Source organism: Paenibacillus marchantiophytorum (assembly GCF_014640555.1).
Taxonomy (GTDB): domain Bacteria; phylum Bacillota; class Bacilli; order Paenibacillales; family NBRC-103111; genus Paenibacillus_E; species Paenibacillus_E marchantiophytorum.
Window position 1 is genome coordinate 1 of sequence record NZ_BMHE01000028.1, and the last position, 57,671, is coordinate 57,671.

45 protein-coding genes, 9 tRNA genes, 1 rRNA gene and 1 other RNA gene (1 of these 56 running past the window's edge) are annotated in these 57,671 nt (G+C 48.3%); 49 read left to right on the forward strand and 7 right to left on the reverse strand.

Annotation, left to right across the window (positions count from 1 at the left end; translation table 11 throughout):
- The 9 genes from IEY34_RS22595 to IEY34_RS22635 form a co-directional block, all read left to right on the forward strand.
- Positions 1–124, forward strand: a 23S ribosomal RNA gene (locus tag IEY34_RS22595); the annotation flags it as partial.
- Positions 125–267: 143 nt separating this feature from the next.
- A tRNA-Ser gene (locus tag IEY34_RS22600) sits at positions 268–359 on the forward strand.
- Between the two features lie 27 nt (positions 360–386).
- Positions 387–463 (forward strand) — tRNA-Met (locus IEY34_RS22605).
- A gap of 16 nt (positions 464–479) precedes the next feature.
- Positions 480–555, forward strand: a tRNA-Val gene (locus IEY34_RS22610).
- Positions 556–566: 11 nt separating this feature from the next.
- Positions 567–642 (forward strand) — tRNA-Thr (locus IEY34_RS22615).
- A 12-nt stretch (positions 643–654) separates the two neighbouring features.
- Positions 655–731 (forward strand) — tRNA-Asp (locus IEY34_RS22620).
- Positions 732–768: 37 nt separating this feature from the next.
- Positions 769–841: transfer RNA gene (locus IEY34_RS22625), tRNA-Phe, on the forward strand.
- A 46-nt stretch (positions 842–887) separates the two neighbouring features.
- A tRNA-Tyr gene (locus IEY34_RS22630) sits at positions 888–969 on the forward strand.
- 9 nt (positions 970–978) lie between these two features.
- Positions 979–1,051, forward strand: a tRNA-Lys gene (locus IEY34_RS22635).
- A gap of 436 nt (positions 1,052–1,487) precedes the next feature.
- Here the strand turns inward: IEY34_RS22635 and IEY34_RS22640 are convergent.
- The 3 genes from IEY34_RS22640 to IEY34_RS22650 form a co-directional block, all read right to left on the reverse strand.
- Positions 1,488–1,790 carry an MTH1187 family thiamine-binding protein gene (locus IEY34_RS22640; protein ID WP_189015367.1) on the reverse strand — a complete coding sequence of 101 codons (303 nt, stop codon included), beginning with the start codon at positions 1,788–1,790 and terminating at the stop codon, positions 1,488–1,490.
- A gap of 76 nt (positions 1,791–1,866) precedes the next feature.
- Complete coding sequence (locus IEY34_RS22645) at positions 1,867–3,429, reverse strand: GMC family oxidoreductase (RefSeq protein ID WP_189015369.1); 1,563 nt, start codon at positions 3,427–3,429, stop codon at positions 1,867–1,869.
- Positions 3,426–4,022, reverse strand: coding sequence for a gluconate 2-dehydrogenase subunit 3 family protein (locus IEY34_RS22650; protein WP_189015371.1), 597 nt, complete (start codon positions 4,020–4,022; stop codon positions 3,426–3,428). The genes IEY34_RS22645 and IEY34_RS22650 overlap by 4 nt, the downstream gene beginning before the upstream one ends.
- A gap of 273 nt (positions 4,023–4,295) precedes the next feature.
- Here IEY34_RS22650 and IEY34_RS36925 point away from each other — a divergent pair, with 273 nt between their 5' ends.
- The 24 genes from IEY34_RS36925 to IEY34_RS22770 all read left to right on the forward strand — a co-directional run bounded on the left by IEY34_RS36925 (position 4,296) and on the right by IEY34_RS22770 (position 28,470).
- Positions 4,296–5,147, forward strand: a complete 852-nt coding sequence (locus IEY34_RS36925; protein WP_229757788.1) for an NlpC/P60 family protein — start codon at positions 4,296–4,298, stop codon at positions 5,145–5,147.
- 123 nt (positions 5,148–5,270) lie between these two features.
- On the forward strand, positions 5,271–6,386 hold the full coding sequence (locus IEY34_RS22660) for a PucR family transcriptional regulator (protein WP_189015373.1): 1,116 nt from the start codon (positions 5,271–5,273) through the stop codon (positions 6,384–6,386).
- A 111-nt stretch (positions 6,387–6,497) separates the two neighbouring features.
- The gene (locus IEY34_RS22665; RefSeq protein ID WP_189015375.1) at positions 6,498–7,628 is read left to right on the forward strand and encodes an ABC transporter ATP-binding protein; all 1,131 of its coding nucleotides are present in this window, start codon (positions 6,498–6,500) and stop codon (positions 7,626–7,628) included.
- A 166-nt stretch (positions 7,629–7,794) separates the two neighbouring features.
- Entirely contained in the window at positions 7,795–8,736 is a 942-nt protein-coding gene (gene hprK, locus IEY34_RS22670; RefSeq protein WP_189015376.1) for an HPr(Ser) kinase/phosphatase, read from the forward strand.
- A gap of 35 nt (positions 8,737–8,771) precedes the next feature.
- Entirely contained in the window at positions 8,772–9,749 is a 978-nt protein-coding gene (lgt, locus tag IEY34_RS22675; RefSeq protein ID WP_189015378.1) for a prolipoprotein diacylglyceryl transferase, read from the forward strand.
- Positions 9,727–10,395 (forward strand): pyrophosphatase PpaX, encoded by a 669-nt coding sequence (gene ppaX, locus IEY34_RS22680; protein ID WP_189015380.1) that lies wholly within the window; start codon positions 9,727–9,729, stop codon positions 10,393–10,395. Before lgt ends, ppaX begins: the two co-directional genes overlap by 23 nt.
- Entirely contained in the window at positions 10,392–10,886 is a 495-nt protein-coding gene (locus tag IEY34_RS22685; protein ID WP_189015382.1) for an acyltransferase, read from the forward strand. Before ppaX ends, IEY34_RS22685 begins: the two co-directional genes overlap by 4 nt.
- A 216-nt stretch (positions 10,887–11,102) precedes the next feature.
- Complete coding sequence (locus IEY34_RS22690) at positions 11,103–12,311, forward strand: ATP phosphoribosyltransferase regulatory subunit (protein ID WP_189015384.1); 1,209 nt, start codon at positions 11,103–11,105, stop codon at positions 12,309–12,311.
- A 37-nt stretch (positions 12,312–12,348) separates the two neighbouring features.
- A complete protein-coding gene (hisG, locus tag IEY34_RS22695) occupies positions 12,349–12,984 on the forward strand; it encodes an ATP phosphoribosyltransferase (RefSeq protein ID WP_189015386.1) in 636 nt (211 codons plus the stop codon).
- A 58-nt stretch (positions 12,985–13,042) separates the two neighbouring features.
- Positions 13,043–14,329 (forward strand): histidinol dehydrogenase, encoded by a 1,287-nt coding sequence (hisD, locus tag IEY34_RS22700; protein WP_189015500.1) that lies wholly within the window; start codon positions 13,043–13,045, stop codon positions 14,327–14,329.
- On the forward strand, positions 14,330–14,938 hold the full coding sequence (hisB, locus tag IEY34_RS22705) for an imidazoleglycerol-phosphate dehydratase HisB (protein WP_189015388.1): 609 nt from the start codon (positions 14,330–14,332) through the stop codon (positions 14,936–14,938).
- A gap of 2 nt (positions 14,939–14,940) precedes the next feature.
- On the forward strand, positions 14,941–15,546 hold the full coding sequence (gene hisH, locus IEY34_RS22710; protein ID WP_189015390.1) for an imidazole glycerol phosphate synthase subunit HisH: 606 nt from the start codon (positions 14,941–14,943) through the stop codon (positions 15,544–15,546).
- 50 nt (positions 15,547–15,596) lie between these two features.
- Positions 15,597–16,355, forward strand: a complete 759-nt coding sequence (gene hisF, locus IEY34_RS22715; protein WP_189015392.1) for an imidazole glycerol phosphate synthase subunit HisF — start codon at positions 15,597–15,599, stop codon at positions 16,353–16,355.
- Complete coding sequence (gene hisIE, locus IEY34_RS22720) at positions 16,352–17,005, forward strand: bifunctional phosphoribosyl-AMP cyclohydrolase/phosphoribosyl-ATP diphosphatase HisIE (protein ID WP_189015394.1); 654 nt, start codon at positions 16,352–16,354, stop codon at positions 17,003–17,005. Before hisF ends, hisIE begins: the two co-directional genes overlap by 4 nt.
- A gap of 26 nt (positions 17,006–17,031) precedes the next feature.
- Positions 17,032–17,838, forward strand: coding sequence for a histidinol-phosphatase HisJ (gene hisJ / locus IEY34_RS22725; protein ID WP_189015396.1), 807 nt, complete (start codon positions 17,032–17,034; stop codon positions 17,836–17,838).
- 74 nt (positions 17,839–17,912) lie between these two features.
- Positions 17,913–18,863, forward strand: a complete 951-nt coding sequence (locus IEY34_RS22730) for a ribose-phosphate diphosphokinase (protein WP_189015398.1) — start codon at positions 17,913–17,915, stop codon at positions 18,861–18,863.
- Positions 18,864–19,186: 323 nt separating this feature from the next.
- Positions 19,187–20,923, forward strand: coding sequence for a tetratricopeptide repeat protein (locus IEY34_RS22735; RefSeq protein ID WP_189015400.1), 1,737 nt, complete (start codon positions 19,187–19,189; stop codon positions 20,921–20,923).
- Positions 20,924–21,067: 144 nt separating this feature from the next.
- Positions 21,068–22,015: a thioredoxin-disulfide reductase gene (trxB, locus tag IEY34_RS22740; RefSeq protein ID WP_173224095.1), complete on the forward strand. Its 948-nt coding sequence runs from the start codon at positions 21,068–21,070 to the stop codon at positions 22,013–22,015.
- Between the two features lie 231 nt (positions 22,016–22,246).
- Positions 22,247–23,194 carry an ROK family glucokinase gene (locus IEY34_RS22745; protein ID WP_189015409.1) on the forward strand — a complete coding sequence of 316 codons (948 nt, stop codon included), beginning with the start codon at positions 22,247–22,249 and terminating at the stop codon, positions 23,192–23,194.
- A gap of 40 nt (positions 23,195–23,234) precedes the next feature.
- Positions 23,235–24,122, forward strand: a complete 888-nt coding sequence (gene rapZ / locus IEY34_RS22750) for an RNase adapter RapZ (RefSeq protein ID WP_189015411.1) — start codon at positions 23,235–23,237, stop codon at positions 24,120–24,122.
- 31 nt (positions 24,123–24,153) lie between these two features.
- Positions 24,154–25,137 carry a gluconeogenesis morphogenetic factor MgfK gene (gene mgfK, locus IEY34_RS22755; RefSeq protein ID WP_189015413.1) on the forward strand — a complete coding sequence of 328 codons (984 nt, stop codon included), beginning with the start codon at positions 24,154–24,156 and terminating at the stop codon, positions 25,135–25,137.
- Between the two features lie 5 nt (positions 25,138–25,142).
- Positions 25,143–26,075, forward strand: a complete 933-nt coding sequence (whiA, locus tag IEY34_RS22760) for a DNA-binding protein WhiA (RefSeq protein ID WP_189015415.1) — start codon at positions 25,143–25,145, stop codon at positions 26,073–26,075.
- A 148-nt stretch (positions 26,076–26,223) separates the two neighbouring features.
- Positions 26,224–26,493, forward strand: coding sequence for an HPr family phosphocarrier protein (locus tag IEY34_RS22765; RefSeq protein WP_028555561.1), 270 nt, complete (start codon positions 26,224–26,226; stop codon positions 26,491–26,493).
- A 207-nt stretch (positions 26,494–26,700) separates the two neighbouring features.
- Positions 26,701–28,470: a stalk domain-containing protein gene (locus IEY34_RS22770; protein ID WP_189015417.1), complete on the forward strand. Its 1,770-nt coding sequence runs from the start codon at positions 26,701–26,703 to the stop codon at positions 28,468–28,470.
- A gap of 1,248 nt (positions 28,471–29,718) precedes the next feature.
- Here the strand turns inward: IEY34_RS22770 and clpP are convergent.
- Positions 29,719–30,300 (reverse strand): ATP-dependent Clp endopeptidase proteolytic subunit ClpP, encoded by a 582-nt coding sequence (gene clpP, locus IEY34_RS22775; RefSeq protein ID WP_163953484.1) that lies wholly within the window; start codon positions 30,298–30,300, stop codon positions 29,719–29,721.
- Positions 30,301–30,501: 201 nt separating this feature from the next.
- Positions 30,502–30,573, reverse strand: a tRNA-Arg gene (locus IEY34_RS22780).
- 279 nt (positions 30,574–30,852) lie between these two features.
- Here IEY34_RS22780 and IEY34_RS22785 point away from each other — a divergent pair.
- The 13 genes from IEY34_RS22785 (at position 30,853) to IEY34_RS22845 (ending at position 44,851) form a co-directional block, all read left to right on the forward strand.
- On the forward strand, positions 30,853–31,875 hold the full coding sequence (locus IEY34_RS22785; protein ID WP_189015419.1) for a sugar-binding transcriptional regulator: 1,023 nt from the start codon (positions 30,853–30,855) through the stop codon (positions 31,873–31,875).
- A 78-nt stretch (positions 31,876–31,953) separates the two neighbouring features.
- Positions 31,954–32,961, forward strand: coding sequence for a type I glyceraldehyde-3-phosphate dehydrogenase (gap, locus tag IEY34_RS22790; RefSeq protein ID WP_189015429.1), 1,008 nt, complete (start codon positions 31,954–31,956; stop codon positions 32,959–32,961).
- 123 nt (positions 32,962–33,084) lie between these two features.
- Positions 33,085–34,266 (forward strand): phosphoglycerate kinase, encoded by a 1,182-nt coding sequence (locus IEY34_RS22795; RefSeq protein WP_189015431.1) that lies wholly within the window; start codon positions 33,085–33,087, stop codon positions 34,264–34,266.
- Positions 34,267–34,291: 25 nt separating this feature from the next.
- Complete coding sequence (gene tpiA / locus IEY34_RS22800; RefSeq protein ID WP_189015433.1) at positions 34,292–35,044, forward strand: triose-phosphate isomerase; 753 nt, start codon at positions 34,292–34,294, stop codon at positions 35,042–35,044.
- Position 35,045: 1 nt separating this feature from the next.
- Positions 35,046–36,584, forward strand: a complete 1,539-nt coding sequence (gpmI, locus tag IEY34_RS22805) for a 2,3-bisphosphoglycerate-independent phosphoglycerate mutase (RefSeq protein WP_189015435.1) — start codon at positions 35,046–35,048, stop codon at positions 36,582–36,584.
- A 37-nt stretch (positions 36,585–36,621) separates the two neighbouring features.
- Positions 36,622–37,914 carry a phosphopyruvate hydratase gene (gene eno, locus IEY34_RS22810; RefSeq protein WP_189015437.1) on the forward strand — a complete coding sequence of 431 codons (1,293 nt, stop codon included), beginning with the start codon at positions 36,622–36,624 and terminating at the stop codon, positions 37,912–37,914.
- 46 nt (positions 37,915–37,960) lie between these two features.
- Positions 37,961–38,671, forward strand: a complete 711-nt coding sequence (locus IEY34_RS22815; protein ID WP_189015439.1) for a M50 family metallopeptidase — start codon at positions 37,961–37,963, stop codon at positions 38,669–38,671.
- Between the two features lie 111 nt (positions 38,672–38,782).
- The gene (gene secG / locus IEY34_RS22820) at positions 38,783–39,019 is read left to right on the forward strand and encodes a preprotein translocase subunit SecG (RefSeq protein WP_029196004.1); all 237 of its coding nucleotides are present in this window, start codon (positions 38,783–38,785) and stop codon (positions 39,017–39,019) included.
- A gap of 150 nt (positions 39,020–39,169) precedes the next feature.
- Positions 39,170–39,904 (forward strand): alpha/beta hydrolase, encoded by a 735-nt coding sequence (locus IEY34_RS22825; RefSeq protein ID WP_189015441.1) that lies wholly within the window; start codon positions 39,170–39,172, stop codon positions 39,902–39,904.
- 29 nt (positions 39,905–39,933) lie between these two features.
- Entirely contained in the window at positions 39,934–42,942 is a 3,009-nt protein-coding gene (gene rnr / locus IEY34_RS22830) for a ribonuclease R (protein WP_189015443.1), read from the forward strand.
- Between the two features lie 98 nt (positions 42,943–43,040).
- Entirely contained in the window at positions 43,041–43,523 is a 483-nt protein-coding gene (gene smpB, locus IEY34_RS22835) for an SsrA-binding protein SmpB (protein WP_057310204.1), read from the forward strand.
- 169 nt (positions 43,524–43,692) lie between these two features.
- Positions 43,693–44,057, forward strand: a transfer-messenger RNA (tmRNA) gene (gene ssrA / locus IEY34_RS22840).
- Between the two features lie 200 nt (positions 44,058–44,257).
- Positions 44,258–44,851, forward strand: coding sequence for a site-specific integrase (locus IEY34_RS22845; RefSeq protein WP_229757798.1), 594 nt, complete (start codon positions 44,258–44,260; stop codon positions 44,849–44,851).
- A gap of 170 nt (positions 44,852–45,021) precedes the next feature.
- On the opposite strand, the gene IEY34_RS22850 is transcribed toward IEY34_RS22845, so the two are convergent.
- Positions 45,022–47,937, reverse strand: coding sequence for an S-layer homology domain-containing protein (locus IEY34_RS22850; protein WP_229757789.1), 2,916 nt, complete (start codon positions 47,935–47,937; stop codon positions 45,022–45,024).
- Positions 47,938–48,006: 69 nt separating this feature from the next.
- Complete coding sequence (locus IEY34_RS22855; protein ID WP_189015447.1) at positions 48,007–48,672, reverse strand: hypothetical protein; 666 nt, start codon at positions 48,670–48,672, stop codon at positions 48,007–48,009.
- A 389-nt stretch (positions 48,673–49,061) separates the two neighbouring features.
- Here IEY34_RS22855 and IEY34_RS22860 point away from each other — a divergent pair, with 389 nt between their 5' ends.
- The 3 genes from IEY34_RS22860 to IEY34_RS22870 all read left to right on the forward strand — a co-directional run.
- The gene (locus IEY34_RS22860) at positions 49,062–53,147 is read left to right on the forward strand and encodes an S-layer homology domain-containing protein (protein WP_189015450.1); all 4,086 of its coding nucleotides are present in this window, start codon (positions 49,062–49,064) and stop codon (positions 53,145–53,147) included.
- Positions 53,148–53,265: 118 nt separating this feature from the next.
- A complete protein-coding gene (locus tag IEY34_RS22865) occupies positions 53,266–53,466 on the forward strand; it encodes a response regulator (RefSeq protein WP_189015452.1) in 201 nt (66 codons plus the stop codon).
- A 1,957-nt stretch (positions 53,467–55,423) separates the two neighbouring features.
- On the forward strand, positions 55,424–57,671 hold the 5' portion of the coding sequence (locus IEY34_RS22870; RefSeq protein WP_189015454.1) for a winged helix-turn-helix domain-containing protein. The gene runs 269 nt beyond the window's last position; the window shows 2,248 of its 2,517 coding nt (coding positions 1–2,248); its start codon is at positions 55,424–55,426; its stop codon lies off the right edge, out of view.

The window sequence follows — 57,671 nt, forward strand, 5'->3', positions numbered from 1 at the left end:
CCCCCTCAAGATGAGATTTCCCAGTATGTAAGACCCCTTGTAGACGACGAGGTTGATAGGTTCGAGGTGGAAGTGCGGCAACGTATGCAGCTGACGAATACTAATCGGTCGAGGGCTTAACCTAATCCCAAGCAAGTGAAGATAAGCTTTGTAGCGAATTCCGAATACTTGGTTGGGGCCCAGAAATCCTAAGAACATCTAACTTTACGCACGTTTCGTATCTAGTTTTCAGGGAATACTATTTCCTGTGGTTGTGTATTATAGCTTGGAGAGATACCCAAGTGGCTATAAGGGGACCCTCTGCTAAGGGGTTAGACTGCGTAAGTGGTGCGAGGGTTCGAATCCCTCTCTCTCCGCCAGTTTCCAACTATATACACTTTTTATGTGGCGGCGTAGCTCAGCTGGCTAGAGCGTACGGTTCATACCCGTAAGGTCGGGGGTTCGAGCCCCTCTGCCGCTACCATAAAACCAATCAATTCGGAGGCTTAGCTCAGCTGGGAGAGCATCTGCCTTACAAGCAGAGGGTCGGCGGTTCGATCCCGTCAGCCTCCACCATTTCCTTTTACGCCGTTGTAGCTCAACTGGTAGAGCAACTGACTTGTAATCAGTAGGTTGGGGGTTCAAGTCCTCTCGACGGCACCATCTATAATGCACGGAGCTGTGGTGTAGTGGCCTAACATGCCTGCCTGTCACGCAGGAGACCGCGGGTTCGAATCCCGTCAGCTCCGCCATTATTTTAAGTAAGACAAGCTAGTAGTACGTAAATAAGGCTCGGTAGCTCAGTCGGTAGAGCAGAGGACTGAAAATCCTCGTGTCGGCGGTTCGATTCCGTCCCGAGCCATTGAGATGGTTGTGCTGCTTTGATGCAGCACAGGTATCTCGTATCTGGAGGCTTAGTGAAGTGGCTAAACACGGCAGACTGTAAATCTGCTCTCTCCGAGTTCGGTGGTTCGAATCCATCAGCCTCCATATTTCCATGAGTCATTAGCTCAGTTGGTAGAGCACCTGACTTTTAATCAGGGTGTCGTAGGTTCGAATCCTACATGACTCACTTTTATAAGTAAACAACATGGACCAGTTAGGGTCTTTTTTTATATGAAGAGGCTTCCCAAAAGGTTAAAAACCTGAGGGAAGCTTTTTTTTGTCCACATAGATTCATTTCAAAAAAGTATTTACATGTTTTGGAGCCATCGAGGAGGAGTAAACGCAGCTGCCTCGCGCAGAGATAAGGGAACGTCAAGCCTCTATTCTGGGAAAAATCACTATTTTTGCGAGCTTGAGGGAACTACAGGGCGCTATTTTACTGTTTGAGGGGGAAATTCAGCGTTTTTAGCAGAAATAAGGCCCTGTAGTTCCGCTATTGCCTCAGCATCCCTGCTATTTACCGAAATAGCGTACCTGAGTTCCCTTAATAAGATTCCCCCGTTCTTATAAGCTCATCTCCTGCAGGCGAAGCCGTGTTCTCATAGGGCTATCTACTCTAAATGCTATTTCAACTTATCAGTAACAGACTGCATCTTCTGCTGCATGGATGCTGGCTTGTCGCGGCGATCGTCGATTTTGATGGAGGTGGAGACGCGTTCAGCACCGTTCGTGAAGGGAACTTCATGGACGGCACGAATGACAGCTAATACGCGATCTAAGGAGCCTTCAAGAATGGTGCCCATAGGTGTCATTTGGAAGGTGATGTCCGTATGTTTTTCTAATTCCTTGTGTAGGTCAGCAACATAGCTGCTAAGGCTGGTAGTTGCTGTCCCTATGGGGATAATGGTGAATTCAGCGATGGCCATTGGATGTTATGGTCTCCTTTCATTTAGATAAGGCTGTACCTCCTATTGTAGAGGAGTGGCGCCATAGAAAGCAATGTTAGGAGCTAGCCAGGTCGATGATGTAGTCAGCCGTTCTGGCGGCAAGCGCCATGATGGTATTCGTCGGGTTGACTCCGCTGGAGGTAACAAATACACTGGCATCGCAGATAAACAGATTAGGAATGTCGTGGCTTTGGCCATAAGCGTTAACAACGGATGTGGCTGGGTTATTGCCCATGCGGCATCCGCCCATCAGATGCTGCGTATCTGGCACCACGTAGGCAATTTGGCCACCGGCTGCCTTCAGAATCAGCTTCATATTGTCAACGGCATGATCAATGAGCTTTCGATCATTTGCGCTATATGCGAATGAGACAGAAGCGCGCGGCATGCCGTTTTCGTCTTTTTCCTCGGATAAGATGACCTGATTATCGGGTTGCGGAAGCACTTCGCCTACCATGGTTAGCCGTCCATAGTAATTGTAATCACGCATCGCTTCTTTCAGATGTTCTCCCCATAAGAAGTCTTCGGCTGATTTACTGATCCCTTGAGCCATGTCAATGGGTCTTGTACCATGGGCGTGAAGGGTATAGCCGCGTACGAATCCTCTATGCAGATCAGTCTCGTAGAAATCCTGAGTGGACGCAAGGACAGGTGTTCCTTTGTAGAGGCGCACTTCCTGATCAAATTTGGCGTAAACATCGTTGCTGCTGTGTGTCATGATCGCGCGGCCTACCCAACCGCTGGAATTAGCAAGACCATCGGGAAATAGCGGTGTAGCTGAATGCAGCAGCAGACGAGGAGTTTCTACAGCATGCGCGCATACAATCACTGTTTTGGCTCGCTGGCGATAGGTTGTTCCTTGATGGACAAAGAGAGCGCCACAGGCATGTCCATATTCATCGATTTCGATTTGAGTGACCATGCAATTCGTTAGTACCTCCGCCCCTGCTTGAACAGCTTGAGGGAGGTGGACGATCAATGTACTGAATTTGGCATTGGTCATGCAGCCCTGCATGCAGAAACCTCGATGTGTACAAGGGGATCGACCGTCCTGTGGAGCAGACAAAATGGCGAGGGGTGTCACGACAGACTGAATACGTAAAGTGTCACAGCCTTTTTGAAATAGATAAGCATTCGTGCTCAAGGCATCATGCGGTGGATGAGGATAGGGACCATTGAAATTCCCCCACGGGAAATATTTGGGTCCGGAAACCGCGACTTCTTTTTCAATCCTGCTGTAATACGGTTCTAAATCTTTGTAATGAATCGGCCAATCCTCGCCCACGCCGTCGATCGATTTGGTTTTGAAATCTGATTCATGGAATCGCAAAAAAACACCGGTAAAGTTCTGTGTTCCCCCGCCAACCCCCCTGCCGGAATGATCATATCCCATGTCAAAAGGATCGCTTCCGTCGAATATCCGCGTATCCTCCCAGGCGAGCTGCCGCATGCTTAACTCGTCGCTGGCAAAGTCTTTCTCTGGGTCCCGCCAAGGACCCGCCTCAAGGACGACAACGCTAAGCCCAGCTTCGCTGAGCTCTTTGGCCAGCACGCCGCCGGCAGCTCCTGCCCCTACGATTAGAATATCGACAGCATCATGTTCATGTCTCCAATTCATGGCTTCCTCACGGCCTCCCAAGGATCGACTTGGCCCGGCGCTGTTCTGACATACCCTCGTGGATAAGCGGGGCCTCCAAAACCGATCTCTGACCAAACCAAAGGATGAGAATAGTAGGCATCAACGCTCAGTTGAAGCAGTTTCTGAAACAGCGCTTTCTGAGGGATGCCATCCCATGAACGGGTGGGAGGATAGGTTGCCGTGCTGATTTGGCGCATGATTTGGCGCTGCGCAGGTTCGTCGAGTTTGAAGAAAGGCAGACTTGCGGCTAGCCAACCGGCCTCATCAATCCCTTTCAATCCCTGACGCAGCAAGTGTCGAATGGGGGGAGTGTCGCGTTTACGTTGGCCTTCCCCTTTGTTGTCAGTCAAAGCTTGATCCATATGACTAAGTATATATTGAATGATATCCCCACGGTGATCATCCATGAGCAGGCCGCACCAAGTTCTTAAGGTTTCAGCCTCAACGTTGGTTAAGAAACCATAGGACTGCTCACGTATTAAGCGAGCGGCAACGATAGAGCGCGTATGTGGATCCCATTCCTTTTGTTCATCCATGACGTTATATGTCGGATAATAGGTGTTTTTTATCATAAGTTATCTCCTCAGAATCACAGCAGTCTCTGTACAATTATTTCCAAATTCACGAAGAATATGAGTAGAACAGACGATTAGCCGAACTCATTATGTAGAGAATTCAAGAAAGTATTGGATTTTAACCCAATGAATGATTTGGCAAGAGTGGTAATGTTGTGGCATATAGGAAACATTTTAGGAATGAAAGACTTTTCATTACCATGGTAACCTTATTCTAGACCGAGAGAACATTCCCATTTTTACAAATAATCTCGCACAGGAGGAAATATGATGATGAAAAGTTTGGCACACCGTACGCTGGGGATCACAGCCGCGATAACGATTGCTTTATCTGCGACAACGGCAGTTTCCGCTTATGCGGCTAATGATGATATGGATGCTGTATCTTTGGCGAAAAAAATGGTTGGTGTCGATTACTCCAAAAGCAATGAGAAGCCATCTGCAGGCTTCGATTCGTCTGGATTAATCTATTACGTCTATCAAACTTTGAATTATTCGGTTCCCAGATCGCTTAACGAGCAGTTTAATATGAATAAAACGAAAATTTCGAGTTTGGCCAAAGCGGAGCCAGGTGACGTCTTGTTCTTTGGTAGTGGCAATAAGCCAACGTATGCTGGGATCTATGTAGGAGCAGGTAAAATGGTCATGGCTTCCCAGAGCAAAGACGAAGTCGTCACTCGCAATGTGAATGATTATAAGAGCAGTTTCATCAGTGGCAAAAGCATCCTTTCCGCCAAGGATCGGCTGAAAGCAGAATTGATTTTGACAGCCCAAAAATATCTAGGCACACCTTATGTCTTCGGGGCGAAATATGGACAAACCAAGACAATGGATTGTTCGTCGTTTACGAAAACGGTATTCGCGGAATACGGCATAACGCTGCCGCGTGTGTCCCGCGACCAAGCGAAAGAAGGTACTTACGTAAGCAAAAGCAATCTGCAAGTGGGAGATCTGGTCTTCTTCACTACGATAGATTCCGGTAAGAATATCGGTCATGTCGGCATCTATGTCGGTGATGGCAATATGATCCATACGTATGGCGAGGGCGGAGTGAAATTTACTTCCATTAATAAAGAGTGGTGGGCGGATCATTACGTGACGGCTCGCCGCGTTTTGAACTAGAGGTTGGATAAGAATCCCTTTTGCACCTACGTGCAGAAGGGATCTTTCACATCCAGGGGGTCACATATGCTACAATAGAGAGATAGATATAGAAGAAAGCTATTGGAGTAAGGAGAGAGGCAGATGGATTGGGAGCGAGTCAAAGAGCGATTGGAAGCGGTTTTACAGACACCTATACAGATTAGTTCCCTCCCCGAGGCGGCTTGGCTGCAGCTGGTTGAAGAACAAGAAGGCAATGCGGAAGGCTCAGGCCGAAGTGTTGTACGTGGTCAGGAAGTGCTGTTTTATTTATCAAAGGAACAGAATGATATTCGCGTTCTGGAAGTGTTCGGAGCCCAACTAACGGTATCTGAGCGCAAGCTGGTAGAAATGACTGTTGAGTCCAAGCAATCGCAAGAAAAGAAGCAATGGGGCACATTTCTTTCGGAAGATGAAAGAAAAGCGCATCAATTAAGAGATTGGCTGCTTGAGCAGATGGAACGCGGTTCGACTTATGCGGAACTGCCCGATGCGCTGGCTTCCCAATCCTCACTCTATTCGACCAAAATTCCATTGCTTTTATATGGCGATTATTCTCAAAACCAGAGTGTTTCCTACGCGGAACTGAAGAAGCTGTTGGAATCCTTCTTTGAATCCGAGATTATCTTGATTCCATTATTGGATAAAGAATGGCTGATTCTCGCTCCTGAAGGTCTATTAACCAGTGGCAGCGAGGAAAGGGATGGCGATGAGGAAGAGAGTGTTGAACAAATTCTCGATGCGCTTGGTTCAGGTTTATATGAAATGCTGGCTAATGAATGGGTGGGAGAATGTCATCTCGCTATTGATTATCCGGTTAAACCGGCCAAATCCTTATTCGCAACGATTCTAAAATTGCGGGAAACGATTATGCTAGGCCGTTCTTTCCATGTAGGCAGCTTCCTTCATTTGCGTTGGGAGCTTCGATTGGAGAAACTGCTGCATTTGATCGATGAAGAGGAAAAGTCAGAGTTCTTGGAACAGGTGCTTCGCGGCACGGATCATGCGCTGGATACGGAGACGGTGACGACGCTGGAACATTTCTTCTCTCTTGATTGCAATGTTAGCGAGACGGCGAAGAAGTTATATATTCATAGAAATACTTTGTTGTACCGTTTGGACAAGTTCAAAAACGAGACAGGACTTGATGTGAGAACCTTCAATCATGCTGTTTTGGTAAGACTGGCATTGCTATTGTACAAAGTAACGAAAAGAAAGTGATTTTTTTGTAGGGATTGTGCATAGTCAGTCAGGCATCTGTAGGGTAAGATGAGTATATTGAAAAGTTGATTAAGAAGTCATTAATCGATAAATCGTAGGGGGAATGAAACCATGGCAGGCGTACGTTTAAATCATATCGTTAAAAGATATTCTGGTGCAGAAGAATCTACAGTTAAAGATTTCCATCTTGAAGTTGAAGATAAAGAGTTCGTCGTATTGGTTGGAGCATCCGGTTGCGGAAAATCCACAACTCTTCGTATGATCGCAGGATTAGAGGAAATTACTGAAGGTGAATTGTACATCGGAGACCGCCTTGTTAATGATGTCGCTCCAAAAGATCGCGATATCGCGATGGTATTCCAATCCTATGCCCTTTATCCGCATATGACTGTTTATCAAAACATGGCATTCGGTTTGAAACTTCGTAAATTCAAAAAAGCTGATATCGATGCTCGCGTTCGCGAAGCAGCGAAAATTCTAGATATCGTTCATTTGTTGGATCGTAAGCCAAAAGCTCTTTCCGGTGGTCAACGTCAACGTGTTGCCTTGGGTCGTGCGATTGTTCGTGAGCCACAAGTCTTCTTGATGGATGAGCCGCTTTCCAACTTGGATGCGAAACTTCGTGTTCAAATGCGTGCGGAAATTACAAAATTGACAAAACGTCTTGGTGTTACGACAATCTACGTAACGCATGACCAAATCGAAGCTATGACAATGGGCGATCGCATCGTTGTTATGGACAAAGGTATTATTCAACAAGCAGCTACACCAGAAGAAATTTACAACTTCCCAGTGAATATCTTCGTTGCGGGCTTCATCGGATCCCCATCCATGAACTTCATGACAGGTACATTAACACAAGAAGGCAGCGGCATTTTCTTTAAAGCAGGATCTGTTAACGTTGAAGTTCCAGCTGGTAAAGCACAAGTATTGAAAGACAAAGGTTTCGTTGGTAAAGAAGTGATTCTGGGTGTTCGTCCAGAAGATATCCACGAAGAGCCTGTATTCTTGGAAGCATCCCCGAACACAGTATTCAACGTTAACGTTGAGTTGACTGAGAACTTGGGTCACGAAATGTACTTGTACCTGAACGGTATCGGCGCTAACACGGTAATCGCGCGTGTTGACGGTCGTTCCGGAATCAAAGAAGGCACAAACGTGAAATTGGCTTTGGACATGAACAAAATCCATTTCTTCGATAAAGATACTACATTATCTATCCTGGTTAATCCAAACCTGTAGGTTTAATTAGAAAGGCCAGCCGTTATCGGCTGGCCTTTTTGTTTGTATCTCGAAGACGATAGTTGATTTCACTTAGGTATTCCATTACGATGAAAGTATTGGAAAGAAATGAATATAAGCAGATGAAGCACGTTATGCATAGGCGAAACTCGGAGGAGATAGGACGATGGCCAAAAAAGTGAAGGTTTCCGAAATGGTGGCACAACTCCATATGGAGGTTCTTGCAGGTGAATCTGGACTGAAACGCCCGATAACAACCGGAGACTTGTACCGCCCTGGTCTTGAGATGGCAGGTTATTTCAATTACCATCCAAGAGAACGTATCCAGATGCTAGGGAAGACGGAAATTACCTTCATGGAAATGTTAACAACGGGTGTTCGGCGCAATCGCGTGGAACAGCTGTGCTCAGCGGAAGAAACACCGTGCATTATTGTGACACGAGGACTGGACGTGCCTGTTGAACTGCTCGAAGAAGCAACAAAGCGGGATCTTCCCGTGCTTCGCAGTCAGATGTCGACAACGATCTTCGCAAGTCGACTCACAGGGTTCCTTGAGAATAAACTAGCTCCTAGTACGACCATTCATGGCGTACTTGTCGATGTATACGGCATTGGGATGTTGATTACGGGAAGCAGCGGTATCGGCAAGAGCGAGACGGCACTTGAGCTTGTTAAAAGGGGCCATCGCCTTATCGCCGATGACGCGGTAGAAATTCGTCAGAATGGCGATAAAGTGCTGACGGGCAACGCGCCTGAGCTCATTCGGCATTTGCTTGAGATCCGCGGAGTCGGTATCATCAATGTGATGACGTTGTTCGGAGCAGGGGCTATTCGGAATGTGAAGAAAATTTCGGTCGTGGTGAAGCTGGAGAATTGGCAGCAAGACAAACAATATGACCGATTAGGCCTTGATGAAGAGTTGACTCGAATCATTGATACCGATTTGCCTCTCGTGACGATCCCGGTTCGACCAGGCCGAAACTTGGCCGTTATCGTGGAAGTGGCCGCGATGAACTATCGGTTGAAGCATATGGGCTATAACGCGGCGCTGCAGTTTACGAATAAACTGACCGAATCACTGAATGAAAACTTCGAAGATTTCGATTGATAGTCGGTAAATCAACTATATGAAGGAGTGAAACTATGCTCGAGAGTGTTGCGTTTTCCCTTGGACCGATACATGTCCGATGGTATGGAATTATTTTAGGTACAGCAGCGCTGATTGGCTTGATGTTAGCAATCCGGGAAGGCAAACGATTCCGTATCGTGCCTGATTTCTTTATGGATTTATTGTTGATCGGCGTGCCTTCCGCCATTATTGGAGCGCGAATTTATTATGTAGCCTTTCAATGGGACGATTATAAGAATAATCTAGCTGAGATATTTATGATATGGCATGGTGGGATAGCGATATACGGAGCCTTAATCGGCGCGATTATCGGGACTTTTTTCTACATGCGTGCGAAAGGGTATCCGTTCTTGCGAATCGCTGATATCTGCGCGCCAGGATTGATTGTTGGCCAAGCCATTGGACGTTGGGGCAATTTCATGAACCAAGAGGCGCATGGCGGGCCGGTCACGGAATCATTTCTGCGAGATACACTGCACCTCCCGAATTTTATCGTAAATCAAATGAACATTGAGGGTACTTTCTATCACCCAGCATTTCTATATGAGTCTGTATGGAATATTCTTGGGCTGCTCTTGCTGCTTTGGCTGCGTCGGAGACCGTTTCTCCGTGCTGGCGAGCTCTTCTTCGGTTATTTCATCTGGTATTCGATCGGCCGTTTCTTCATCGAGGGTGTCCGGACCGATAGCTTGGACATAACGGGCCCAACATGGTTGGCGTCGCTGATGGATACATTGTGGTCACCGATGACGCTTGTTTTCCAGCCAGGGGTTCTGACGTATGGTGGAAATGTGAGATTCTCACAGCTGTTAGCACTTCTGATTGTAGTTGTTTTGACGGTAGTCATTATCGTGAGAAGGAAAAAAGGCTACGCTAATGTGCGTTACTCGGATCCGATTGTATCAACGAAAGCTGGGGAGAACAATCAAGCGATCAAAGATCAAGATGTAGAGGATAAAGGAGCAAATTATGATTCAAACCGTACTGTTTGACCTGGATGGCACGATTGTAGATACGAATGAGTTGATTGTGCAATCCTTCTTGCATAGCTTGGAAGGTGAAACGCCGGAACCGCTGAGCAGGGAATTGATTATTCCGAATATGGGTCGGCCGCTCGTGGAACAAATGGAGTTTTTTACTGGACAAACAGAGAAGACGCAAGTGGATGCTCTCATTAAGAAATACAGAACTTTCAACTTATCGAAGCACGATGAGCTGGTTAAAGAGTTTCCCAATGTACATACCGTGATGGAGAAGCTTCATGCGAATGGCATCAAAATTGGTATTGTAACTAGCAAAATTCGTCAAACAACCTTGATGGGGCTAAAGTTATGCGGATTGGATACTTTCATCTCTACGATTGTAACCGTGGAAGATGTAAAAGAGGCAAAGCCGCATCCAGAAGGTATTTTGGCAGCGCTGAAAGAATTAGGAAGCTCCCCTGGTCAAGCGATCATGGTGGGAGACAGTCATTATGACATCGAAGCCGCCCAGAATGCCGGAGTCACCGCTGTCGGTGTCACCTGGTCATGGAAAGGCCGCTCGTATCTGGAAGGCTACAACCCTGATTACCTCATTGATGATATGTATGATCTGCTTCCAATCGTGGGACTTACGTCGGATGTGAATGCTGGTTGAGACAAACGGACAAGTATCCGGTAGACGGCCCCAACGCCTTATGGCAGATCTATCACACCGTCAGTAAGTGGAAGGCGATCCGGAATTTTGTTTTTATCCAAATTACACGGTACTCGCCCTCCCTGCGGATGAAGAATTGGATCTATCGTCATATTTTGGGTATGACGGTTGGGGAACATACGGCTTTTGCGTTAATGGTGATGGTGGATGTCTTTTTCCCGGAAAAGATTCATATTGGCACCAACACGATTATCGGGTATAACACAACGATTCTGGCTCATGAATATTTAACCCATGAGTACAGACTCGGTGATGTGCATATTGGATCACACGTGATGGTAGGTGCCAATACAACAATTCTACCCGGTGTAACGATTGGAGACTACGCGATCATAGGAGCGGGTTCTGTCGTCCATAAAGATGTGGCACCCTATAGTTTTGTGGCAGGGAACCCCCTGCAGACGATAAGAGAAGGACATAAGGACCAATAAGAGTTGTGCGCTACTCGCCGGTGCAGCTCTTTTTCTTTGCGCAGGTAGAGCGGTAAACAAACAAGCTAGGATACGCAAAGTGACAATTGACGGTCCCAGGGTTACGTGATAAAATAGCCGTACATTCTTTATTTTGGTAGTATGGTAGCACGTTACCGCATTAAAGTGAAATGAATCAGGAAATGAGAATGTATTCCTAGATGTTGAGGTGAGACGGTGTCGAAGCCAAAAGTATTTGAAAAACCGTTAGGGGTCAAGGATTACTTGCCCGATGCAGTGACGAAGCTGCGCAATATTGAATACCGTGTACTGGCTTGTATGGAACGCTGGGGGTATAACCAGATTATCACGCCTACACTTGAATATTATGATACCGTTGGAGTGGCAAGCTCCACAGAAGATAAAAAGCTGTTCAAACTGCTGGATCGCAAAGGGAAGACGCTTGTTCTGCGTTCGGAGCTGACGGCACCGATTGCGCGTGTAGCTTCATCTCTGCTCAAGGAACATGCGTTCCCATTGCGGTTGTCATACCATTCGAATGTCTTTCGCGCGATTGAAGAGGAAGCAGGACGTGATTCAGAGTTCTTCCAAACAGGTGTTGAGCTTATCGGCGATGCTTCATCCGAAGCGGATGCTGAAGTTGTGGCGCTCGCGATTGCTTCTTTGCAGGCTGCAGGCGTGAACACGTTCAAAATCGCATTGGGACACGTAGGTTTCCTTAATGGTTTGTTCCAAGAAACGCTTGAAGGTCGCAGCGATGCACAGCTTATGCTCAAAGAGCATTTGTTAAGTCGGGATTACGTTGGATATCGGGAAGCGATTAAGTCCTTGGCGCTTACGCCAGAGGTAGATCGTGAACTCAACGGCGTTCTGCGACTAAGGGGCGGCGATGAAATCTGTGAGCAAGCTCGTATGGTTTCGCAGCATCCGATCGCGCAAGATGCCATTCGACATCTATGCGAAGTATGGGATGTGCTCAAAGCTTACGGGGTAAGCGAACATGTCGTCATTGATTTAACGATGATTGGAGATTTCTCCTACTATACAGGTATGACGTTTGAGGGGTATGCAGCTGATCTTGGTTTCCCGGTGTGCAGCGGCGGCAGATACGATAATCTATTGGCTCAATTCGGACGTCCGGCTCCGGCAACAGGCTTCGCACTCAAGACGAATCGTATTCTTGAAGTGACAGGCAAAGAGACCGTGGAAGCGCCAAGTCGTGTACTGATTGCCTATGATATCGATCATCGGGAAGAAGCGCTGCAATTGGCGAAGGCGATGCGGGATAGCGAGCAAGAGGTTACCGTGATTACGCAGCTGGTGAGCGATCAGGAAGTTTGGTCCAAGGATCTTTCGGAGAAGGAAGACGGCGACTACGAGCTTCGCGGAACGGTGTATCAGGATGTTATCAAGTTGATCGATTAAGCAGTTGAACTAACGGTTGTCGAAGGAGGTTGGAACGGTGGATGATATTCTTAAAGTAGCGATGCCGAAAGGCCGTATTTATAAACAAGCAGCAAAGCTTTTTCATCAGGCAGGTTTGGCAATACCTGAGGATTTGGAAGAAGGGCGCCGATTAATTATTCCGGTGCCTGAGGCTAGAATGGAATTCATTCTTGCCAAACCCGTAGATGTTCCAACATATGTGGAGTATGGCGTTGCAGATATCGGGGTCGTGGGTAAAGACGTGCTTATGGAAGAAAATCGCAACGTGTATGAGCTTCTGGATTTGGGGATCGCCCGCTGCCGGATGTCAGTTATCGGTTTGCCGGATTGGAAGCAAGTGATCAATCCGCGAGTTGCGACGAAATATCCGAATGTTGCTTCCCAATATTTCCGCGAGCAGGGCCAGCAGGTTGAAGTGATTAAATTGAACGGTTCCATCGAGCTTGCGCCTCTTATCGGACTTGCTGATCGTATCGTGGATATGGTTGAAACGGGTCAAACGCTCAAGGAGAATGGACTTGTTGAGCAAGAGGAGATTTTCCAAATTACGAGTCGCTTGATTGCGAATCGTGTAAGTTACCGCATGAAGAATGACTCCATTCAGCGGTTGTGTGATATGCTTCAGGCTGTGCTGCCTGTGACTAAGGTATAGATGAACGGAAGATCAAGTGCAAGTGCAAGTGGAGCAAGATCAAGAGAGGATGATGGAGATGCGGATACTTCCCGCCTCGGAATTTCAGTTGAACCGCGAGGTCGAATATGGTTCACCGGAGCAAAATGAGACCGTCCGCCGCATCATCGATGAGGTGCGGCAGGACGGAGATGCTGCGCTGATACGCATGGCGCAGCAGTTCGACAACGTCGAGATCGCTGAGCTTCGCGTCAGCGACGAGGAAATCCAGGCGGCGTACGCGCAGGTGGACGCCGAGTTCCTGGCGGCGCTGCGTCAAGCCGCCGCGAATATTCGTGCGTTTCATGAGAAACAGAAACGCACGTCGTGGATGGACCTGCAGGCGAACGGCAGCCTGCTGGGCCAAATCATCCGACCGCTGAAGCGGGTCGGATTGTACGTGCCCGGAGGGAAGGCGGCTTACCCTTCCTCCGTGCTCATGAACGCCATCCCCGCGATCGTTGCGGGGGTGCCGGAGATCGCGATGGTGACGCCTCCGGCCACCGCGGGCGAAGCGGGCATCAACCCGCATATCCTCGTGGCAGCAGCCGAAGCGGGTGTGAAAGAGATCTACCGCGCAGGCGGGGCGCAAGCGGTAGCCGCGCTGGCCTACGGCACGCAGTCCATTCCGCCGGTCGACAAGATCGTCGGACCGGGCAACATCTACGTCGCGCTGGCGAAGCGCTTCGTGTTCGGTGTCGTCGATATCGACATGATCGCCGGGCCTACAGACATCGTCGTGCTGGCAGATGAGCACGCCGATCCCGAATACATCGCGGCTGATTTGCTGGCGCAAGCCGAGCATGACGAGATGTCACCGGCGATTCTGGTGACCCCGTCGCAAGAACTGGCCGAATCGGTTCGGCTGGAGCTATGGCGGCAGCTGGATGTGCTGCCGAAGAAAGCCATCGCAGCGGTGTCTACAGCGACCAAAGGAGCGATCCTCTTGGTAGATAGCCTCGACGAGGGTGTGGACGTCGTCAATCGCTTGGCTCCGGAGCATTGCGAGCTGCTGGTGCAGGAGCCTTTCAACCTGCTGCCGCGCATCGAGAATGCAGGCGCTATTTTCCTCGGCGCCTACAGTACGGAACCCGTCGGCGATTATTTCGCCGGACCTAACCACGTGCTGCCGACGAACGGCACGGCACGTTTCTCATCTCCACTGAATGTGGATGATTTCCTCAAAAAATCAAGTGTTATTCACTATAGCAAGGAAGCGCTGCTCGCCAATGGCGATATGATCATGACACTTGCCCGCAACGAAGGGCTGGAAGGTCACGCGAGAGCGGTGGAAGTTAGACTCAAGAAGGAAGGGAAGTTGAAATAGATGGCTGAACAGGATCAAGCTTTGACTCGCTCCGCGAGTGTAGTCCGCAGAACGAATGAAACCGACATTGCCCTGAAGTTCGAGGTAGACGGAACAGGAATTTCAGAGCTTCAAACGGATGTGCCTTTCTTGAATCATATGCTCGATTTGTTCACGAAGCATGGGCAATTTAATCTGAATGTCAACGCCAAAGGCGATATCGAGATTGATGATCATCACACGGTAGAAGATATCGGGATTTGTTTAGGCCAGACGCTTCGCGAAGCTTTGGGCGATAAACGAGGAATTAAACGCTATGCCAGCGTGTTCGTTCCGATGGACGAGGCGCTTGCGCAAGTCGTCATTGATATTAGCAACCGTCCGCATTTTGAATATCGTGCGCAGTATCCTTCACAGAATGTCGGCAGCTTCGATACGCAGCTCGTTCAAGAGTTCTTGTGGAAGCTGGCGCTGGAAGCCCGCATTACGCTTCATGTTATCGTGCATTATGGGCAGAACACGCATCACATGGTGGAAGCCGTATTTAAAGCGTTAGGCCGTGCTTTGGATGAAGCGACATCGATTGATCCTCGCGTGCAGGGGGTTCCTTCGACGAAGGGAGTGCTGTAAGCATGATCGCTATTATTGATTATGGAATGGGCAATTTACATAGCGTTAGCAAAGCGGTTGAGCGTCTTGGCTACGAAGCCGTTGTGACTGGGGATGCAGAGCAGATTCTCGCCGCTGAAGGAGCTATCCTGCCCGGCGTAGGGGCTTTCGGCGATGCGATGGAGCAATTGCGTGAGTCCGGACTGGATGGCGTTGTTCGGAGCTATGCGGAGTCGGGCAAGCCGCTGATCGGCATTTGTCTTGGGATGCAGCTGTTGTTTGCCAGCAGTGAGGAGCATGGGAACCATGAAGGGCTTGGCCTCTTGCCAGGTTCGGTCGTTCGTTTCCGCGGAGATTACAAGGTCCCGCATATGGGGTGGAATCGACTCAGCTACAAGCAGAGCGCAAGCCCCATTTTCCAAGGCATCGAAGAAGGGCATGTGTATTTCGTTCACTCCTACCATGCGAAGCCGGAGCGCGAAAGCGATCTGTTGGCGGTAACGGATTACCACCAGCCGGTGACGGCGATTGTAGGCCGGGATAACGTATACGGCATGCAGTTTCACCCCGAAAAAAGCGGGGATATCGGGATGCAGCTGTTGAACAACTTTCTGGCTATGTGCAAGTAGGCGAAATAGGGCGCTCTAAGGGCTCTTAAGTTAAAAAGGAGGTACCCCTCATGTTAGCCAAAAGAATTATCCCTTGCCTAGACGTCAAGGATGGTCGTGTGGTCAAAGGCGTGAATTTCGTGAATTTGCGCGATGCGGGCGATCCGGTGGAGCTGGCAGCGATTTATGATAAAGAAGGCGCAGATGAGCTCGTTTTCCTCGATATTTCGGCATCCGTAGAAGGCCGGGCTACGATGGTTGAGGTCGTTCGTCAAACTGCGGGAGAGATTACGATTCCATTCACCGTGGGCGGCGGTATCTCCAGCGTGGACGATATGAAACGATTGCTGCGTGCGGGTGCGGATAAGATCGGGATTAACACGGCAGCGGTTCGCAACCCTCAGCTCGTATCTGACGGAGCGCGCAAGTTCGGTTCTCAGTGTATTGTCGTTGCCATTGACGCTAAGTTTAACAGCGAGTGGGGCGAGTGGGAAGTGTTCACGCACGGCGGTCGCAATGCCACAGGCATCAAGACGCTGGAGTGGGCGAAACGGATGGAGGAGTTGGGCGCAGGCGAGATTCTCCTTACCAGTATGGACGCAGACGGTACGAAGGACGGTTTTGATCTGAAGCTGACACGCGCAGTGTCTGAGCTGCTGACGATTCCTGTCATTGCCTCAGGCGGAGCGGGTAAAGCGGAGCACTTCTATGATGTTTTCACGGAGGGCAAAGCTGATGCAGGGCTGGCCGCCACCATTTTTCACTATAAAGAGTTAACGATTCAAGGGGTCAAAGATGACCTTAAAGCTAAAGGGGTTGAAATCCGATGACATTTTCAATTGATCAAATCAAATTTGATGCACACGGACTTGTGCCTGCTATCGTGCAGGATGCTGTCAGTAAAGAAGTGCTTATGCTGGCTTATATGAACGGCGAGTCTTTGCAGCGCACGATTCAAACGGGTGACACGTGGTTCTGGAGTCGTTCCCGTGAGGAGCTTTGGAACAAGGGAGCAACTTCCGGTCACACGCAAAAAGTGAAATCACTGCGCTACGACTGTGATGGCGATACGCTGCTTGTTCTTGTAGAACAAGTTGGACCTGCTTGCCACAACGGCACGTATACGTGTTTCACAGAAAACGTCCCTGTGGAGGGGGCTGACCAGGAAGCTGCGCCTGCTGCAGAGGGCAATCGCTTCGCAATTCTTGGCGAACTCGAAGCCGTTATCGCTTCCCGTGACGCCGAGCGCCCAGAGGGTGCTTACACAACCTACCTGTTCGAAAAAGGTGTCGATAAGATTCTTAAAAAGGTCGGAGAAGAAACCGCCGAAGTCATTATCGCAGCCAAAAATAAAGACAATGACGAGCTTCGCTATGAAGCCAGCGATCTTATTTTCCACTTGATGGTTCTGCTTCGCAATAATAAATTGCCATTGGACGATATTATGAAAGAGTTAGCCAATCGGCATGTCAAAAAATAAATAAAACGACCTGGAGTGAATTCACGATGTTGATTGATTATCATACACATCATGTGCGCTGCGGTCACGCTTCCGGGGAACTGGAGGCTTACGTCAAACGCGGCATCGAGATCGGGCTGGGCCAATTGGGGCTTTCGGATCATATGCCGCTTTTGCATGTGAATCCGCAGGAATATTGGCCGGAGATGGCTATGCCGATGGAGGAGCTGCCCCGCTATGTGGAGGAGTGCCTGCATCTCAAAGAGAAGTACAAGGACCAGATTGATATCCGCGTTGGCTTAGAGGGTGACTATATCGAAGGCTACGAGTCGGAAATTGCCGCTATTATTAAGGCGTATCCGTGGGATTATGTCATCGGTTCGGTCCATTTTCTGGGTGAGTGGGATATTTCGGATTTCAGGCAGACCGCAGGTTGGGATGGCAAGGATATCTACGAAGTGTATACCCAGTACTATGAGGCTGTGAAGAAAGCAGCGCGAACGGGACTCTATGACTATATCGGTCATATCGATGTGATCAAACGCTTCGGCTACACGCCGGACCGTGATCCGTGGGAACTGGAGAAGGCGGCATTGGATACGGTCAAAGAGTGCGGCCTTGCCATCGAGCTTAATGCATCCGGCATGCGGATGCCGTGCAAAGAGATGTTTCCGAGCCGCCGAATGCTGGAATATTGCCATAAGGTGGGAATTCCTTTGACGATAGGCTCAGATGCCCATCAGCCGGAACGTCTTGCCCAATATTTGGATGAGGCTAGAGACCTGTTGAAAATGATCGGATTTAACGAAATAGCCACATTTCAAGCACGAAAACGACAACTTGTGACTTTTTAAATTCGACACCTTTCATGTATAATGAGTAGGGCGTGACAATCTATTTAATGAACCTTCGGAGGTAACCATTAACCATGCATAGCGACAATGTTAAAATTTTTTCCGGATCTTCGAATCCGAAGCTTGCGGAACGTATTTGTAAAGAGCTCGGCCAGCCGCTTGGACAAATCAAACTATCCCGTTTTAAAAGCGGAGAAATTTACTGCCTTTACGAAGAAACCATTCGTAACTGTGACGTATTCCTGGTTCAAACCTTCTCTCATCCAATTAATGAGCATATGATGGAACTCTTGGTCATGATGGATGCAGCAAAAAGAGCTTCTGCAAAAACGATCAACCTTGTCATTCCGTATTATGGTTACTCTCGTCAAGAACGTAAAGCTGCTCCGCGTGAGCCGATTTCTGCTAAATTAGTAGCTGACTTGTTCAGTGCTGCCGGTGCGAATCGTGTTGTCACGATTGACCTGCATGCGCCTGCGATTCAAGGCTTCTTCAATATTCCGGTGGATCATCTGACTGCGCTAGACGTGATCAGTGATTGCATCAAAAAGAAAAACCTGCCGAACCCGATCATCGTATCGCCGGATGCAGGCCGCGCCACTACTGCTGAGAAAATGGCTAACATCCTGGATGCGCCATTCGCTATGATGATCAAAAAACGTCCTGAACACAACGAGTCCGTGATTACTCACGTGATTGGTGATGTTGTGGGCCGTACGCCGATCATTATCGAGGATCTCATTGATACGGGGACAACGATTGTCAATGTTGTAGAGAGCTTGAAGGAAAGAGGAGCTCACGACGTATACATCTGTGCGACGCATCCTGTTTTCTCCGGCCCTGCTTTGCAGCGTTTGGATCACCCGAACATTAAGGAAGTTATCATTACTGACTCCATCGCGATTCCGGAAGGGCATTCCGATAAATTCAATGTGCTTTCTGTGGCTCCGTTGTTGTCGGATGCGATCCGTATTATTAATGATGGCGGTTCCCTATCCTCCCTCTTCAAATACGGCGGCGTGTAAGGAAGCTTTAAAAATCGCCTTTGAAAACGAGGTTGATTCAGGGAAGCGGATTCGGCGTCGAATCTTGAACGAAATCCGGGAACTGCGGTACTCACGTAGGCTCACCTACGCTCCGTTCCTCGTTCCTCGGATTTCGTCCAACCTTCTCGGTTTTGAAAACCGACTTTTAAAGCCTCGATTTCAATAGGTTCAAAAGACAAAGCTCAAGAGCTAAATTCAACACCGCAAAGCAAGTCCAGATCTTACCTTCGGATAATGTTTTTGGCTTCCAAGCGATCTATGGTATAATTTGAGTGTAATCAAATTGCCGGAGGTGTCTTGCTATGGAAAAGATTAAGCGTGTGTCCGAAGCACCAAAGCCAAAAGTTATTTCGATTAACATGGATGCCGCATTCTTTTTCGAGAGAGCGGTTCAATCTTTGGATCGGTTTCATTATGATAAGGCACTGAAATATTTCCGGCGGGCGGCAGAGTATGAGCAGGATAATCCTGTGAATCACTGCAATCTCGCGGGAGTTCTCTCGGAAATGGGTAATTACGACGAGTCGAATCAAATTTTGCAGCAGATCCTTGAAACCATTGATCCCGAGATGACGGAATGTCACTTTTATATGGCTAACAACTATGCCAACATGGAAAATTTCGAGCAGGCAGAACAGGCATTAGTTCGGTATCTAGAGAATGACCCTACAGGTCAATTCATGGAAGAATCCGAAGAAATGATGGAAATGCTGAGCTACGAGCTTGAACGCCCCGCCCCTCTCACTAGCATCAAGAGTCGAGAAGGGCTCTTCGAGCATGATAAGGCCCGCGCTCTTCTCGAAGAGGGGAAATTCGCCGAAGCCGTCAGGCAGCTGGAGAAGCTGGTGAAGACTCAGCCTGAATTTACAGCCGCCAGAAACAACTTGGCCCTTGCTTATTATTACATGGGGCAATTTGAGAAAGCGATGGAAACAATTCGCGGTGTGCTTGAGATCGATGCCGGAAATCTGCATGCTTTATGCAATATGGCGATTTTCCATCAGCATTTTGGCAATAAGAAAGAACTTGCTGAATTGACAGATCTCTTGCGCAAGACGTTTCCATTTCAGCAGGACCATGTGTTCAAGTTGGCGACTACGATGGGAATTCTATCGGAGCATGAGAAGGCGTATCACTTATTTAAGCGACTTCTGAAAGCGGGAGACGGCGCGTCGGACCCTTGTCTTTATCATTACGCGGCAGTGGCGGCCTGCCATATTGGTCGCTTTGACGAAGCTTACCGTTACTGGAAGCAAGTGCAGAAGCTGGATCCGGGCGCAGAAATATCCAAGTTCTATTTGGAACAGCTGCGTACTCGCGATAAGGTAGAGGGTTCATTAACGTGGAGTTATCACTACCATCTGCCATTCGAGGAGCAGTTCCGCGTGTTGGAGAAGTCGACACAAGGGATACCGGACCAATTGAAGAAAGATCCACTCGTGCGATCCTCTTTCTTCTGGGCTTTGCGTCATGGCGATATCGAGACGAAGCTGCAAGTGATTCAAGCCTTTGGCTTGATTGCTGACAATGAAGTGAGGGACGCTTTGCAGGACTTCATTCTGGATCGGCAAGAGGACGACTATTTGAAAAAGGTAGCGATTTTCGTGCTTCGCAGCATGGGGATTCGCGAGTCGATTCCTGCCTATTTAGAAAATGAAGAAATTATGGTAGAAGCTTCGCCATATTCGCCTCATTTGCCTGTTTGGGATGCCAAATGGCAGAGTGTGATGGAAACAGCACTCTCACATATGCATAAGCGCTATGACATGGTTCAACAATACGACTTGGAAATACTTTGGGTTGAATTTCTAACGAAGATCTACCCGACAGTGCCTAAGATTAACAAATCCGAGGGTTGGGCAGCGGCGTTGGAATATTTAATTGCCAAGATGCACCGCCGGGCGATCTCTTATCAAGAAGTGTCTACCCGTTATGGCGTGACGGTTTCCACCGTAAGTCGCAATGTTAAGCTAATCGATGATACCTGCGGTTTGCGTGAGAAAATGGAAGCGATTTTCAATAAATTTACGAGCATTTGATAGCTGGGGTTGTGTTCTTTTGCAAAACCCGGCTTTCATACATAAATTTAGCGGCAGTATGACTGCTCGCGAGCGCAAGTAAGAAGCATAATAGGAATGACAAAGATAGCTTTCTTGAGGAAAGCACCCTAGGAGGGAAACCATTTGTACAAATCAGTCGTCGTAGGAACAGGACCATCCGGTCTAACAGCAGCCATTTATTTAGCGCGCGCCAACCTGAGCCCGCTCGTTATTGAAGGACCAGAGCCAGGCGGTCAATTGACCACTACTACCGAAGTAGAGAACTTCCCAGGGTTTCCTGAAGGAATCATGGGACCTGAACTGATGGAGAATATGCGCAAGCAAGCAGAGCGCTTCGGCGCCGAGTTCAAAACCGGTTGGGTCAACTCGGTTGAGCTGACAAACCGTCCCTTCAAGCTGCAAGTTGAAGGTTTAGGCGAGATTGAAACCGAAACGCTGATCATCTCCACTGGTGCTTCTGCACGTTTGCTTGGCATTACGAACGAAAGAGAAAATATCGGACGCGGCGTAAGTACATGCGCGACGTGTGATGGCTTCTTCTTCCGCGGCAAAAAGATTATCGTTGTTGGCGGTGGAGACTCCGCAATGGAGGAAGCGAACTTCTTGACTCGTTTTGCTTCTGAAGTTCGTTTAGTTCACCGTCGTGATGAGCTTCGCGCTTCCAAGATCATGCAGGACCGTGCTCGCGGCAACGAGAAAGTGAAATGGGCCCTGAACAATACGCCGCTTGAAGTCATTGCAGGTGAAAAAGGGGTAACGGGTCTGAAAGTAACGAATAATGTGACCGGAGAAGAAGAAATCATCGAAACAGATGGTATCTTCGTAGCCATCGGGCATACGCCTAACACGAAGTTCCTCGGTGGGCAAATCGATACTGATGAGCATGGCTATATTGTAGTTAAACCAGGTACGACAGAAACGAACATCCCAGGCGTATTCGCTTGTGGAGACGTGCAAGATACCAAATATCGCCAAGCCATCACGGCAGCAGGCAGTGGTTGTGCGGCCGCTTTGGAAGCAGAGAAGTTCCTTGAAGGCAGCATCGTGCACGATTGGAGCCAAACGCTGTAAGAAGACCAGCGTCGTTACAGCAAACGTGGGAGGCTAAGCTTTCCACGTTTTCTCTTTTCATTGGGACAATAGTTGAATCTTGACCAGTTTACAGGCTTGACTTATAGTGGGAACAGGAGCATAGGTAAACCCCGCAAAGTGACGCATAGCCTTCGAAGCATTATCCGATTACTTTGCGGGACCCCGGAAATTATCCGAAAATTTTATGATTATTCATGAGGTGACTTTGCAATGTCAAACCAGATTTATATCGGTGTAGATTTAGGCGGTACCAATATTAAAGTCGGTCTTTGCGACGAGCAGGGGAAATTGCTGCATACGCTTGAGGGACCAACGGGTGCGGAAAATGGTGCTGAGTTTGTACTGGAACGGATCGCGCAATATGTGAAGCAAATTGTCGAAGAATCTTCCTATGAGTGGGAGCAAGTAGCGGGTATTGGCGCAGGTCTTGCTGGATTCATGGATATTCCGGAAGGTTTCGTCAAATTCTCCCCAAATTTGCAATGGCGCAATGTGCCAGCGAAGAAAACGTTGGAAGCTCTTCTTGGTAAAACGGTGAAAATCGATAATGACGCTAATGTTGCTGCTTTAGGCGAAGCTTGGGCTGGGGCTGGAGCGGGGATTCCGAATGTTGTATGTTATACGCTTGGAACGGGCGTTGGCGGCGGAATCATTATCAATGGCAAGATTTATCAAGGTTCTGCGGGTATGGCTGGCGAGCTTGGGCATATGTCCATCGTGCCTGATATTGAAGCTATTCAATGTGGGTGCGGGCAAATGGGCTGTTTGGAAACCGTCTCCTCTGCAACAGGTATCGTTCGCATGGCGAAAGAAGCTGTGGAACGCGGCGAAAGAACGACGCTTTCCCTTCATGAGAAAATCGAGGCCAAACACGTGTTCGATGCTGCGAAAAGCGGAGACGAAGTATCCTTGCGCATTGTCAATCGCGCAGCTTATTATTTGGGTCGTTCAATGGCAGCGATGGCCGTTATTGTGAATCCGAAGAGATTCATTATCGGTGGCGGTGTGTCCAAAGCTGGCGAGATTCTGTTCCAACCGATTCGCGAAACATTTAAGAAATATACACCGGAAACAGCGGCAGAAGGTGTTGAAATCGTTGCTGCAACACTGGGCAATGATGCAGGTGTTGTTGGTGCTGCTGGTTTAAATTTACGATAGACATTGAGGTATAGCTTCACTCCAAAGGAAGGTGTCACTCATGGAAGAAAACCACCCTTTAGCGAAACTGGTCATTATTACAGGAATGTCGGGTGCTGGAAAGACAATTGCCGTACAAAGCCTGGAGGATCTCGGATTCTTCTGTGTCGACAATCTGCCGCCTGTGCTTATTCCTAAGTTTGCAGAGTTAATCGAACAGTCGATGGGGAAAATCGGCAAAGTCGCACTGGTGATTGATTTGCGGGGGCGTGAATTTTTCACGGCACTTCAGGAGTCGCTTCGTTATATTCAAGAGAATTACACGCTTAGCTATGAAATTCTGTTCCTTGACGCCACCGATGGGACGCTCGTTCAGCGTTACAAAGAAAGCCGGCGTCGTCATCCGCTGGCACCTGATGGAGCGCCATTGGAAGGGATAGGCCTTGAGCGTAAGTTGCTGGAGGAGCTGAAGGGCTTAGCCACTCAGGTTATCGACACAAGCACGCTCAAGCCGGTGCAGCTCAAAGAAAGAATTATTTCCCGGTTTACCAATTTGGAAACGAACCGCATATCTATAAATGTAATCTCCTTCGGGTTCAAGTATGGTGTGCCTATTGATGCTGATCTCATCTTCGATGTTCGCTTCCTTCCGAACCCTCACTATGTGGAGCAGCTTCGCCCACAGACAGGCCAAGATCCCGATGTGTATGACTACGTGATGAAGTGGACAGAGACACAAGAATTCCTGACCAAACTGCTCGATATGCTGAATTTCTTGATGCCTCAGTACAAGAAAGAGGGCAAGAGCCAGGTTGTTGTAGGAATTGGCTGCACAGGCGGTAAACACAGATCCGTGGCCATTACCGAATATCTCGGTAAAGTCATGGGGAATAGTGAAACGGAAACGGTGCGGTTAAGTCATCGAGATGCCGAGCGGGATCGCGTCTAAGCGGTCTTGCGATGAAGAGGGTGAAAGAAGTATGGAATTTGTGAAATCACAACGCACTCCCCGAATCGTCGTTATAGGTGGCGGAACAGGTCTTTCGGTTATGCTTAGAGGTTTGAAGGAGAAACCGGTTGATATTACAGCGATTGTCACGGTAGCTGACGATGGAGGGAGCTCCGGCATTCTCCGAAGTGAAATGCAAATGCCGCCGCCAGGCGATATTCGTAACGTCTTGACAGCTCTTGCTGATGTCGAGCCCCTGCTTTCTCTGATTTTGCAGTATCGATTTCAAGTGGGGACTGGATTAGCTGGGCATAGTCTGGGGAATCTAATCTTAGCGGCACTTACGGATATAACGGGTGATTTTGTTACAGCCGTGCAAGAGATGAACCGTGTCTTCGCGGTTCGTGGCCGTGTACTTCCGGCATCGAATCAAGCCATTGTGCTGAAAGCGATCATGGAAGACGGAACCTTGGTCGAAGGGGAGTCGAAGATTCCCAAAGCGGATGGACGCATCAAGCGGGTGTTCATTGAGCCTACGAATGTGACTCCGCTTGCTGAAGCTGTTCAGGCCATTCGGGAAGCCGATGCTATCCTGTGCGGCCCTGGCAGCTTATACACCAGCCTGCTGCCGAATTTGCTTGTTCCTGGGATCGTAGATGAGATTGTGAAATCGAAAGCCGTGAAACTCTTCATCTGCAATGTCATGACACAGCCAGGGGAAACCGATGATTATTCCGTCAGTGATCACTTGGATGCGATCTATGATCACCTGCACCAGCATTTATTTGATTATGTCATTGTGAATAATGGGGAAATTCCTCCGCAAGTCCAGGCCAAATATGCCGAGAAGGGTTCGAAAGCGGTTCATTTGGACCTGGACGAAGTCACCAAAAGAGGGTACCGTGTTATTGCTGATCGGCTCGTGTTATTTCGCACCTACCTTCGTCATGATGCCGAGAAATTGAGTGACCATATTTATCAGCTCGTCGAAAGCTGGATGTTAAGGAAGAAGTGAGTCTCGTGTCCTTTGCGGCAACAACCAAAAAAGAGTTAACCCTAATAACGGAATCGGAAGCATGTTGTGAAAAAGCGGAACTGTCAGCCTTGATTCGTATGAATGGCTCGGTTCAGTTGACGAACCAACGTGTTGTTCTCGATATTTCCACGGAAAATGCGGCGATAGCCCGACGGATCTACTCGCTCATCAAAAAGGCGTACAAATTGCACACGGAATTACTTGTGCGTAAGAAAATGCGTCTGAAGAAAAACAATGTTTACATTGTTAGAGTACCCGGGCAGGTGCAGGAACTGCTAAGTGATCTCAGAATTGTTTCGGAAGGATTCATCTTCACAACCGGAATTAATAAAGAGATCATCCGTGGCAATTGCTGCAAGCGTGCGTATCTCCGTGGCGCTTTCATGGCAGGGGGCTCCGTGAATAATCCGGAAGGCTCTTCCTATCATTTGGAAATCGCCTCGATTTATGAGGAGCATTGCAAAGCGCTAACGCAGCTAGCGAACAAATTCGATTTGAACGCGCGATTCATTGAACGTAAAAAAGGGTTTGTTTTGTACATCAAAGAAGGCGAGAAAATTATTGAGTTTCTAAGCATCATAGGCGCGCATCAAGCGTTATTGCGTTTTGAAGATGTGCGGATTATGAAAGATATGCGGAACTCTGTGAATCGGATCGTCAACTGTGAAACAGCGAACTTGAACAAGACGATCGGCGCGGCGGTCAGACAGATCGAGAATATCCGACTTCTCCAGAGAGAAGTCGGCCTGGATAGCCTGCCTGAGAAGCTTCGCGAAGTTGCCGAAATTAGACTGCAGCATCCCGATCTGAATCTCAAAGAGGTAGGCGACATGCTGAAAGGCAGTGTAAGCAAATCCGGGGTTAACCATAGGCTGCGAAAAATCGATGAATTGGCCGAAAAACAGCGAAATTCGTAGATAAGAAGCACTTCTGTCACACATCCATAAGTTTTTCGCATTTTTTCTAGTGTACTTCGGGGAAAAATGCTATAATGTTAAAACATAAGGTATAACGCTGTTATCAAAAGTAATTCATATAAGCTCCACACTAGGGGGAATTAGTTCCATGTCCAGACGTCCAGTCGTTGTGAAGTTGAGAACAGGACTTCATGCCAGACCTGCGGCATTGTTTGTTCAAGAGGCGAATAAGTTTTCATCCGAGATCTTTGTTGAGAAAGATGAAAAGAAAGTGAATGCCAAGAGCATCATGGGAATTATGAGTCTTGCGATCAGCACAGGGACCGAAGTCTTCATAAGTGCAGAAGGTTCGGACGCAGAGCAGGCTGTAAACGCTTTAGTCACATTAGTCAGCAAAGAAGAATTGGAAAACCAATAATCCTTCAAAAGCTTCCTTTCGAGGAGGCTTTTTTGCAATTGATAAGGTAGCATACTGGATACTTTCAAAGTGTCAATTTTGTTAACATCTAGGGGAATTAGCAACCTTTTTCTATTGCCTGCGTCTAATGAACGTAGTCAATGAAGGAAAGGGCTATTTGCCATTCCTGACGTTTTCGCAATAATCCCCAAAGGAGCCAGAGAGAGAATGAAATTCCAAGCATTAAAGAAAGAAATTATCGCCCTACTCGCGTTTTTCGTGTTTCTTGCTAGTGCTGTAGCGGCACCTGCTGCCCAAGCGGTATCGGCAGGCGCGTCCTTTATCCTACTTTATATTGATAAGGCTGAAGCTTTTGTGAATCAAGAGCAAATTCATTTGGATTCCCCTTCTACGATCATTAATGGCAGCACCTACGTGCCTGCTAAATTCTTGGGAGACACCATGGGTTTCGCTGTCGAGTGGAACGACGCCTCCAGAACGATTCAAATGACGCCTCCGGGCTACAACATCGTCTTGGATGCTGATCATAAGACCGTAACGACGAACGGCGTGGATACGCCTTTCAACTCTGTTGCAGCGATTGTGAATGGCAAGCTTCTGGTGAAATTGACTTGGTTGGCTGATTATATGGGCGCTAAATATACGTATAACAGTGAACTTCGCCGTGTGGAAATTGTTCACTTCAAAAATCCTGAAGGCATCTACATCGACCAGGATAGCAATTCCCGACCTGTGGCTAAATTCGCGACTGCGAAGCCGACATACCGCCTTGGAGAGCCTGTGAAATATCTGGACTTGAGCTATGATCCGGATGCAGAGGGGATTGCTTCGTACGAATGGACGGGAAAACAGGACGTGTTCTTCAAAGCTGGGAAATATCCCGTTACGTTGACGGTGAAAGACGGTCATGGACATGTGAGCAAATTGTTCAAAAGCTACGTCACCGTTGTGGATGAGACTTATCTAACTGAAGTGGAATACCCGATCTACACGAAGCCAGTTGGCGGGTTTATCAAGTCAGACTGGGGAACCATTTGGGCACATTTCAATCAAATGCTTCCACTGCCTAAGAAAGTGACTGAAGTTCCTGGGCGTACCCTGCTCGTGAGCGATAGTCCGGAAGAGTTCACGGAGCGCGGTATTTTGTACCGCGATAACATTAATGGCAAGGCGAGATTGTACGCCGATCACATCAATGGCACGAAGCAGAAGATGACGATGGCCATTTTCGCCACGAACAACACCGATAAACCGGTGACGATTAAGACGACGAACAAAGGTGAGGTTTACCCTTCCGTCTATGCGAACTTGATTGGCAGCGAGGCTTCGGTCGATTTCCTTCTTGAAAATGTATACATGGAACAGTTGACAGTACCTCCGCATGATACCTATATCTACGCCAAACTGCCTGATTTCTACCCAGGGCAAGGCGTGAACTTGTTCTATGATGTGGAAACAGACGGCGAACTGCAAATCTCGTTTGGTGTAACCGATCAAAGACTGACCCCGACGACAGCGCAGGATTTGCCGCTTCTAGGCTTCACAGGGCACGTGCGCGGGACATTCCCGATCTCTGAGCTCAAATGGGATATTGACGCGACCAGCTTCACCAAAACGTCCGTCTTGACGATAGGAGACAATAAAACCGATCCGTTCGTCAAAGGCTATGACGTGATGCGCAAGCAGAATGTAGAGAACGGCGGCAACTACGGCGTGGTCTACAAAATCCATGCAGATAAGCCGCGCAAGATGGCTGTGATGATTATGGCCAAAGGCGGCGTGTTCAAAGGGCCGTTCAAGATCAACGGCGAGATCATTCCAGTGCCGTACTCCGGCGTCATTACCGCCTTTGACGGGATGGAAGTGTTAGCTCGGACGACGGGAACGGAAGATGCGCTCGACATCGAGTTCACGCCTCCAGCGGGTTCGGCCTTCCCGATTGATTTGATTTTCTATCCGTTGGATGAGAAGAAGTAAGTAAGAGTTAGAGCCTCTTGAGATCTCCTGTTTTCCATGAAATTCATTGGAAGGGGGCTCGAGGGGCTCTTTTTGTTGGGGGGAGTGGGTGGGCGAGACTGCCGGACGGGGGCTTGCTGCGTAGTTAAGGTTGTTTTTCAACGTTAAAGTGGGTGGGGTGTGCTGAAAGCCGGAGTTAAAGCTGATATTCACTCTTAAAGTCGGCGTAGATGCCGAGTTTGGGACGCGTGGGCGGAGTTAAGGTTATTTATCAACGTTAAAGTGGGTGGAATGAGCGGGAAGGTGGAGTTAAAGCTGAAATTCATTCTTAAAGTCGGCGTAGATGCCGAGTTTGGGATGCGTGGGCGGAGTTAAGGTTATTTTTCAACGTTAAAGTGGGTGGAATGAGCGGGAAGGTGGAGTTAAAGCTGAAATTCATTCTTAAAGTCAGCGTAGATGCAGAGTTTGAGAAGCAGTGGCGGAGTTAAGGTTGTTGTTCAAGGTTAAAGTGGGTGGAATGAGCGAGAAGCTGGACTTAAAGCTGAAATTCACTCTTAAAGTCAGCGAAGATGCCCGAGTTCTTGGCCTAGTCGCTGGTTTTGGTGGCTTAGACGCCGGACGCGAAGCACAGAGGTGGTGTTAAGGATGTTTTTCGACGTTAAAGTGGGTGGAATGAGCGGGAAGGTGGAGTTAAAGCTGAAATTCATTCTTAAAGTCAGCGTAGATGCCGAGTTTGGGACGGGTGGGCGGAGTTAAGGTTATTTTTCAACGTTAAAGTGGGTGGAATGAGCGGGAAGGTGGAGTTAAAGCTGAAATTCATTCTTAAAGTCAGCGTAGATGCAGAGTTTGAGAAGCAGTGGCGGAGTTAAGGTTGTTGTTCAAGGTTAAAGTGGGTGGAATGAGCGGGAAGCTGGACTTAAAGCTGAGATTCACTCTTAAAGTCAGCGAAGATGCCCGAGTTCTTGGCCTAGTCGCTGGTTTTGGTGGCTTAGACGCCGGATGCGAAGCACAGAGGTGGTGTTAAGGATGTTTAACGTTAAAGTGGGCAGAACGAGCGGGGAGCTGGAGTTAAAGCTCAAATTCACTCTTAAAGTCAGCCTGGATGCCCGAGTTCTTGGCCTAGTCGCTGGTTTTGGTGGCTTAGACGCCGGACACGAAGCACAGAGGTGGTGTTAAAAGGGTGTTAAAAGAATTTCTCCAGCCAATAAAAAAACCAGCTGCGCGGCACTCAGAAGAGTGGCCATGCAGGCTGGTTTTTTATTGTTCCGATTAGACGCGCTCGATCACTTTATCAATGAGTCCATATGCGGCTGCTTCAGCAGCGCTCATGAAATTATCGCGGTCCGTATCTTTTTCGATACGCTCGAACGTTTGTCCTGTGCGCTCTGCCAAGATTGTGTTCAGGTTGTCGCGCATTTTCAAAATACGCTTCGCGCGGATTTCGATGTCGGAGGCTTGGCCTTCAGCACCGCCGAGCGGTTGGTGAATCATGACTTCGCTGTTCGGCAGCGCGTAGCGCTTGCCTTTGGCGCCAGCAGTCAGCAGGAACGCGCCCATGGAAGCGGCCATACCAACGCAGATCGTTGATACGTCAGGCTTAATGAACTGCATAGTGTCGAAGATCGCCATACCGGCTGTGATGGATCCGCCGGGGCTGTTGATGTAAAGCGAGATATCTTTATCAGGATCTTGGGCGGCCAAGAAAAGTAATTGAGCAATGATGGAGTTCGCCACAACATCGTTGACACCCGTGCCTAAGAAAATGATGCGGTCCTTCAGCAAGCGAGAGTAGATGTCATATCCTCTTTCACCGCGCGCGTCCTGTTCGACTACCATAGGGATAAAACTCATGAGAATGACCTCCTTGGGGTGGGTACTTGGTTTAATGTGTGGAGCCAAATCAATCAGAGACTGATGAAATTGTTCTCCGGGGTACATACTATTTACAGTATCTACAAGTATGATAACGAAAAAACCTCTGAAGGTCAAGAAAGGTCAAACTAAGAATAAAAAAAATCAGTTCGAGAACTGATTCAGTATGTTTCTTATGGACGCGCCCGAAAGGAATCGAACCTTTATCTCAGGCTTCGGAGGCCTACGTCATATCCATTGGACCACGGGCGCATATCTGCAAAAAAGTGAAGCAAGGGTTATTATATGTCAGACTTCCATAAAAAGCAAGACAGTAAGCCCTTTCAGTCTTTTTTACTGAAAATGTTTGAACAAATGTTGAATATTCAGTTAGAATTGGTTATAATAAAAAGGTAATCAAGTTCAGTGAAATATGCTTTCCGAAGCCGGAAAGAGGTAAGTCACTTTTTTTTCGCCCAGGGTGGGACATAAAATGCAGACCTGGGACACAAAACGTCCATCAATAGGATCAGGAGCGTCGGTCGTCGTCATATGAGAGAAATACTTGACATTCAGAAACAGCTCTTGCCAGATCTATTGGACATCATGAAGAAGCGGTACTCGATTCTGCATCATATCTTGGTTTCCGGTGTTGTCGGACGCCGCACATTAGCCTCGTCGCTCGATATGACGGAGCGCGTGCTCCGCGGTGAAGTCGATTTCTTGAAGGAGCTTGGGCTTCTTGAATCCGATGCAGCAGGTATGAGAATTACCGAGTCCGGTCGTCAACTGCTTGAAGACATGTTGCCGATCATCAAGATTGCTTTTGGTTTAACCGACTTGGAGGAGAGCATTGCCAAGGCGTACGGACTTTCACAAGTCATTGTAGTACCAGGCGACTCGGATACTTCGGATTTCACGAAGAAGGAGCTTGGCCGAGCAGGCGCAGCAGCTTTGCGCAAATATGTAGCCAAAGATGATATCATCGCGGTTACAGGCGGTTCCACCATGGCGCAGATAGCCAATAATCTGGCGATTTCTTCTTCCATGAAAGGCAGCTGGTTCGTACCGGCTCGCGGTGGACTTGGGGAAAGCGTGGATATGCAGGCGAACACGATTGCTTCCATTATGGCCAAGAAGACCGGCGGGAAATACAGACTTCTGCATGTACCGGATCATCTCGGTGAGGAAGCGTATCAATCCCTAATCCAAGATCCGCAGATTCAGGAAGTTGTTGACGCTGTTCGCAGTTGTCGCATCGTTGTACACGGTATCGGAGATGCTATGGTCATGGCGCGCAGACGTAAGGTAGATGCCGAAACGACACGCAGCTTACAAGCCGATGGAGCTCTTGCAGAGGCATTCGGGTACTATTTTGACCCACAAGGAAATGTGGTTCACAAGATGCCAACGGTCGGACTTCGACTGGAGGATCTGCAGCGTATCGAAGTTGTGATTGGCGTAGCTGGGGGCAAGAGCAAAGGTGAAGCGATCGCATCGGTCCTTCGTCACGGACAAGAGAACGTGCTTGTAACGGATGAAGCGGCTGCACTGGAAATAATGAAACATGTGTGAGAAAGACATCATAACGTATGCCTTAACCGGCTGCGTTTTGAAATATAATTATTTATTTAATCTTAGGAGGAATTGGCTATGACAACAAAAGTAGGTATTAACGGTTTCGGACGTATTGGTCGTAACGTATTTCGCGCAGCTTTGAACAATTCAGAAGTACAGATCGTGGCAGTAAACGATTTGACTGACGTTAAAACATTGGCTCACTTGCTCAAATATGACACAACTCACGGTAAACTAGACGCTACAGTTGAAGCTGGTGAAGGCGAATTGATCGTTAACGGTCGTTCCATCAAAGTTTTTGCTGAGCGTGACCCTGGGAACCTGCCTTGGGCATCTGTAGGCGCAGAAATCGTTATCGAATCTACTGGTATTTTCACAGCAAAAGAAAAAGCAGCCCTTCACTTGAAAGGTGGAGCTAAGAAAGTTATCATCTCCGCTCCTGCTTCCGACGAAGATATCACAATCGTACTGGGCGTAAACGAAGACAAATACGATCCAGCTGCTCATACAATTATCTCCAACGCTTCTTGTACGACAAACTGTCTGGCTCCTTTCGCGAAAGTTATCAACGATAGCTTCGGAATCGTAAAAGGGATGATGACAACGGTTCACTCCTACACAAATGACCAATCCGTGCTTGACGTTCCTCACAAAGACCTTCGTCGTGCTCGCGCAGCAGCTGAGAACATCATTCCTTCCAGCACTGGTGCAGCCAAAGCAATCGGCCTGGTTCTTCCTGAGCTTAAAGGCAAATTGAACGGTATGGCTATGCGTGTTCCTACGCCTAACGTTTCCGTAACTGACTTGGTTGTTGAACTGAAAGTTAACGTAACGGTTGATGAAGTAAACGCAGCTTTGAAAGCAGCTTCCGAAGGCGCTCTTAAAGGCATTCTGAACTACACAGAAGATGCTTTGGTTTCCAGCGATTTCAATGGCGATCCAGCTTCCTCCACAATCGATGCTCTTTCCACAATGGTCGTTGGCGACAACATGCTGAAAGTGGTTTCCTGGTACGACAACGAGTGGGGCTACTCCAACCGTGTAGTTGACTTGGTAGCTTTCATCGCCAAAAAAGGTCTGTAATTCCATAGCTTAACACACACAAAACGACATGAAGGGGAGAAGCGATTCTCCTCTTTATGTGCGATTTTCCCATATAAAAGGTAGACCGGAAGAAAACCATACACGCTCAGGGAGGCTTTTACGATGAATAAGAAAAGTGTTCGCGATGTTGAAGTAGCTGGTAAAAGAGTATTTGTTCGCGTTGATTTCAACGTACCTGTAGAGAACGGTCAAATCACCGATGATACTCGGATCAGAGAAACGCTTCCTACGATTAAATTCTTAGTAGAGCAAGGCGCTAAAGTCATTCTTGCAGCCCATTTTGGCCGTCCAAACGGACAAGTGGTTGAAGAGCTTCGTTTGACGCCGGTTGCTGCGAAATTGGCTGAGCTTCTTGGTCAAAACGTGATCAAAGCGGATCAATCCGTGGGCGAAATCGTGAAAGCACAAGTCAATGCACTTGAAAATGGCGACGTTCTCCTGCTTGAAAACGTTCGTTTCAACGAAGGTGAAGAGAAAAATGATCCTGAATTGGCCAAAGCTTTCGCTGATCTTGCTGATCTGTTCGTGAATGATGCTTTCGGTGCTGCTCACCGTGCACATGCTTCGACGGCAGGAATAGCTGCTTACATTCCGGCTGTTTCCGGTCTTTTGATGGAGAAAGAGCTTGAGGTTCTAGGCAAAGCGCTGAATAACCCTGAGCGTCCTTTCACAGCTATCGTTGGCGGATCCAAAGTGAAAGACAAAATCGCTGTCATTGAAAACCTCCTGAACATTGCGGATAACGTCCTTATTGGCGGTGGATTGTCCTATACATTCCTGAAAGCACAAGGTTACGAAATCGGGAAATCCCTCGTGGATAACGAGAAGCTTGATCTGGCGCTTAGCTTTATCGAAAAAGCCAAAGCCAAAGGCGTAAACTTCCTGATTCCGGTTGATATCGTTGTTACAGATAAATTCAGTGCCGATGCGAATACGCAAATCGTTGGCGTAGATGGCATTCCTGCAGATTGGGAAGGCATTGACATCGGACCGAAAACACGTGAGCTGTATGCAGACGTTATCGCGAAATCCAAGCTGGTCGTTTGGAACGGACCGATGGGCGTATTCGAAATCGAGCCTTTCTCCCATGGTACACGTGCCGTAGCTGAGGCTTGTGCAGCAACTTCCGGTTACACAGTTATCGGTGGCGGTGATTCCGCTGCAGCTACAGAGAAGTTCCATTTGGCTGATAAAATGAACCATATGTCCACAGGCGGCGGAGCTTCCTTGGAGTTTATGGAAGGTAAAGCATTGCCAGGCGTAGTAGCCTTGAACGATAAATAATTTTTCACAAAGGAGCACCAATCCAATGAGTAGAAAACCGATTATCGCGGGTAACTGGAAAATGTTCAAAACCGTTTCCGAAGCTGTCAGCTTCGTGAATGAAATCAAAGGCAGCACGGTCGAAGGCGTGGAGAGCGTAATTTGCTCTCCTTTCACGAACCTGCCAGCACTGGTTGAAGCTGCGAAAGGCACGGATGTTCATGTAGGCGCACAAAACCTGCATTTTGAAGACAACGGTGCTTTCACAGGTGAAATCAGCGGCGTGATGTTGAAGGATCTAGGCGTGGAGTACGTTATTATCGGTCACTCCGAGCGCAGAGCGTACTTCGCAGAAACGGATGACATCGTGAACAAGAAAGTCGTTGCAGCTTTCAAACACGGCTTGACGCCAATCCTTTGCGTAGGCGAGAAGCTCGAAGAGCGTGAAGCAGGTCAAACCAAAGATGTTTGCAAAGTGCAAACAGAAGCAGCTTTCGCTAGTCTGAGCGCAGAGCAAGCAGCGCAAGTGGTTATCGCTTATGAGCCAATCTGGGCGATCGGCACAGGCAAATCCTCCACAGCTGAAGATGCACAAGACGTTATCGGCTACATCCGTCAGCTAGTTAGCGGTCTATACGGCGCTGCTGTAGCAGACGCGGTTCGTATTCAATACGGCGGCAGCGTGAAGCCAAACAACATTGCTGAGTACATGGCACAGCCTGACATTGACGGCGCACTTGTAGGCGGAGCGAGCTTGGAAGCAGCTTCCTACATCCAACTTGTCCAGGGGGCGAAGTAACATGTCCAGACCGAAACCGGTAGCACTCATCATTCTCGATGGCTTCGGACTCCGCTCGGAAGAGCAGGGGAATGCGGTTGCTCATGCGAAAAAACCAAATTACGACCGTTATTGGGCGACTTTCCCGCATACAACATTAATCGCTTGCGGTGAAGCTGTAGGTTTGCCGGAAGGCCAGATGGGGAATTCTGAAGTAGGACACCTGAATATCGGCGCAGGCCGGATTGTTTATCAGGATTTGACGCGGATTTCCAAATCGATTCGCGACGGCGAATTTTACGATAATGAAACGATTTTAGGCGCTGTTCGTTATGCCAAACTTAACGGCAAGAAGCTGCACCTGTACGGGCTGCTTTCCGATGGCGGCGTACATAGTCACATTCAGCATTTGTTCGCTTTGCTGGACTTGGCTAAAAAAGAGCAATTCGAAGATGTCTACATCCATGCTTTCCTCGATGGCCGCGACGTAGCTCCGGACTCTGCTAAGGGGTACATGGCAAGCTTGCTGCAAAAAATCACCGAAGTTGGCGTAGGCAAAATTGCGACGGTTCAAGGTCGGTATTATGCGATGGATCGCGATAAACGTTGGGAACGGACAGAGAAATCCTACCGTGCCATGGTATATGGCGATGGTCCTGCTTATACAGATCCGATGAAGGCAATTGTTGAATCCTATGAGAAATCCGTTTATGACGAATTCGTTATGCCAACGGTTATCGTGGGCGACGACGGCCAACCTGTTGGACTTGTAGAGTCAGGCGATGCGGTTATTTTCTTCAACTTCCGTCCTGACCGTGCGATTCAGCTTTCACAAGTGTTCACAAATGAAGATTTCCGCGGCTTCGACCGTGGTCCTAAGGTAGCGAAAAACCTGTACTACGTATGTCTGACTTTGTTCAGTGAATCCGTAGACGGCTTCGTAGCTTACAAGCCTAAGGATCTCGACAACACGCTGGGCGAGGTATTGGCTCAGAATGGTCTGAAGCAGCTTCGCGCTGCTGAAACCGAGAAATACCCGCACGTCACGTTCTTCTTCAGCGGCGGACGTGATGCGGAATTGCCTGGTGAAACGCGTCTTCTCGTTCCTTCACCGAAAGTAGCTACGTACGATTTGCAACCAGAGATGAGTGCTTATGAATTAGCGGCTGCTGTGGTCAAGGAAGTTGAAGCGGAGCGTCATGACGTGATTATCCTCAACTTCGCTAACCCTGACATGGTTGGTCACTCCGGCTTGCTGGAGCCTACCGTGAAGGCCATCGAAGCAACCGATGCTTGTCTAGGCCAAGTTGTCGAAGCGATCCTCGCCAAAGGCGGCGTGGTGTGCATTACAGCTGATCACGGGAATGCAGACGTTGTTACGAATGCAGACGGATCACGCAACACGGCACATACAACAAATCCCGTACCTTTTATTGTGACGGACAAATCTGTTACACTAAGAGATGGCGGAATTTTGGCAGATATTGCACCAACCCTGCTTGATTTCTTACAAGTTGGGCAGCCGGTTCAAATGACCGGAGCCACTATTCTAAACAAATAGCAAGTCACCTATTATATAAAAGGAGTGTTTTCTAACAATGACTACGATTTCTGATGTTTATGCACGCGAAGTATTGGATTCCCGCGGTAACCCAACGGTAGAGGTTGAAGTATATTTGGAGTCCGGCGGTTTCGGCCGTGCTATCGTTCCTTCAGGCGCTTCCACAGGCGCATACGAGGCTGTTGAGCTTCGTGATGGTGATAAAGGTCGTTACCTTGGTAAAGGTGTTCTGAAAGCTGTTGAGAACGTCAACGAAATCATCGCTCCTGAAATCATCGGTCTAGACGCACTTGATCAAGTTGGCATCGACAACAAAATGATCGAGCTTGACGGTACTCCTAACAAAGCTAAATTAGGCGCTAACGCGATCCTTGCTGTTTCCATGGCTGTAGCTCGCGCAGCAGCAGACGCTTTGGACGTTCCTTTGTACGTATACCTTGGCGGATTCAACGCCAAAACACTTCCGGTTCCAATGATGAACATCATCAACGGTGGGGCGCATGCCGACAACAACGTTGACGTTCAAGAGTTCATGGTTCTTCCGGTTGGCGCTCCAACTTTCAAAGAAGCTCTTCGCATCGGCGCTGAGATTTTCCATAGCTTGAAATCCGTATTGAAAGAAAAAGGCCTTAACACAGCAGTTGGCGACGAAGGCGGATTCGCTCCTAACTTCACATCCAATGAAGAAGCCATCACTACGATCCTTACAGCGATCGAAAAAGCTGGTTACAAACCAGGTGTTGACGTATTCTTGGGTATGGACGTTGCTTCCACAGAATTCTTCAAAGATGGTAAATACCACCTTGAAGGCGAAGGCAAATCCTTCACATCCGCTGAGTGGGTTGACTTCCTTGCTGCATGGGTTGACAAATACCCGATCATCACAGTTGAAGACGGTTGTTCCGAAGACGATTGGGAAGGTTGGAAATTGCTTACTGAGAAATTGGGCGGCAAAGTTCAACTGGTTGGTGACGATCTGTTCGTTACGAACACTGAGCGTCTTTCCAGAGGTATCGAAGAAAACATCGGTAACTCCATCTTGGTAAAAGTAAACCAAATCGGTACGCTGACTGAAACTTTTGACGCGATCGAAATGGCCAAACGCGCTGGTTACACAGCGGTTATCTCCCACCGTTCCGGTGAGAGCGAAGACAGCACAATCGCTGACATCGCTGTTGCAACGAATGCTGGTCAAATCAAAACAGGTGCTCCTTCCCGTACGGATCGCGTTGCGAAATACAACCAACTTCTTCGCATCGAAGACGAGTTGTTCAACGTTGCTCAATACGCTGGCAAAAAAGCATTCTACAACTTGAGAAACTTCAAGTAGTATTAAACGTAGTAATTAATTAAATATTACCTTTGGGGGTCTGTGCATGAGCAATTGGGTGAAAACTATTCTATTTCTGGTAGGTTCCGCGCTGCTCACGCATTGGATCCCCTCTTCGTTTTTTCGCAACCTCGATACAATGGTTCATGAATTTGGTCATGCGGTTGTTACCTTGGCCTTATCGGGCAAAGTGATGTACATCGAGCTATATGCGGATCACAGCGGGGTGACATACTCCTCCATATCCAAATCATGGGCCCTTATTCCGGTTTCGCTCGCTGGTTACATGACGGCATCGGTATTTGCCTGGTTCCTATTCTCAGCTTATGCCAAAGGCAAGCAGCGTCTTGGTTTGCAGGTGATGATTGCGTTATCTGGCTTATCGCTAGCCCTCTTCGTTCGCAACGGATTCGGAATCATGTTCCTAATCGGTTTCATGGCTTTGACCATCATTGTTTTGGCGCTCGCGCCCAAATGGCTGCGTGATTTCTACTACTTGTTGATGGCCTTTTTATGCTTGGAAGAGTCCGTGTTTGGTCCATTGTCGTTGGTCCTATATGCTTGGCAGAATAGCCGGGCAGCGGGGGATGCGAGCAATTTGGCGAATCACACTGGCATTCCCGCGATTGCATGGGCGCTCTTCTTCACACTGTTTGCCCTGTGGTGTGCGAAGCGTGCTGTGCAAGCTTTCCTGGGGCGCAGCAGAGGCGTTAGAGCCTCGAATAGACAAACACCAGCATCAGCCTACCGTGATTAAGACGAACTGGGAGTCCTTAGGAACCCATTTTATTGTATTCTAGGACGATCTATGTTAAAATACTTATGCTAGTTGTATAAGCAAAGAATAGGCAATTGGGGTGCTAATAACATGGTAATCTTTATGAAAATTTTGTTGATCATAGCTTCAGTCGGACTAATTGCAATCGTCCTTTTACAAAAAGGTAAGAGCGCAGGCTTGTCCGGTGCCATTTCCGGTGGTGCAGAACACTTATTTGGCAAGCAAAAAGCGCGCGGTTTGGAACTATTCTTGTCCCGTTTCACGATGGGGCTTGCTGCTGCATTTTTCATCCTTTCCATTGTCGTAGCATACGTAGTGAAGGCTTAACACACATAAAACGATAACAGCAGGGGAAATCTACTCCTGCTGTTTTTTCATTTTAAACGGGTCACCTGGTAGGAGTTGTTTGTCATCGAGCGTAGAGTATACAAATCGACAGAGCCTTTTTACTGGACAGGCAGTGGGAACAAGCAAGAAATGGGTATATTAATGATACATGGCTTCACAGGTTCGCCCTCGGAATTCAGACGAATTGGGTATGAGCTTCGCGAAGAAGGATATACCATCCAAGCTGTTAGACTGCCAGGCCATGGGACCTCACCCGAAGAAATGATGCGTACCGGATGGACGGATTGGTATGGGCATGTGCTGGAGAGTTATGATGAACTTGCCAAGAAGTGCAAGAACATCGTTGTTATGGGGCATTCCATGGGTGGATTGCTGGCCTTGAAGCTAGCTGTGGAACGTCGTACCGCAGGTGTTGTTTCAATAGCGACGCCGATCTTTCTAGCTTCCAGGAAGACGGTGCTGGCCGTATTGCTGCAGTATTTTATCAAATACATAGCTAAGAAGCCCAAACAAGTCTCTACGTTATTAGATGAGTCATGTGCATATACCAAAACGCCGATTCGATGTGTCGTCAGCTTGCGCAAGCTGGTAAAACAAGTAAGAAAATTGCTGCCTCAAGTGGAGGCCCCGGTATGGATAGGGCAGGGCAGTAAAGATGCTGTGGTTCGTGAAGAGAGCGCTGCGTTCGTCTATGAACGTGTTCGCTCCAAAGTGAAAGAACTGAATTATTATCCGGAATCCTCGCATGGATTATTGCTGGATCAAGAGAGAGAGCGGGTCTACGCCGATATTGCCGAGTTTATCCTTTCGCTGGAAGTGGCATACTATGGAGTAAAGGAATCAGGAACGGCGCTGGAAGGCTAGCTCAACAACAACAAGAAGGTGAAGAGTGTATGACAACAGATAAACAGATCATAAGTTTGATGCAAGAAGAGGCTTATAAGCCTATGTCCTATAAAGAGCTCGAGAAGCATTTTGGTATTGAAAGCGCGAACGAGTTTAAGGATTTTATTAAATTATTAAACCAACTCGAAGAAAGCGGCCATATTGTGCGTGGCGGAAGTGACCGTTACGGTGTGCCGGAACGGATGAATTTAGTCAGAGGCAAGCTCCAGGCGCATGCGAAGGGCTTTGCATTCTTAATTCCAGATGACCGGGAGCACCCGGACGTCTATATCAATGCGCATGATTTGAACACAGCAATGAACAGCGATATCGTGTTCGTGAAGGTTACCTCCAGAAGCCAAGGCGGAGGCCGCATGGAAGGCGAAGTTGTGCGCGTCATTACGCGAGCCAACACGCAAATCGTGGGTGTTTTCCAAAGTCAGGATACCTATGCGTTCGTGATTGCCGATGACAAAAGGGTATCGAGGGATATTTTCATTCCTCAGCATTCTTTTAATGGAGCAGTTACAGGGCAGAAGGTAGTAGTCAAGATTGTTAACTATCCGGAAGGTCGCTCTGCGGCTGAAGGGGAAGTTATTGAAATCTTAGGCCATAAAGACGATCCAGGCGTCGATATCCTTGCGATTGTGCGTAAATTCCAGCTCCCTGAGGCGTTTAACGAGGAAGTTCTGGCTGAAGCAGAAGCGGCACCAGATTCCATTACGGAGGAAGAGATCATTGGTCAAGGCCGTCGTGATCTTCGTTCCAAACGTATTGTGACCATTGATGGTGAAGATGCCAAAGATTTAGATGATGCGGTCAATGTAGAAATTCTCGAGAATGGTCATTATAAATTGGGTGTCCATATTGCTGATGTGAGTTACTATGTGCGTGAAGGGTCTGCACTGGATATCGAGGCGTACAACCGAGGCTGTTCGGTGTATTTGACCGATAGGGTTATTCCAATGCTGCCGCACCGTTTGTCTAACGGGATCTGCTCCTTGAATCCTAAAGTAGATCGCTTAACGATGTCTTGCGAGATGGAGTTCGATGAGAACTTAAAAGTCGTTAATCATGAGATTTTTACGAGTGTTATTAAAACTAGTGAGCGAATGACATATACCAATGTACGCAAGCTTTTGACTGGTGAAGCTGAGCCGGAGCTTGTGGAGCGTTATGCTTACCTGATGGAAGACTTCAAACGCATGGAAGAGCTGGCTGCTCGTTTGCGTTCTAGACGGATGAAGCGCGGCGCGATTGATTTTGATTTTGAGGAGTCCAAAATTCTCGTCGATGCCGACGGCAAACCAACGGACATCGTGAAAAGAGAGCGTTCCGTCGCGGAAATGATGATCGAAGAATTCATGCTTGCGGCAAATGAAACCGTGGCTGAGCATTTCCAATGGATGAAAGTCCCGTTCCTCTATCGTGTTCATGAAGACCCGGATTCTGAGAAATTGATGAATTTCATGGAGTTTGTGACCAATTTCGGTTACACGATCAAAGGCAAGGGCAACGCCATTCATCCTCGCGCTTTGCAGACGTTGCTGGAAGAGATCAAAGGTACGCCGGAAGAAACAGTTCTCAGCAAAATCATGCTGCGCTCGATGAAGCAGGCGCGTTATGATGCGCAGAGCTTAGGCCATTTCGGCTTGGCTGCGGAATTCTATTCCCATTTCACGTCGCCGATTCGACGCTATCCGGATTTGATTATTCACCGTGTCATTCGCGAAGTGCTGGAGAGCGGGAATTTATCGGATACTCGTCATGAATATCTGTCTTCCCGCATGAGCGATATTGCGCAGCAATCTTCCGAGCGTGAGCGCGTGGCTGTGGATGCTGAGCGTCAGACGGAAGCTTTGAAGAAAGCCCAGTATATGCTGGATAAAGTTGGTGAGGAATTCGAAGGCATCATCTCCAGTGTCACTGGTTTTGGGATGTTCGTCGAATTGGATAATACCGTTGAGGGCTTGATTCGTTTAAGTGATTTGACGGATGATTATTACAATTTCCATGAAAGACAGTTTGCTCTCGTTGGTGAGCGTACATCCAAGATTTATCGGATCGGTGATGAAATTAAGATTCGTGTGGCTCGCGTGAATATGGAAGAGCATACGATTGATTTTGAATTGCTGGATATGAAGCCTCGCAAAGAGGGCGGGTTTAAGCGCGGCGGCGGTGGCAGCGGGAAACCCTTTAAGGGGGCTGCTGGGTTTAAGGGCTTCCGCGGTAAACCGGGCGCTGCTGCAAGTAATGGTCAGGGGAAATCGGGAAAAACGGGGAAAGATAAAGGCGGATTCGCCGTTAAAGGCAAGGGCGGCTATGCCAATGCACAAGGGAAAAAGCGTGATGGCGCTGCGGCTGGCGGAGTCGTCGATGCGAACGCTGGGCAAGGCCGAGGCAAAAGAAGACGTGGTGACGCTGTTGATGGTTTAGCGGTCAATACGGGGCCGGCAGCAGCGAGTCAGGAACAAGGGCGTCGCAAGGGCGGAGCTGCTCGCAGGCTTGAAGAGGCGGCTAAGGCTGGTGTTGAGGGTGCTGCGGGAGCGAGAGCTAAGGGCGCGGGCGTCGAAGGCGCGGCGGGAGCGAGAGCTAAGGGCGCGGGCGTCGAAGGTGCGGCGGGAGCGAGAGCTAACGGCGCGGGCGTCGAAGGTGCAGCGGGAGCGAGAGCTAAGGGCGCGGGCGCAGAAGGCGCAGCCGGGCAAAGTAAACCGCGGCGCGCGAAGGCTGGCGGCACGCCGTGGAGCGACAGCCGCGGCAAAGGGCGCGGCGGCAAGGCGCGCGGCCCTAAGCTCAGCGAAGGCGGCAGCCTGAGCCAACGGCTTGAATCTGTCGGCGCAGGGCGGACAGATAGCGGTGTGCCACGCGGCGAAAGCAAGCGCGGGCGCGGCGCGGTATCGCTGGGTGGCGAAGCCCCAGCGGGCGGTAGTGATTGGGCGAGCGGCGTGAACGCGCTCGCCAAGGGCGGTCGTCGGCGGAGCGACGACGGGGACGACAGCAAGAAGCGGCGGAGATAGTCGCCGCTTCTTGCTTTTCGATCGCGATCTTGCTACAATAGGATGCACATTGTAGAAGTATTTACCTGCGTCATCAGTATGCGGGAGGAGGATCTCACGTGGCAACCAAAAAGGCCGATGGCAAATTGCTCGCCCAGAACAAAAAGGCATCACACGACTATTTTATTGAAGATACGTATGAATGCGGTCTTGTCCTGACCGGCACGGAGATCAAATCCTTGCGAGCAGGTAAGGCTAACATAGGCGACAGCTTCTCGACCATTCGAAATGGCGAAGCTTTTGTCCACAATATGCATATCAGCCCTTTTGATCAAGGCAACCGCAGCAATCCGGAAGATCCAACACGGACGCGGAAACTCCTTTTGAAAAAAGTGCAAATTGCCAAAATATTAGGCCAAGCAAAACAAGAAGGATATACCGTCGTTCCTTTGAAAGTGTATATTCGCAATGGTTATGCGAAGCTTCTGATTGGCATAGGTAAAGGTAAGAAACAGTATGACAAGCGGGAATCCGCAGCGAAAAAGGATGCACAACGAGATATCCAGCGTGCGCTGCGTGAGAAACAAAAGATCGCTAGATAGCTGGGCTAAGTCCAGACTGGAAGCCAGCACCTCGACTTCCATGAACCTAGCCGTTCATTTTTCTTCAGCTTGTGGTATACTAATTTAGCAGCAAAGATTAAAATGTAACCTAGTTCCAACTTGCGGCGTCTTAACCTTCGCCGTCTTATGACGGACATGAAGGCAATCCGGGGGTGTTCTTGGATTCGACGGGGATAGTTTGGGCTCGGGTTGCGGGTAGTGGGGCCGCGTCCACTATAAAACGCTAAAGCCTATTAAATGGCAAAACACAAAACAACTACGCTTTAGCAGCTTAATAACCTGTTAGCGTGCTCCTCCTCAGCATCGCCCATGTGACTGGGATAGGGGCTCAACTATAGTGGGATACGACGTTTGGTCTCCGCCTGGGGTCGGACGTAGGAAGACAATCAGGCTGACCCAACGCATAGCCGGTTACGGGGCGATGCTCGGGTGACATCAAAACTGTGACTACACCCGTAGATGCCTGTGTTGCGATATTTTCGGACAGGGGTTCGACTCCCCTCACCTCCATACAGAGAACCCGCTCACTGAGCGGGTTTTTTGCTATTTAAGGGAAGAATTGTAGACGGATCGTAGACAACAAAATTTTTCTAGGTGGATTTTAGGAAATACCGTAGACGAGTTGTCAACAGTTTGTCTATCATAATGTCGCTGATAGTGTTGAATTGCCAAAAAAGAATAAATATAACGCACAAGTGTATACAAAGGAACAGGTGAGTATTCTACTCAGTAAGGTACAACATACTAAGTTAGAGTTACCTGTATACCTTGCAGTCTTTCTCGGCTTGAGAAGAGAAGAGATTACGGGGTTACGCTGGGGATGCGTTGATTTAGTTGAACGCGTTGTTCGAATCGAGCAAGTGCGAACTGCCGCTGGTAACAATAACAATATTGAAAAAGTACCCAAGACACCTAAAAGTAGAAGGTCGTTACATATTGTTGACGAGGTCTATAGTACCTTAATTGCACATAAAGAAAAACAGAATGAGTACAAAGAATTATTAGGTGATTTGTATCATGATACAGATTATGTGTTCGTTCGTGATGATGGGAAGCCCTATAGAGTTAACTCGGTTTCAGAGGATTTTACCGATTTTCTTAAAAAGCACAGCTTACTAAAGATTAGGCTTCATGATCTGCGCCATACATTCGCAAGTGTGCTGTACGAGGCGGGAATCGATTTAAAGGCTATATCTGAGATGATGGGTCACTCAGATATTGGAACTACTTCTAAAATTTACACGCACTTCTTCGATGATACGCATAAAGAAAAGTTGAGTGTTATGAGTAAGATTTTAGCAAATTAATTTAAAAAAGGCGGAAGTGAATATCCAGAATGGATACGCTTCGCCTTTTTTTTCTACAACTAACTAATTAACATTTAATACTTTTTTTCAGCCTCAGTAAGATACTTTTGTGGTTCTCAACAAAAGCGACTAACTAGTAGAACTAGACTCAATCTTTTAGGATAGAAAATTTAATTTAAGGAATCCAACAGCGTCTTAATATCAGGGTTAAGGTTCAAAGCGTTGAGGATGACTTGTAAAGCCTCCGCACGGGAAGAATCCGCTTTAGGGTCAAACTCTTTTGTGCCTTTACCATTTACTACCCCTGCTTGCGCCAATTTATTGATAGCGTCAGCGGCGAAGGAATTACTTACGTCACCGAAGTTACCTTTGGACGAGTCCTTCGTTACGGCGTTGAGGTTGATTACTCGGGACAAGATGATTGCCATCTCTTCACGGGAAATCGTTTTGTCGGGTTTGAAAGAACCGTCTTCATAGCCGCCAATTACCCCTGCTTTGGCAAGAGCTTCGATAGCTTGCTTAGCCCAATGGTTACCTACGTCTGCTAGGTTGGCAGTGGTAGTACCAGTCGAGATCGCGAATACGCGAGTGATGATCGATGCAAACTCAGCGCGAGTGATTGGCGCATCTGGTTTAGCTGTACCATCGGCGTAACCTTGGATGATGTTGAGCTTGATGAAAGTGTCTACCGTCTTTTCAGCCCAGTGACCTTTTACATCAGTAGGTTTTGGTGCAGGAGTGGTAGCCGCCTTACGTTCCTCGACTTGTTTCTTGATGACATCAACTACAGACTTGTCGGCTTTAACGACAGTGCTGTTAAAGATGTCCTTAGGGGCTTCTGGCTTAATCTCTGGCTTAGTTTCAGGCTTAGTCTCAGGTTTTGTTTCTGGCTTAGTCTCTGGCTTAGTTTCAGAAGTTGTTGTTCCGCCACCTGAGGAACCCCCTGAGGAACCACCGCCGTTGTTGTTTGGTACAGGAACTACCGTCACGTTGATAACTACGGATTTGCCTTCCAAGGTTGCCGTGATTGTCGCCGTACCAACCGCTACCCCGAGGGCTTTGCCGTTGACGTAATCAACGATGTTAGCGTTGGAGCTTACAAGGTGGGCGATAACCGAAGCGTCAAGTGTGCGGTCATCACTCATGTGAGCTACGATACCTAAGGGAGCTTGTTTGCCGACTTCAACAGTGATGTTTTGGTTAGTAGCCGTCAAGGAATTTACTGTCGGTGTGTAAGGAGCAACAGTTACCGCTACCGTAGCTGAACGATTTTCATAAGTCGCTGTTACAACAGTCGTACCGTAAGCTTTTGCGGATATGTGTCCGTTAACTACTGTTGCAATCGTAGGGTTAGCACTTACCCACTCGATAGCTGCTACATCGACATTTTTCGAAGAAGTATCAGAGTAACGTGCGACAGCCGTGATATCAACATACCCACCAATATCATTGAGTGTAGTTTCTCTTGACAGTTCAAGACCCGTGAATTTGGGTTGCTGTTGCGGATTACCTACGATTGTTAAGTTGAATGTCGCCGTGAAACCTCCGTAGGTCACGTGGAATGAAGCAACCCCTGCTGATACCCCTGTTACTACGCCGTTATTGATCGTTGCAATGGTAGGTGTGACTGCAACCCACGTAGCCAAAGATGAATCGAGTGGCGTCTGGCTGTTATCCGAGAACAAGTTACGAACTGTCGCTGTTGTAGTAGCACCAACAGGAACTGGAGCTTCACCAACATTGATTACGATATTCGTTTGAGTAGGTTGAGGGTTACCAACGGTGATCGGAATCGTTACCGATTTACCACCGTAAGATGCAGTCGCAGTAGTTACCCCTTCTTTTGCACCGTAAAGAATGACATCGGAGTAGCTTGGTATGAATGCTATGGCTGTGTCAGCAAACGCCCAAGTAACCCCACTCGAGGGAGAAGGTACAATGTTCTCAGTAGTACTATCACTGTAACGCACTGTGATCGTAGGAAGCATAATTTCATCATCAGGTTGGATAACCACAGTACTAGGAGTCGCTGTTAGGCTTACTACAGTACGTTGTGGGACGGGATTTACCGTTACTGGAATCTGGACTGATTTGCCACCGTAAGTGTAAGTCAAAGTTGCTGTACCCGCTGTCCCAATGTAAACTGCTCCACTATTGTTAGCGGATACTACCGAAGGATTGGAAGATGACCATACACCTTGAGTTGTCACATCCTTTGTTGTGCTGTCGCTCATTACTGCGGTAACTGGAAAAAGGAATGGTGCAGCTCCTACAGTTGCAGTAATAGAAGGTGAAGATGGAGCCAAGCGATCCAAAGTTGGTTGTTGAGCGTTTTGACCTTGGTAATCGGCTTGACTGAAGAAGGTACTTGCATTTTCACCACCGATAAGGATGTGGGCATTTGTACCCGTAGCGGTAGACGTTAAACGGAAATGGGTTTCGTCTACATATCCGGCAATAAGCTCAATATCTGTAGAAGTAAACACATTGTTGAGGTGACCTACAAACGCACTCATGGAGGGGAAGGAATTGTTTAGATCAAATGTTGCTCTGGTTGCGCCGTCACTGATTGAGACGGTTTTACTATGATTTACTACGGTACCTGTTGCGGTTGAAGTTTGGAAGATCGTGTTGACTGAGTCTCCAAGGATTGTTAAATAAGCGGAAGAACCTTTAAACAAGGTAGAGACGCCGAAACCCGCTCCAACTACCTCATATACTTCAACATATTGTCCGAAATTTGCTGTGATAAGTTGAGCATTGATTGCAGCAACTAATTTTGTCATGGTAGTGTAGTCTTCGTCTAATGTAAATGAACCAAAACGCCCACCATCATCAAACAAAGTAATTGTGACTGGTGAAGAAGCAAAATGTAAAGAAATGTTTTTACTCAGCAATGTAGCAGGCTGTGGATCTGTCTGTGAGAAATTTAGACTTGAAATAGAGTTACTAGTTGCTACCGCAGGTTGAGCTGTTGATACTGCTGCAGATGCGGGTGGCGCGGCTACTGCTCCAAATGCCGAGAATACCAAGGATGATGCGATGATGCCCGAAATTAACTTTTTAGACGCTTTGCTACCTAACATTAAGCGACCTACCTCCCGATGGTAAAAATTATATTACACACTTTACAAAAGCGGTGTGTAATATTAACTTTAACATAAGGATTGCTTATATGTCATAAAAACTCGAAATGTGTCGTCAACTAGTTGAAGTTTGGATCGCGAAATAGTTGATACTAAAATAAATAATCTATAACAGATGGAGGACTTTGCTCTGATTCCTGTCCATGTTCGTAGACAAGCGTAGACCAAAGCTATAAAATCTAGTAATACATAATAAGAACAGGTGATATGAAATAATAAATTGAACTTGGACAAAGCCTTACACAGCGGGGCTTTACGGGACTTAGTAACAAATAGCGTGAAATGGGGTACGATTGTTCGACTCCCCTCACCTCCATTAATCAAAACCACAACGGGGACCTTAAAGATAACTTCTACATTCTTTTCGTAGACGATTACCTTTTCCGCATAGCTGGCGATGAACTTCTTGATTTCGGGAAGCTCGCGGTTTGCTAGGTGGGCCCCGAACTGAGATAGCAGTTGTTGCAGAGATTCTTCTGTGATGGCTGCTTTTTCTTTTACTGACTCAGCCTCCATGAGCTTCTGGGAAAGGTCGAGTTTCTGCTGTTCCAGTAAGCTGAGCTTCTCTAAAAATGTAGGGTTGGATGCTCCGGCAGCAACAGCGTTCACGATGTTTTCGATCTGCCACTCGATGACTTCGAGACTTTTTCTAATACGTATTTTTTCTCCCCTCAAGCTATCACCTTTTGACTGGTAGGCTCTTAGCTGCAGGCTTGAAGCTTTTCTGTCCGTGTATCCTCTGCATGAGGAGATGAATCAGACTTTGCTGGGCCTGTGCCGCGAGAGTCGTGGGAACAAGGAGCAATTCGCCAGGCATTATGAGAAGCACGAAGCTGCCTAACGCCGGGAAATGGGGCTGCAACCACCGTAGGAGATCAGAAGCCTGGTGGCATCCTATTTGAGAGAAGCGGCTAACAGGCACAAGGACTTATTGCGGAGAGCAATTATCTCCGCTTTTTTTGTTTTTTTCGACAGCGAACGCGGTTTTGTGAGAATTTAGAGAGAATCAATTAGTATACTTGCAGATAAAACAACATTTTATTCGAAAGGGATGTGATAGCAACATGATAAGACGTATGACAGCTATGATGTTAACGCTCATGCTGATTCTTGGTCTGCTCCCCACTTGGGCGGGAGCGGCGGAACTAGGGGGATGGAACCGTAAAAGCCCTTATCCGACAGCTCAGGGGGTAAACAGCGTAGTCTATGGGGGAAATAAGTTCGTTGCAGTGGGCTACAATGGCGTCGTGCTGACCTCTGTAGATGGGGTTTCGTGGGACAATAAGTCTTCCGGCACGACCAACAACTTAAGCGCCATTACCTATGGCAACGGTCTGTATGTTGCCGTGGGGTATACGAGCACGGATTACAAGAGCTTCATCATGACATCTGTTGATGGATCAACATGGACGCCACAGGTGTCGAATAAGGATGCTCTCTTACTCGACGTCACCTACGCCAATGGGGTGTTCGTCGCTGTAGGGGGTAAGAATGGATTAGGAGGATTTCAATCTGGAACGACGTTGATTATGACTTCAAGCGACGGTATCACCTGGGTGGCGACCCAAGGACAAGGAGTAGGGCGCGACAAGCAACTTAGTGGGATCACTTACGGAAATGGTACTTTCGTTGCGGTTGGCGGAGAATCCACGATCTTTACATCGTCGAACGGTACCAACTGGTCAATTACATACAGCCAGCCAAGCAGTCCGTTTGGTCCGCGTAGTCCCGATCTGATCGGCGCGACCTATGACGGCAACAAGTTCATCGTGGTCGGTCTCGACGGGAAAATGCTGATTTCTACGAACGGTTCGTCGTGGACGGACGCATCTTCCGGCACAAAGGCTGACCTATACAGAATTGCCAGTCCAAATGAAAAATATTTCCTTTTTGGGCGAATCTACGAGAATTTCGGTTATAGGAATATACAACTGACCTCGACAGACGGCAACAAATGGGAGGAAGTCAAACCAGCGCCGACACGTTTCATCAGTAAAATAATCTATGCCCAGAATACTTATGTAGCCGTAGGAGAACGTGGGACGATCCTGACCTCTTCAGACGGCAAAGAATGGGTCAGCCAGACGCGTGGCATTACGGAGAGCTTGCAAAGCATCATCTACAGTGGCGGTAAGTATATTGCCGTAGGAGGCTACTCAAGCGCGGTATACACGTCGGACGACGGGAATAGCTGGACTACCGTCGCGATTGCGAATGATAAGGGCAAATCGCTTAACAGAGTCAAGTATATTAACGGCCATTATGCGACTGTCAGTCAGTATGGAGAAGTATTGTTCTCCCCGGATGGCTTGACTTGGTCAGCACAAAATATCGGCAATTTTCCTGTATATGATATCACGTACAGCAAGGGGCAATATTTTACTGCGAACGCTTATGGTAAAGTGTACGTCTCAAGTGACGGTGTAAAGTGGACAAGTACCAATAGTAATAATATTAAAACGCTGTTCGGAATTACCTCCAATGACAGCCTGATTGTTGCGGTTGGGGAGAATGGTGCGATTCTATCTTCTTCAGATGATGGAAAGACATGGGTGAGTCAAAAATCCAATGTAACAGTCTGGATAAAGGATGTTACGTATAGTGGAGGAGTATTCGTCGCTGTCGGATTTACGGGTACTATTTTGACATCCACTGACGGAACGAACTGGACGATCCGCACATCAGGCGTGACCGCGAATTTGTCCAGTGTCAAATACATCAACGGGCAATTCGTGGCGGTAGGTGGGAATACGGTTCTGACCTCCCTTGACGGGAAGAATTGGACGCCTATCCAAGGCGCAGAAAGCGGGCTGAGCGATGTCGCGTTTGACGGGCACAAGTATGTGTTCGTTGGCTTAGAGGGGGCTATTTTCACGCTGCGTTATGTGCCACAGGCCGCGTTGAACACCGTTAGCATCAACCCGTCTACAACCGCTGTAGGACAGAAGGTAACACTTGAAACATCGGGTGATCTGCAGTCCATGACTAAGCCAGAGGCGGGGGACGAGCGATTTATCGCTTCGAGCTGGTCGTCCACGGAGGCCGGAAAGTCGGGTGCTTTCTCCGTCACCGATGCGGTATACAGCTATTCGGACTATACTCCACAGTCACCCGGTAATTATACGGTAACTGTTATGTTCACCAAGCAGAAGTGGGACGGCGGTGCGTGGGTAGATACGACCACAACGGATACGAAGACGGCTATCGTCACGGTGAACGGGGATGCTACTCCTTCAGCGCCGACGGCACTTTCCGCGACTGCCGGGGACGGACAGGTAACGTTAAATTGGAATAGCGTATCGGGGGCAGCCAGCTATCTAATTATATGGAGTACAACATCAGGTGATTACTCAAACGATTCTAATAGCAAAAGGGTAAGCAGCGATACTACGACATATACTTTACCAGGCTTAAAGAACGGTACTACCTATTACTTTAAAGTCAGGGCAAGTAACACAAACGGGAATAGCCCATTCTCAGCGGAAGTCAGCACCACGCCTAAAGCTGGAACGCAGAACCCATCCAGCAATGCGAATCTGAGCGGCTTGACATTATCGAGCGGAACAGTGAGCCCGTCGTTTGATGCCAATACGACAAACTATGCGGCGAGCGTGGCGAACAGCGTGAGCAGCGTGACGGTAACGGCGGCGGTATACGATCCGGCTGCGACGGTGACGGTGAACGGAACGGCAGCAACGATCGGCCAAGCGAGCGCTCCGATCAGCCTGAGCGTGGGCAGTAACACGATTACGGTAATCGTGAAGGCGCAAGATGGCAGTACGAAGCCGTATACGATTACGGTGAAGCGAGCGTCGGCTTCGTCAGACTCTACATCCGGTTCGCCTAGTACCCCGTCCAGCGGCGACCAAGGGGCGCAAACCGGCTTCCGGGTGATCGTGGACGGCAAGTCGCAAGATCACATAGCGACGGGCTCTACTACGAAGGAGAACGGACAGACCGTGCTGACGGCGACTGTGGACCCTGCCAAACTAGCGGCGCAGCTTGCAACAGCGGGGGACAAGCCGATTATCGTCATTTCTGCTTCGACCACGAGCGCGGACAAAGTAACGGTGGTACTGACCGGTGATGCGGTGAAAGCGATGGAAAACAAGCAGGTGGTACTGGAAATTCAAACGCCTAACGGGAACTACAAGTTGCCAGCGGCGCAGATCGTTATCGACCGCTTGGCATCGCAGTTTGGAGGGCAAGTGAAGCTTTCGGACATCGTCGTTCATGTGGACATTGCGAAAAGCGAAGCCGCGAAGGCGAAAGTTGCGGAAAGTACGGCGGAAAAAGGCAAGTTTACCGTCGTTGTGCCGCCGATTGATTTTACGGTGACCGCTTTGTACAACGGCAAGACGGTGGACGTAGACAAGTTCAGTTCGTATGTGAAGCGTGAAATCCCGCTGCCGGACGGCGTAGACCCGAGCAAGATCACGACTGCCATTGTGCTAGGCACAGACGGAACAACCCGTCATGTGCCGACCTATATCACCGCTCGAGATGGGAAGTATTACGCGGTCGTGAGCAGCCTGACGAATAGTACGTATACGTTGATTTTGCACCGGATGGCGTTTATGGACGTGGAAGGGCATTGGGCAAAAGGCGCTGTGAATGATATGGCTTCGCGGATGGTGGTGGGCGGCGTCGATGCGATGCATTACAATCCGGATGCAGCGATCACCCGCGCCGAGTTCGCGGCGATCATCGTTCGCGCACTGGGGCTCGCCGACAACGGGAAGACCTCAACGTTCGGAGACGTGAAGTCCGGTGACTGGTACGTTGGTGCGGTAGCGAAAGCCAAGGAGTACGGTATCATCGAAGGGTACGAGGACGGAACATTCGAGCCTACGAAGACGATCTCCCGGGAAGAAGCAATGGCGATGATTGCGCGGGTGATGAAGTGGACAGGACTTAACGCAAGCGCCAGCAGCTCTGAAGCGGAATCTGCACTCGCCTCGTTTACAGACGGCGCGGCGGTAGATGCGTGGGCAAAGCAAGCGGTCGCCGCGACCGTGAGGAGCGGATTGGTTCAAGGCAGAGATGCCGAGCTCAAGCCGATGAGCGACATTACGAGAGCGGAGACGGCTGCTATCGTACAGCGGATGCTAGAGAAGGCAAAGCTGATCGATAACAGAAATTCCAAGTAACCAACAGTCCTTAGAGGGGCCGTCCATAGGCAGACATGAAGCCGAAGGACGGCCCTTGCTTTAGTTGTCAGGAAGGTTGCTGAACTACTACTTCGATTAAGGAAGGAGGATATGTTTTATGGCTAAAGTGATGGTCGTTAACGATACGGCATTTATTAGGACAATGATCAAAGACATTATCCTCGGCATGGGGCAGCAGGCGATGGTTCTTGATGCCATTCCTGCTGGAGCGAGGGACTTCATCGTAAAGCCGATCCTTAAGTACAGAGTTGTCGAGGCGGTTAACAAAGCGTTGCATGGGACAGGAGAGCGTGATTAATGTAATGGCTGTCAGTGGAGATTCTTTCGCCCTACGCCACGTGGAAAACGTGCTGTATGCATTAGAAACTGTGCGGCTTTGCTCCCTTTTCACAAATCATGGTGAGTTTCTAGAGCTGTTACCCGGGGCATCCGTCGATCTCGTGCTGCTTGATTTGGACATGAATAGATCCGGCATTCACGGTCTACAATAAACGTCATCCAGTCTTCCAGACCTGACATCTCCATCGTATTCGTAACATCAAACGGAAACTATGTTTTCAATGCGTTTGACCTGGGGGTACTGGACTATATGGTGAAGCCGATAACGGAGGAGCGCATCAAGAAAACGATAGCCCGCATCGCCCGGAGGGGCTTGGAGTAGGCTAGCTTCTCAACTTCAGTGAAGGGATTTTATATGGAACGTCCTTATTCCCATTTAAAACTGAATCGCAATGAGGAAGAAGGACAACGGTTAAAATTTCTCATAAGAGAAATAAGATCGATCTTAGATTCGAAAGTTCGACGTCCTATTTTGCAAAAAATGAAAAGTAACCAGTCCCAAACATGGCCCAGAGCTTGGGACTGTTCTGAATAACAAAGTCGTATTCGATGGATAAGTGCTTACGATTAATCGAGATAATTTCATTCAAGGACTTGGGCAAAATGGCTGATCTCGTTTACGCGGCACAAAGCTGAACGTTGTTCCTATTCCCGAAGAGGAGCATGCGGCAGTTTATGAGGAGACGCGAAAAGCTATCGAATTAACGAGGCGAGGGAAGTTTGCGTCGGTTGAGCCTACGCCACATCCCAAAACATGAGAATCATCACTCGTCGGCGGATTGTGGATTTGCCAAGCCACGGCTCACCTCCATAGTGTAAATCCACAACGGGGACCTTAAAGATAACTTCTACATGCTCTTCGTAGACGATTACCTTTTCCACATAGCTAGCGATGAACTTCTTGATCTCAGGAATGTCTCGCCTAGCGACGTGGTCCTCGAACTGAGAAAGCAGTTGTCGCAGAGAGTCCTCTGTGATGGCTGCTTTTTCTGTTATTGATTCGGTTTCATGCAGTTTTTGTTCGAGCTGTAGCTACTGGCACTCCAACTCATCAAGTTTACCGATCAACGTGGCATTCAAAGTGCCACTGGCGATGGCGTTAATGATGTTCGTGATTTGGCGTTCAAAGACTTCGAGACTCTTGGCTAGGCGCTCTTTCTCGCCTTTTTAACGTATTTCAGATTGTTTCGCCCGCTGAATTTCGTATTTCCCATCATAGCGTACTGGGTGCCAACGTTTTTGAGGCATTCTCCGCATACTATTAAGCCGCTAAGCATGTAAACTTCCTTGGCTGTATCTGCTCCAGGTTGCTGCTTATTTATCGGCTAATTTTCGAATGATTTGATTATAACCGTATCCTCCGAGAAACATAGAGAAAACCGTTGAGCCAAATTCCGCGAGTAGTACTCAGCCATGCCAGTTCCGTCGACGTATGGATTGGTGCCGCTATTTTCGGTAGACGAGTCTTACAGTTAGCGTGCCATCCACCCGTGTATCTTGGGTTAATTCAGCCATCGAGGCCGCCATCACTCACACGTTCGTACCTTCCATTCATCCTTCCAAATGAGAATAGCCCAAGGGGATATCCTTGGGCTTCAATATTATAGTACATGTTTATGAGCGAGCGACTATACGGGTTTTGACAGCTAGCAGACCTTGGTTAGCCGCTCCTCTGCAAAAGGAAACGCCTTATCGTCCGCCCGTCGGTTCCCTCATATTCTACTGGAATGCGTCTGCTGCGCTTACATTCATTTTTGAGCCCTATAGAGTATTAGCTTTTCAGCGTGTATGCATCCTTTCTGCCGGATGGGAATAGTCCAAGGAGAGAATTTCCTTGAGTGAGACCTATCTTGAAATCAGTAGAATCAGATATAATGATAAAAAGATGTTCACAGTTAGATTCGAGGTGCCGATCTATGATTCTGAGTACCAAACTCCATATCCCGCAAACGCGACGCGATGACCTTGTTGAGCGAACGGCGATCACCGAGTTATTAAATAAAGGATTAAAGAGCAAACTTACATCCGTAACGGCTCCCGGGGGGTACGGAAAAACAACAGCTTTGGGTCAGTGGCTGCAGCAGTCCGCCATACCTGCCGTATGGATTTCCTTGGGCCCTCAAGAGAATGATTTGATTGAGTTTTGGAGCTATACAATCGCTGCAGTCAATAGTAAGAACCCCAAATTTGCGGAAAGGGTCACCCCGTATTTGCCATCCCTAAAGTCTGGTGCGTTTGAGTCATTCATCTCAGCCATGATATGCGAGCTTGAGAGCTTCTCGGATGAATTGGTCATGGTTTGGGACGATTATCACACGATCGATCTTGCCCCTATTCACGCTTCTGTGGCTTATTTTCTTGGCTTTTTGCCCGCTCACATCCACCTCTATGTAACAAGCCGGGCTGAAATGCCCTTTCCTACGGCAAGGCTGCAGACGACGGGCCAAATGGTGAAGATCACGATTCAGGAACTGCGATTCCAACTTGCGGAGGGAATTCGTTACTTTCAGGATTGCATGGGACTATCACTGTCGGGAGACAAGATAGCTGCGTTGGTCGACCGCACGGAGGGATGGATCAGCGGACTGTATCTGGCAGCCATTTCGCTGCAAAGAAGCGGCAATTATTCGGATTTTATCCGCGCCTTTAGCGGGGAACACCGCAGCATATCCGATTATCTGTTCCAGGAGGTTTTTAGTCTCCAGCCGAGCGAAATTCAGTCCTTTCTATTGGAAACTTCGATTGTAGACAGGATAAACAGCTCGTTGTGCGAGGCGGTTACCGGACAAGCGAATTGTCAGGAGCTGCTGGAAATGCTGGAACAGCATAATTTGTTCATTGTTTCTTTGGATGATCAGCGGAAATGGTATCGCTATCATCATTTGTTTTCCGAGTTTTTACGGAGGCTTTTCCGGCAGAGGTATGCGGGACAATCGAAGGAGTTGCATGTCAAGGCAGCCCATTGGCTGGAGGCGCACGGATTTTTGGAGGAAGCGGTAGAGCAACTGTTTGTGGACGGGCATCATCACGAAGCAAGCAATTTGATCGAAAAGCATCTGCAAAATCTTCATACGAAGAGAGGGGTGCTGTATCGATGGTTGCGCGCTCTGCCGGAAGCCTGTTTTACGGGAAAGCCGGGCATTCAGTTTCTTTATGTCAAAGTGATGGTGGAGACCAATGAACTGGAGTTGGCACAAGCGAGACTTCGCCTGATGGAGGACAAGCTGTCGGACCCCGAATGGAAACCTTACGCAGGAACCGTTCATTTTTTGTCCGCGGCTGTTTCTTTTTACCGAAGAGACTTTGGACGAGCGAATGAATATTTTGAGATATTTGATCGGCATACGCCGGGGGGCAGCTACATCCAGATGATTGAAGCGAACTCGTATTCCATGTATTTCGATACATTATTGAGCTTCTTCCATGATTTGCATGATGCGGAGAGATTCTTTTATAAATGGATCAAAGTATGGGAAGAGAGAGACAACTACCCTTACGTCGGTTTTTTCTACAATACGTACAGTTTGCTGTTATATGAATGGAACCGTTTGGAAGAGGCTGAAGTTTATGCGGAGAGGGTACTGAGGTCAACGTGCATGCAGCCCTATGCCCTTATTCTGTTAAGTGCTACTATTAATGCTGCGCGGATCTGTCAGGCCAAAGGAGATTCGGCCAAAGCGTTTGAATTGCTTGAGGGGGTTAAACCTAAGATCGATTCAGTGGACAAAAGAATGTTTATGAGGAGAATAGAAGCGGAGAAGGCAAATTTGTCGCTTGCGAACGGTTCTTTTGATGAAGGCTGGCTGCAAACATGCGGCATCAAGCATACCGATACGATCCCGCCCGGTCCAATCAAAGAATATCTTATTTTGGCAAGTGCGCTTATGGAACAGGGGGAAGTTGATGAAGCTTTGCAACTGCTAGAGCAGTTGTACCGGCTTGCCGATAAGGCTGATCGGACCTGGGATAAGGTTAAGGTGACCATCCTGCAAAGTATGGCTTTTTATCAAAAAGATGATATGACGAACGCTATCATGAAGCTGGGGGCGGCACTCCAATTGGCGGGACCGGGGAACTATATCCGCAGTTTCGTGAATGAAAGGGCCAAGATGGCTGAGCTGCTGCGCGAATATATCCGGCAAAAGCAGATGGGCGCTAACCGCA

Excerpts from the sequence above, each read along its gene's own strand:
- rnr (WP_189015443.1), top strand. The coding sequence starts at position 39,934 with ATGACAACAGATAAACAGATCATAAGTTTGATGCAAGAAGAGGCTTAT.
- hisJ (WP_189015396.1), top strand. The coding sequence starts at position 17,032 with ATGTTGATTGATTATCATACACATCATGTGCGCTGCGGTCACGCTTCC.
- IEY34_RS22745 (WP_189015409.1), top strand. The coding sequence starts at position 22,247 with ATGTCAAACCAGATTTATATCGGTGTAGATTTAGGCGGTACCAATATT.
- tpiA (WP_189015433.1), top strand. The coding sequence starts at position 34,292 with ATGAGTAGAAAACCGATTATCGCGGGTAACTGGAAAATGTTCAAAACC.
- clpP (WP_163953484.1), bottom strand. The coding sequence starts at position 30,300 with ATGAGTTTTATCCCTATGGTAGTCGAACAGGACGCGCGCGGTGAAAGA.
- mgfK (WP_189015413.1), top strand. The coding sequence starts at position 24,154 with ATGGAATTTGTGAAATCACAACGCACTCCCCGAATCGTCGTTATAGGT.
- IEY34_RS22815 (WP_189015439.1), top strand. The coding sequence starts at position 37,961 with ATGAGCAATTGGGTGAAAACTATTCTATTTCTGGTAGGTTCCGCGCTG.
- IEY34_RS22645 (WP_189015369.1), bottom strand. The coding sequence starts at position 3,429 with ATGAATTGGAGACATGAACATGATGCTGTCGATATTCTAATCGTAGGG.
- IEY34_RS22735 (WP_189015400.1), top strand. The coding sequence starts at position 19,187 with ATGGAAAAGATTAAGCGTGTGTCCGAAGCACCAAAGCCAAAAGTTATT.
- eno (WP_189015437.1), top strand. The coding sequence starts at position 36,622 with ATGACTACGATTTCTGATGTTTATGCACGCGAAGTATTGGATTCCCGC.
- secG (WP_029196004.1), top strand. The coding sequence starts at position 38,783 with ATGGTAATCTTTATGAAAATTTTGTTGATCATAGCTTCAGTCGGACTA.
- gpmI (WP_189015435.1), top strand. The coding sequence starts at position 35,046 with ATGTCCAGACCGAAACCGGTAGCACTCATCATTCTCGATGGCTTCGGA.
- IEY34_RS22850 (WP_229757789.1), bottom strand. The coding sequence starts at position 47,937 with ATGTTAGGTAGCAAAGCGTCTAAAAAGTTAATTTCGGGCATCATCGCA.
- IEY34_RS22785 (WP_189015419.1), top strand. The coding sequence starts at position 30,853 with ATGAGAGAAATACTTGACATTCAGAAACAGCTCTTGCCAGATCTATTG.
- hisH (WP_189015390.1), top strand. The coding sequence starts at position 14,941 with ATGATCGCTATTATTGATTATGGAATGGGCAATTTACATAGCGTTAGC.
- IEY34_RS22650 (WP_189015371.1), bottom strand. The coding sequence starts at position 4,022 with ATGATAAAAAACACCTATTATCCGACATATAACGTCATGGATGAACAA.
- IEY34_RS22765 (WP_028555561.1), top strand. The coding sequence starts at position 26,224 with ATGTCCAGACGTCCAGTCGTTGTGAAGTTGAGAACAGGACTTCATGCC.
- IEY34_RS22665 (WP_189015375.1), top strand. The coding sequence starts at position 6,498 with ATGGCAGGCGTACGTTTAAATCATATCGTTAAAAGATATTCTGGTGCA.
- hisB (WP_189015388.1), top strand. The coding sequence starts at position 14,330 with ATGGCTGAACAGGATCAAGCTTTGACTCGCTCCGCGAGTGTAGTCCGC.
- IEY34_RS36925 (WP_229757788.1), top strand. The coding sequence starts at position 4,296 with ATGATGAAAAGTTTGGCACACCGTACGCTGGGGATCACAGCCGCGATA.
- IEY34_RS22640 (WP_189015367.1), bottom strand. The coding sequence starts at position 1,790 with ATGGCCATCGCTGAATTCACCATTATCCCCATAGGGACAGCAACTACC.
- IEY34_RS22825 (WP_189015441.1), top strand. The coding sequence starts at position 39,170 with ATGGGTATATTAATGATACATGGCTTCACAGGTTCGCCCTCGGAATTC.
- gap (WP_189015429.1), top strand. The coding sequence starts at position 31,954 with ATGACAACAAAAGTAGGTATTAACGGTTTCGGACGTATTGGTCGTAAC.
- hisD (WP_189015500.1), top strand. The coding sequence starts at position 13,043 with ATGCGGATACTTCCCGCCTCGGAATTTCAGTTGAACCGCGAGGTCGAA.
- IEY34_RS22865 (WP_189015452.1), top strand. The coding sequence starts at position 53,266 with ATGGCTAAAGTGATGGTCGTTAACGATACGGCATTTATTAGGACAATG.
- hprK (WP_189015376.1), top strand. The coding sequence starts at position 7,795 with ATGGCCAAAAAAGTGAAGGTTTCCGAAATGGTGGCACAACTCCATATG.
- lgt (WP_189015378.1), top strand. The coding sequence starts at position 8,772 with ATGCTCGAGAGTGTTGCGTTTTCCCTTGGACCGATACATGTCCGATGG.
- ppaX (WP_189015380.1), top strand. The coding sequence starts at position 9,727 with ATGATTCAAACCGTACTGTTTGACCTGGATGGCACGATTGTAGATACG.
- IEY34_RS22860 (WP_189015450.1), top strand. The coding sequence starts at position 49,062 with ATGATAAGACGTATGACAGCTATGATGTTAACGCTCATGCTGATTCTT.
- IEY34_RS22660 (WP_189015373.1), top strand. The coding sequence starts at position 5,271 with ATGGATTGGGAGCGAGTCAAAGAGCGATTGGAAGCGGTTTTACAGACA.
- rapZ (WP_189015411.1), top strand. The coding sequence starts at position 23,235 with ATGGAAGAAAACCACCCTTTAGCGAAACTGGTCATTATTACAGGAATG.
- IEY34_RS22730 (WP_189015398.1), top strand. The coding sequence starts at position 17,913 with ATGCATAGCGACAATGTTAAAATTTTTTCCGGATCTTCGAATCCGAAG.
- IEY34_RS22770 (WP_189015417.1), top strand. The coding sequence starts at position 26,701 with ATGAAATTCCAAGCATTAAAGAAAGAAATTATCGCCCTACTCGCGTTT.
- hisIE (WP_189015394.1), top strand. The coding sequence starts at position 16,352 with ATGACATTTTCAATTGATCAAATCAAATTTGATGCACACGGACTTGTG.
- IEY34_RS22795 (WP_189015431.1), top strand. The coding sequence starts at position 33,085 with ATGAATAAGAAAAGTGTTCGCGATGTTGAAGTAGCTGGTAAAAGAGTA.
- hisF (WP_189015392.1), top strand. The coding sequence starts at position 15,597 with ATGTTAGCCAAAAGAATTATCCCTTGCCTAGACGTCAAGGATGGTCGT.